General features: G+C 61.7%; 50 protein-coding genes and 1 riboswitch (1 of these 51 only partly in view). Of the genes, 21 read left to right on the forward strand and 29 right to left on the reverse strand.

The features are described from left to right. Window positions 1-115 precede the first annotated feature (115 nt). The 4 genes from arfB to EZV60_RS03765 all read right to left on the reverse strand — a co-directional run bounded on the left by arfB (window position 116) and on the right by EZV60_RS03765 (window position 3752). Entirely contained in the window at window positions 116-535 is a 420-nt protein-coding gene (gene arfB, locus EZV60_RS03750) for an alternative ribosome rescue aminoacyl-tRNA hydrolase ArfB (RefSeq protein ID WP_135502314.1), read from the reverse strand. A 338-nt stretch (window positions 536-873) separates the two neighbouring features. Beyond that, a complete protein-coding gene (mepA, locus tag EZV60_RS03755; RefSeq protein WP_425353555.1) occupies window positions 874-1680 on the reverse strand; it encodes a penicillin-insensitive murein endopeptidase in 807 nt (268 codons plus the stop codon). A gap of 116 nt (window positions 1681-1796) precedes the next feature. Then, window positions 1797-3164: an MFS transporter gene (locus EZV60_RS03760; protein WP_135502318.1), complete on the reverse strand. Its 1368-nt coding sequence runs from the start codon at window positions 3162-3164 to the stop codon at window positions 1797-1799. Between the two features lie 51 nt (window positions 3165-3215). Next, window positions 3216-3752 carry an acyl-CoA thioesterase gene (locus EZV60_RS03765; protein WP_135502320.1) on the reverse strand — a complete coding sequence of 179 codons (537 nt, stop codon included), beginning with the start codon at window positions 3750-3752 and terminating at the stop codon, window positions 3216-3218. A 127-nt stretch (window positions 3753-3879) separates the two neighbouring features. Between EZV60_RS03765 and EZV60_RS03770 the strand changes: the two genes are divergently transcribed. The 3 genes from EZV60_RS03770 (at window position 3880) to yaaA (ending at window position 7083) form a co-directional block, all read left to right on the forward strand. Then, window positions 3880-4164 (forward strand): YggT family protein, encoded by a 285-nt coding sequence (locus EZV60_RS03770; RefSeq protein WP_135502323.1) that lies wholly within the window; start codon window positions 3880-3882, stop codon window positions 4162-4164. A gap of 84 nt (window positions 4165-4248) precedes the next feature. Then, window positions 4249-6288 carry a DNA helicase RecQ gene (gene recQ / locus EZV60_RS03775; protein ID WP_135502325.1) on the forward strand — a complete coding sequence of 680 codons (2040 nt, stop codon included), beginning with the start codon at window positions 4249-4251 and terminating at the stop codon, window positions 6286-6288. A 33-nt stretch (window positions 6289-6321) separates the two neighbouring features. Then, window positions 6322-7083 (forward strand): peroxide stress protein YaaA, encoded by a 762-nt coding sequence (yaaA, locus tag EZV60_RS03780; protein ID WP_135502327.1) that lies wholly within the window; start codon window positions 6322-6324, stop codon window positions 7081-7083. Here the strand turns inward: yaaA and EZV60_RS03785 are convergent, their stop codons facing one another. Beyond that, window positions 7084-9285, reverse strand: coding sequence for a response regulator (locus EZV60_RS03785; protein WP_135502329.1), 2202 nt, complete (start codon window positions 9283-9285; stop codon window positions 7084-7086). It lies immediately after the preceding gene. 143 nt (window positions 9286-9428) lie between these two features. On the opposite strand from EZV60_RS03785, the gene EZV60_RS03790 reads away from it, so the two are divergent. From EZV60_RS03790 to pbpC, 3 genes are read left to right on the forward strand one after another with little or no spacing between them, the layout of a single operon-like run. Continuing rightward, window positions 9429-14861: an alpha-2-macroglobulin family protein gene (locus EZV60_RS03790; protein WP_135502331.1), complete on the forward strand. Its 5433-nt coding sequence runs from the start codon at window positions 9429-9431 to the stop codon at window positions 14859-14861. Further along, the gene (locus tag EZV60_RS03795) at window positions 14858-15436 is read left to right on the forward strand and encodes a putative glycolipid-binding domain-containing protein (protein WP_135502333.1); all 579 of its coding nucleotides are present in this window, start codon (window positions 14858-14860) and stop codon (window positions 15434-15436) included. Before EZV60_RS03790 ends, EZV60_RS03795 begins: the two co-directional genes overlap by 4 nt. Beyond that, window positions 15423-17468, forward strand: coding sequence for a penicillin-binding protein 1C (gene pbpC / locus EZV60_RS03800; RefSeq protein ID WP_135502335.1), 2046 nt, complete (start codon window positions 15423-15425; stop codon window positions 17466-17468). Before EZV60_RS03795 ends, pbpC begins: the two co-directional genes overlap by 14 nt. Window positions 17469-17511: 43 nt before the next feature. On the opposite strand, the gene serA is transcribed toward pbpC, so the two are convergent. Beyond that, a complete protein-coding gene (gene serA / locus EZV60_RS03805) occupies window positions 17512-19107 on the reverse strand; it encodes a phosphoglycerate dehydrogenase (RefSeq protein WP_135502337.1) in 1596 nt (531 codons plus the stop codon). Between the two features lie 87 nt (window positions 19108-19194). Then, window positions 19195-20349, reverse strand: coding sequence for a phosphoserine transaminase (locus EZV60_RS03810; protein ID WP_135502339.1), 1155 nt, complete (start codon window positions 20347-20349; stop codon window positions 19195-19197). 160 nt (window positions 20350-20509) lie between these two features. Here EZV60_RS03810 and serB point away from each other — a divergent pair, with 160 nt between their 5' ends. From serB to EZV60_RS03830, 4 genes are all read left to right on the forward strand, one after another. Further along, on the forward strand, window positions 20510-21382 hold the full coding sequence (serB, locus tag EZV60_RS03815) for a phosphoserine phosphatase SerB (RefSeq protein WP_135502341.1): 873 nt from the start codon (window positions 20510-20512) through the stop codon (window positions 21380-21382). Window positions 21383-21429: 47 nt separating this feature from the next. After that, window positions 21430-21538, forward strand: a riboswitch (TPP riboswitch). 38 nt (window positions 21539-21576) lie between these two features. Continuing rightward, entirely contained in the window at window positions 21577-22551 is a 975-nt protein-coding gene (gene thiB, locus EZV60_RS03820; protein WP_135502343.1) for a thiamine ABC transporter substrate binding subunit, read from the forward strand. Then, window positions 22527-24083, forward strand: a complete 1557-nt coding sequence (locus EZV60_RS03825) for a thiamine/thiamine pyrophosphate ABC transporter permease ThiP (protein WP_135502345.1) — start codon at window positions 22527-22529, stop codon at window positions 24081-24083. Before thiB ends, EZV60_RS03825 begins: the two co-directional genes overlap by 25 nt. Then, the gene (locus EZV60_RS03830; RefSeq protein WP_135502347.1) at window positions 24070-24762 is read left to right on the forward strand and encodes a thiamine ABC transporter ATP-binding protein; all 693 of its coding nucleotides are present in this window, start codon (window positions 24070-24072) and stop codon (window positions 24760-24762) included. The genes EZV60_RS03825 and EZV60_RS03830 overlap by 14 nt, the downstream gene beginning before the upstream one ends. A gap of 77 nt (window positions 24763-24839) precedes the next feature. Here EZV60_RS03830 and EZV60_RS03835 read toward each other — a convergent pair whose 3' ends face one another. Together EZV60_RS03835 and EZV60_RS03840 are read right to left on the reverse strand one after the other, a co-directional pair. Continuing rightward, window positions 24840-25076: an EF-hand domain-containing protein gene (locus EZV60_RS03835; RefSeq protein WP_135502349.1), complete on the reverse strand. Its 237-nt coding sequence runs from the start codon at window positions 25074-25076 to the stop codon at window positions 24840-24842. 235 nt (window positions 25077-25311) lie between these two features. Next, on the reverse strand, window positions 25312-26307 hold the full coding sequence (locus tag EZV60_RS03840; RefSeq protein WP_135502351.1) for an asparaginase: 996 nt from the start codon (window positions 26305-26307) through the stop codon (window positions 25312-25314). A 201-nt stretch (window positions 26308-26508) separates the two neighbouring features. Between EZV60_RS03840 and EZV60_RS03845 the strand changes: the two genes are divergently transcribed. Beyond that, window positions 26509-27024, forward strand: a complete 516-nt coding sequence (locus EZV60_RS03845) for an invasion associated locus B family protein (RefSeq protein WP_135502353.1) — start codon at window positions 26509-26511, stop codon at window positions 27022-27024. Window positions 27025-27068: 44 nt separating this feature from the next. Here EZV60_RS03845 and EZV60_RS03850 read toward each other — a convergent pair whose 3' ends face one another. From EZV60_RS03850 to EZV60_RS03860, 3 genes are all read right to left on the reverse strand, one after another. Further along, entirely contained in the window at window positions 27069-28592 is a 1524-nt protein-coding gene (locus EZV60_RS03850) for a pilus assembly protein TadG-related protein (protein ID WP_167853458.1), read from the reverse strand. A 32-nt stretch (window positions 28593-28624) separates the two neighbouring features. Continuing rightward, on the reverse strand, window positions 28625-29035 hold the full coding sequence (locus EZV60_RS03855) for a TadE/TadG family type IV pilus assembly protein (protein ID WP_167853459.1): 411 nt from the start codon (window positions 29033-29035) through the stop codon (window positions 28625-28627). Window positions 29036-29265: 230 nt separating this feature from the next. Then, window positions 29266-30213, reverse strand: a complete 948-nt coding sequence (locus tag EZV60_RS03860; RefSeq protein WP_135502359.1) for an L-threonylcarbamoyladenylate synthase — start codon at window positions 30211-30213, stop codon at window positions 29266-29268. Window positions 30214-30336: 123 nt separating this feature from the next. On the opposite strand from EZV60_RS03860, the gene EZV60_RS03865 reads away from it, so the two are divergent. The 4 genes from EZV60_RS03865 to EZV60_RS03880 all read left to right on the forward strand — a co-directional run bounded on the left by EZV60_RS03865 (window position 30337) and on the right by EZV60_RS03880 (window position 33402). Next, a complete protein-coding gene (locus tag EZV60_RS03865; protein ID WP_135502361.1) occupies window positions 30337-32055 on the forward strand; it encodes an acyl-CoA dehydrogenase in 1719 nt (572 codons plus the stop codon). Continuing rightward, window positions 32055-32510 (forward strand): DUF6173 family protein, encoded by a 456-nt coding sequence (locus EZV60_RS03870; protein WP_135502363.1) that lies wholly within the window; start codon window positions 32055-32057, stop codon window positions 32508-32510. Before EZV60_RS03865 ends, EZV60_RS03870 begins: the two co-directional genes overlap by 1 nt. A gap of 91 nt (window positions 32511-32601) precedes the next feature. Beyond that, on the forward strand, window positions 32602-32736 hold the full coding sequence (locus tag EZV60_RS03875; RefSeq protein ID WP_135502365.1) for an aa3-type cytochrome c oxidase subunit IV: 135 nt from the start codon (window positions 32602-32604) through the stop codon (window positions 32734-32736). A 45-nt stretch (window positions 32737-32781) separates the two neighbouring features. Further along, window positions 32782-33402: a hypothetical protein gene (locus EZV60_RS03880; protein WP_210115060.1), complete on the forward strand. Its 621-nt coding sequence runs from the start codon at window positions 32782-32784 to the stop codon at window positions 33400-33402. Between the two features lie 7 nt (window positions 33403-33409). Here the strand turns inward: EZV60_RS03880 and EZV60_RS03885 are convergent, their stop codons facing one another. Continuing rightward, the gene (locus tag EZV60_RS03885) at window positions 33410-33736 is read right to left on the reverse strand and encodes an AzlD domain-containing protein (protein ID WP_135502367.1); all 327 of its coding nucleotides are present in this window, start codon (window positions 33734-33736) and stop codon (window positions 33410-33412) included. Continuing rightward, window positions 33733-34452 carry an AzlC family ABC transporter permease gene (locus tag EZV60_RS03890; protein ID WP_135502369.1) on the reverse strand — a complete coding sequence of 240 codons (720 nt, stop codon included), beginning with the start codon at window positions 34450-34452 and terminating at the stop codon, window positions 33733-33735. The genes EZV60_RS03885 and EZV60_RS03890 overlap by 4 nt, the downstream gene beginning before the upstream one ends. Before the next feature lie 69 nt (window positions 34453-34521). Between EZV60_RS03890 and fdhD the strand changes: the two genes are divergently transcribed. The 5 genes from fdhD to EZV60_RS03915 are packed head-to-tail and all read left to right on the forward strand — an operon-like array spanning window position 34522 to window position 39173. Further along, window positions 34522-35409 (forward strand): formate dehydrogenase accessory sulfurtransferase FdhD, encoded by an 888-nt coding sequence (gene fdhD, locus EZV60_RS03895; protein ID WP_135502371.1) that lies wholly within the window; start codon window positions 34522-34524, stop codon window positions 35407-35409. Then, window positions 35406-35939, forward strand: a complete 534-nt coding sequence (locus EZV60_RS03900) for a hypothetical protein (RefSeq protein WP_135502373.1) — start codon at window positions 35406-35408, stop codon at window positions 35937-35939. The genes fdhD and EZV60_RS03900 overlap by 4 nt, the downstream gene beginning before the upstream one ends. After that, complete coding sequence (gene mobA / locus EZV60_RS03905; RefSeq protein ID WP_135502375.1) at window positions 35936-36580, forward strand: molybdenum cofactor guanylyltransferase MobA; 645 nt, start codon at window positions 35936-35938, stop codon at window positions 36578-36580. The genes EZV60_RS03900 and mobA overlap by 4 nt, the downstream gene beginning before the upstream one ends. Then, complete coding sequence (mobB, locus tag EZV60_RS03910) at window positions 36577-37068, forward strand: molybdopterin-guanine dinucleotide biosynthesis protein B (RefSeq protein ID WP_135502377.1); 492 nt, start codon at window positions 36577-36579, stop codon at window positions 37066-37068. The genes mobA and mobB overlap by 4 nt, the downstream gene beginning before the upstream one ends. Beyond that, a complete protein-coding gene (locus EZV60_RS03915; protein ID WP_135502379.1) occupies window positions 37065-39173 on the forward strand; it encodes a molybdopterin-binding protein in 2109 nt (702 codons plus the stop codon). The genes mobB and EZV60_RS03915 overlap by 4 nt, the downstream gene beginning before the upstream one ends. 148 nt (window positions 39174-39321) lie before the next feature. Here the strand turns inward: EZV60_RS03915 and EZV60_RS03920 are convergent, their stop codons facing one another. From EZV60_RS03920 to EZV60_RS03965, 10 genes are all read right to left on the reverse strand, one after another. Beyond that, the gene (locus EZV60_RS03920; RefSeq protein WP_135502381.1) at window positions 39322-41106 is read right to left on the reverse strand and encodes an ABC transporter ATP-binding protein; all 1785 of its coding nucleotides are present in this window, start codon (window positions 41104-41106) and stop codon (window positions 39322-39324) included. A gap of 165 nt (window positions 41107-41271) precedes the next feature. Next, window positions 41272-41853, reverse strand: a complete 582-nt coding sequence (locus EZV60_RS03925) for an amino acid synthesis family protein (protein WP_135502383.1) — start codon at window positions 41851-41853, stop codon at window positions 41272-41274. Next, window positions 41846-42688, reverse strand: coding sequence for a UPF0280 family protein (locus tag EZV60_RS03930; protein WP_135502384.1), 843 nt, complete (start codon window positions 42686-42688; stop codon window positions 41846-41848). Before EZV60_RS03930 ends, EZV60_RS03925 begins: the two co-directional genes overlap by 8 nt. Further along, window positions 42685-44127 (reverse strand): 6-hydroxynicotinate reductase, encoded by a 1443-nt coding sequence (locus tag EZV60_RS03935; RefSeq protein ID WP_135502386.1) that lies wholly within the window; start codon window positions 44125-44127, stop codon window positions 42685-42687. Before EZV60_RS03935 ends, EZV60_RS03930 begins: the two co-directional genes overlap by 4 nt. After that, entirely contained in the window at window positions 44124-46811 is a 2688-nt protein-coding gene (locus tag EZV60_RS03940; protein ID WP_135502388.1) for a molybdopterin-dependent oxidoreductase, read from the reverse strand. The genes EZV60_RS03935 and EZV60_RS03940 overlap by 4 nt, the downstream gene beginning before the upstream one ends. Next, a complete protein-coding gene (locus tag EZV60_RS03945) occupies window positions 46808-47647 on the reverse strand; it encodes an FAD binding domain-containing protein (RefSeq protein ID WP_135502390.1) in 840 nt (279 codons plus the stop codon). Before EZV60_RS03945 ends, EZV60_RS03940 begins: the two co-directional genes overlap by 4 nt. Window positions 47648-47751: 104 nt before the next feature. Then, entirely contained in the window at window positions 47752-48447 is a 696-nt protein-coding gene (locus EZV60_RS03950; protein ID WP_135502392.1) for an ABC transporter ATP-binding protein, read from the reverse strand. Beyond that, window positions 48447-49154, reverse strand: coding sequence for an ABC transporter ATP-binding protein (locus tag EZV60_RS03955; RefSeq protein ID WP_135502394.1), 708 nt, complete (start codon window positions 49152-49154; stop codon window positions 48447-48449). The genes EZV60_RS03950 and EZV60_RS03955 overlap by 1 nt, the downstream gene beginning before the upstream one ends. Continuing rightward, window positions 49151-50092, reverse strand: a complete 942-nt coding sequence (locus EZV60_RS03960; RefSeq protein ID WP_135502396.1) for a branched-chain amino acid ABC transporter permease — start codon at window positions 50090-50092, stop codon at window positions 49151-49153. The genes EZV60_RS03955 and EZV60_RS03960 overlap by 4 nt, the downstream gene beginning before the upstream one ends. After that, the gene (locus EZV60_RS03965) at window positions 50089-51015 is read right to left on the reverse strand and encodes a branched-chain amino acid ABC transporter permease (protein WP_135502398.1); all 927 of its coding nucleotides are present in this window, start codon (window positions 51013-51015) and stop codon (window positions 50089-50091) included. Before EZV60_RS03965 ends, EZV60_RS03960 begins: the two co-directional genes overlap by 4 nt. Window positions 51016-51053: 38 nt before the next feature. Between EZV60_RS03965 and EZV60_RS03970 the strand changes: the two genes are divergently transcribed. Next, window positions 51054-52025 carry a zinc-dependent metalloprotease family protein gene (locus tag EZV60_RS03970; RefSeq protein WP_210115056.1) on the forward strand — a complete coding sequence of 324 codons (972 nt, stop codon included), beginning with the start codon at window positions 51054-51056 and terminating at the stop codon, window positions 52023-52025. A 145-nt stretch (window positions 52026-52170) separates the two neighbouring features. Here EZV60_RS03970 and EZV60_RS03975 read toward each other — a convergent pair whose 3' ends face one another. From EZV60_RS03975 to EZV60_RS03995, 5 genes are all read right to left on the reverse strand, one after another. Continuing rightward, window positions 52171-52641, reverse strand: coding sequence for a hypothetical protein (locus EZV60_RS03975; RefSeq protein ID WP_135502401.1), 471 nt, complete (start codon window positions 52639-52641; stop codon window positions 52171-52173). Further along, entirely contained in the window at window positions 52638-54299 is a 1662-nt protein-coding gene (locus EZV60_RS03980; protein ID WP_210115057.1) for a multicopper oxidase family protein, read from the reverse strand. Before EZV60_RS03980 ends, EZV60_RS03975 begins: the two co-directional genes overlap by 4 nt. 166 nt (window positions 54300-54465) lie before the next feature. After that, on the reverse strand, window positions 54466-55332 hold the full coding sequence (locus EZV60_RS03985) for a DUF2189 domain-containing protein (RefSeq protein WP_135502405.1): 867 nt from the start codon (window positions 55330-55332) through the stop codon (window positions 54466-54468). 223 nt (window positions 55333-55555) lie between these two features. Beyond that, complete coding sequence (locus EZV60_RS03990; RefSeq protein WP_135502407.1) at window positions 55556-56830, reverse strand: ABC transporter substrate-binding protein; 1275 nt, start codon at window positions 56828-56830, stop codon at window positions 55556-55558. Between the two features lie 76 nt (window positions 56831-56906). Then, on the reverse strand, window positions 56907-57671 hold the 3' portion of the coding sequence (locus tag EZV60_RS03995) for a hypothetical protein (protein WP_135502409.1). It continues 621 nt past the right edge of the window; the window shows 765 of its 1386 coding nt (coding positions 622-1386); the start codon falls outside the window, past its right edge — the gene reads right to left on this strand; the stop codon is at window positions 56907-56909.

Genomic DNA, 57671 nt, shown 5'->3' on the forward strand with positions numbered 1-57671 from the left:
ATTCCGCAAACGGACCGGTCAGCGCGCGAGCGTCGATATCGCCGTGCCGTGGGGGCGGCCTGGCGATGGCGCGGCGGCCTTCGGCCTCGATTCCGCGCCAGCTAAATTCTCGCGATCACTCCAAATCCACCGACCCCCGCAGCGCCTTCACCTCCCCGCGCTTCTTCTTCGCCTCCACCCGCTTCCGCTTCTGATTCTTCGACACCTTCGTCGGGATCCGCCGCTTGGGCGTCTCCGTCGCCTTCCGGATCAGCTCCGCCAGGCGCTCCCGTGCGATCTCGCGGTTGCGCGCCTGGCTGCGTTCTTCCGAAACCTGAAGCACCACCGCGCCTTCTTTCGTCCAGCGCCGTCCGGCGATCCGTCGCAGCCGCCGCTTGACCGGGTCGGGCAGGTTCGGCGACCGCTCCGCCTCGAAGCGCAGTTCGACCGCCGAGGACACCTTGTTCACGTTCTGCCCGCCCGGTCCGCCGGCGCGGATGAACTGCTCGGTGATCTCCCAATCCTCAATCGAAATGCGGTCTGTGATCTTCAGCATGGGGTCCTCAAAATTCTGTACAAAATGGACAATGCCCCTGAAAAACTAGGGACAAAATGTACAAAAACCAGAAAGGGCCACTCCAAAGGAGCGGCCCCTAAAGGTTTCCGGAGGCGGGCCGGTTAGGCCGTGCCAATCCGGGTGGTCTCAACGCCCGAGGGCTGCCTCAGACGCGGTCCTCCCTGACTGTTCCGACACCTCGCTCCAATCCCTTTATAGACACTGGACCACCTCCTTTCGCTTGTTGAACTCACCTTCAGCCTGCCACAGTTTTCGGCGTTGTCAAAACAAAATGCAGGGGTCGGGAAAAATTTCTCCACAGGATATGGCGGGGCTGCCTAATTCGCTTGCAGCACCCCCACGCATTGCCCCGGCAGGTCCGCCATGGTCAGTTCGCGCCGCGGCTTGGGCTTAGGCGCGTTGGGATCGGGTGGCGGCGGGTTCAGGATATTCTGCACCCACTGTTCCGCATCCGCGCAGCCATCCCCCGCCGGCGGCTCCGACTGGTTCACGCAACCGCCTGATCCCGCAGGACATTTCAGCCTGACATGAAAGTGGTAGTGATGCCCCCACCAAGGCCGGATCTTGCGCAGCCAGCTTCGGTCGCCGGTTTCGTCCTGACACATCCGCACCTTGGCGCCGGGGAACACAAAAATTCTGGCGGTGCGCGGATCCTTGGCGGCGGCCTTCATGATCTCGTGATGCTGCCGCGTCCACTTGTCATTGGTGTAGGCCCCATTGGCACGGCGCAGCGAAGTGCTTGAAATGTTTTCCCTTTCCGCCCGGCTCAGGTTCAGTCGCTTGGGCGCAAGCATCCACACATCGATGTCGAGCCCCATCTGGTGGCTGCGATGCCCAGACAGCATTGGCCCGCCGCGCGGCTGGCTGATATCCCCGATATAAAGCCCCTCCCAGCCCGGCTGGGACGCCGCGAAACGAGACAGCTTTTCAATGAAATCAATCGTTTCAGGGTGCCCCCAGTTGCGGTTCCGGCTCAGCCGCATCGCCTGCCAGGTGGGTCCCGTTTCAGGAAGCTCCACACCCCCGGCCATGCAGCCCTTGGCGTAGCTGCCAAAGGGGCGCGGACCCTGGCTTGACGCGCGCGCCTTGGCGCCAAAAAGCTGTTTCGCCTCAACGCCCTGCATCGAGGCAGGGATATTCTGAGTTGATACAACCTGTTGAGATCTCGCCTCTTTTTCGGGCGCAGAACTTTCGCACCCGGCAACGAAGACACTCAGTAGGAGGATTTTGGCAATGCGGTTCATTCGGTCACGTCCCCTTCCGCTTTGACGTACCTTAACAACAGCAATCCGATCACGAAAAGCACAATCAGAGGCGACACGCCAATTCGCGCACTCCCGCTCAGACTTGTCACCAGACCGATCAGCGCCGGCGCGATAAAGGCCGTCGCCCGACCCGACATACCGTAAAGGCCGAAGCTCTCGGTCGGCGCGGCCGGATCAGTGTGGCGCACCATCATTGACCGGCTGGCCGCCTGCAAGGTGCCGCCAAGACCGCCGATCAGAATGCCGCAGCCGAAAAATATCACGTCCGGAACCGTCGAGCCCACCGCGAGCGGCACCCCGAAAACCTGCGTACGCTCCATGCTGACAACCGTGATGCAAACGGCGATAAGCCCCCATATCGAAAGAAGAATAACGGGCTTGGGCCCAAAGCGGCGATCGGCCTTGCCCCCGATCCAGCTAAAGCCCGCGGCGGCAATGGCGCTGACGATGCCGAAGACCCCGACCTGAACGATCGACCAGTCCAGCACCAGCGTGGCATAGGTGCCACCGAAGCCGTAGAGCCCGTTCAGCGCATCGCGATAAAACATCGACGAACCAAGATAGGCCAAGAGACTTTGCCGGCTGGGCAGTTTGGCGACCGACTGCGCGAGCAGGTGCAGCGCCCGGCGCACGGTGTGATCAGGACGGCTCCGAACCGGTTCGCGCACCCAGAGGAAGTAGGGGATCATGAACACCGCAAACCAGAGCGCGGTGAACGGACCGACGATGCGCTTGTCCTGCTCGCTGGCCGGATCGAGCCCAAAGGCGGGATCCAGCCCGACGATGGTCTTTCCGCCGTCCATCGTCTGAAAAAAGAGGAGCATGATCGCAAGCGCGCTCAGCCCGCCGATATATCCGAAGGCAAAGCCCGATCCCGAGACCTGACCGACAGTATCGGGCGGACCAAGCGATGGCAGCTGTGAATTCACAAAGATCAGAGCATATTCCGCCCCGATGAAGCCAAGACCGAAAAGACACAGCGCCAACAACATGTTGGAGCCATCCGGCGCGGTCAGCCACAGACCAGAAGCTCCGACCACATAGAGCGCGGAAAACCCGACGATCCACGGCAGGCGGCGCCCGGCGGTATCGGCCATGGCCCCCATGACCGGTGCGCCGAACGCGATGATCAGCCCGGCAAGGGCCAGGCACCAGGACCAGAGCGTTTGCGCTTCGGCGTCGGCGGCGCTTTCGGTCAGGCCCTGCCCGAGGAAATGCGCTGACGCGACAGATGCGAAATAGGGGCCGAAGACGAAGGTGACGAGGAGCGTGTGATAGGGCTGGCTTGCCCAGTCGAAAAAGTACCAGCCCCAAAGCCGCTTGCGCGCCGAAATCTCTGCCATACTGCCCCCTTTTCGCGGCGACTATGGCGAGGCTTGGGTGACGCTGGCAAGCTAATCCTGCATTGGCGGCCAGGGTCGGGTCGCATCGGCGTCGATCCAGCGGTCGACCCACTCGGGAACCGCCGGGCTCTGCGCGTCGACGCCCATCTCTGCGGCCACCTGTGCGGGTGGCACGATACCGTCGCGTCCGGTTACGGCGGCGCGATAAAGGATGTGATTGGCGCACTCACCGTTCTTTTGCCACATCGACTGCTCGAGATACATGAACCGGTCATCCCAGCAGATCGCCCGTGATCGCATCTCGACCACCTCGAACATCCGGATTCGCCGGCGGTACCGCACGCTGGCCCCAGCCACGGTCAGACCCCACCGCTGATTGCGCAATGTGGTTGCCAAACCGGTGCGTACCGCCAACGGGATACGCCCCAGGTCATAAAGCGTGAGCGTCCGCCCGTTGTTGAGCTCCATCCAGAGGTCGATATCCCAAGGCAGGCAGATGTGGTGGGATACATGACAATCCGTCAGCCCCAGACGCGGCGCGCGGCGGTATTTCAGCAACTGCCAGACCATGCGGATGACTGGATACATGTCACGTCCTCCTTTTGCTGGCCGTGTTTGACCAAAGCCGGGCAAGGGTCAACCACAACCCCGCGTCAGACTTGCGCATTTTCGTCTGCGCGCTTAGGTGAGGGCCAGACACACAGGAGCACGCATCATGATGGCAATCTACGGCCCCCTTAGGCTGATCCTCGACGTGGTTTTCTTCATCATGATCGCGCATGTAATCATGAGCTGGCTCATCAGCTTTCAGGTGCTCAATCTCGGGCAGCAATTCGTCGCGCAGATCTGGGAAGGCCTTAATCGGTTGCTTGCACCAATCTACGAGCCGATCCGCCGGTTTCTGCCAGACACCCGGCCGCTCGACCTTGCGCCGCTGGTGGCGATCATCATCGTGCTGTCCCTGCGCGATTTCATCCTGCCGGAGCTTTTGCTGCGCTAAACGCGCGGGCGGACCCTTGTTTACCGAATCCTGATGTGAAAAAGTCACCGTAAGAGCAGAAACAAAAAACTTACGGGCCTTCACATGCAAAGCGCTGCCACGCTGTTGCGGGATATCTTCGGATTCGATGCGTTCCGCCCCGGGCAAGAAGAGATCGTGCACACCGTGCGCGCGGGCATCAACACCCTCGCCATTATGCCGACGGGTGGCGGGAAATCCCTTTGCTATCAATTACCTGCGCTGATGCGCGATGGTGTCACCGTGGTGATCTCGCCTTTGATTGCCCTGATGCGCGATCAGGTGCGCGCGCTGCGCGCCGTCGGCGTTGAAGCCGGCGCGCTGACTTCCGGCAATACCGAAGAGGAAACTCGCGAGGTTTGGGATGCGCTGGAAGCCGGGCGCCTCAAACTTCTTTATATTGCACCCGAACGGCTTTCTGCCGGATCGGCGATCGGCATGCTGCGGCGGATCGGCGTGTCGCTCATTGCAGTCGACGAGGCCCATTGCGTCAGCCAATGGGGCCACGATTTTCGCCCGGACTACCTGCGTATCGGCGATCTTCGGCGCGCACTCGGCGTGCCGCTCGCGGCCTTCACCGCCACAGCCGATGCCGAGACCCAGCAGGAAATCGTCGAGAAGCTGTTCGAGGGCCGCGCACCGCAGACCTTCCTGCGCGGCTTTGACCGGCCCAATATTCATCTGGCCTTCGCCGCAAAGGACAGCCCCCGCCGACAAATCCTTGATTTTGCGGGCGCCCGGAAAGGGCAATCCGGTATCGTCTACTGCGGCACGCGCGCCAAGACCGAGACCCTGGCCGCGGCGCTGGCACAGGACGGACACAAGACCTGCTTTTACCACGGCGGCATGGAGGCGGAGGCGCGACGGGATGTCGAGCGACGTTTCAGCGCCGAGGAAGGCTTGATCGTGGTGGCAACAGTGGCTTTCGGAATGGGCGTGGACAAGCCCGATATCCGCTGGGTCGCACATGCCGATCTGCCAAAGTCGATCGAAGCCTATTATCAGGAGATCGGCCGCGCCGGGCGCGATGGCGCGCCCGCCGAAACGCTGACGCTGTTCGGAGCGGACGATATCCGGTTGCGTCGGTCCCAAATCGACGAAGGCCTCGCGCCACCCGAACGGCGTGCTGCTGATCATGCGCGGCTAAACGCGCTTCTCGGTCTCGCCGAAACCCACGGATGTCGACGGCAGACCTTACTACGCTATTTCGGCGAGACGCCGCAGCCCTGCGGCAACTGCGACACCTGCGCCAATCCAGTCGATACGTTCGATGGCACCGAGGCCGTGCAGAAGGCTCTCTCGGCGATCCTTCGCACCGAGGAATTCTTTGGTGCGGGCCATTTGATAGATATCCTTACCGGCACGGAAACCGACAAGATTCGCGCGCGCGGTCATGACCGTTTGCCGACGTTTGGCGTTGGTCAGGACACGCCGCGCCGCGTTTGGCAGGGGCTTTTTCGACAGATGATGGGGCATGACCTTATCCGGCCCGATCCAAGCCGGCACGGGGCGCTGCGTCTTACGGAAAAGGCGCTGCCGGTTCTGCGCGGTCTCGAATCCGTCACGCTAAGGCGCGACACGCTTGACACTAAGGCGCGCCGTCCGACGCCCAAGGCGCTTGTGTCGGATGAGGATGCGCCACTCCTGTCCGCGCTCAAGGCCAAACGCCGGGCGCTTGCTGAAGCCGCGAACGTACCCGCCTATATCGTGTTCACCGATCGTAGCCTGATCGAGATGGCGGAAACCCGGCCCCGCACCCTGGACGATATGGCGCGCGTAAACGGAGTAGGCGCCAAGAAACTGGAACAATACGGCGCGGACTTCCTGTCGGTGATCAACGGCGAAGCCACAACCATGCATCCCACCCGTCGAAAGATTGCCGGGCGAGAGGCCGGCACGATCTACGACCGCCTGCAGGAGGTGCAGGCGGATCTGGCGCGCGGCGAAGACGGGATCGAGAAACCGCTCAGCTGTTCGGCGTCTCTTCTGGCCAAGGTCGCCGCGACACGCCCGCGCGACCTGAACGGGCTGACGCGGCTCTTGGGAGACAAGCGCGCCGAACGATTTGGTCCCGCCTTTCTGGACGTTCTGCACGCGGCGGACTAGATCAGCCCGAAATGGAAAGCCAGAGGAACGAGTATGCTGATCGTCGTATCGCCCGCCAAGAAGTTGGACATGAACCCGGTGGAGGGTGTGACCGCCACCAAGCCAAGGTTTCGCAAGGAAGCCGATGAATTGGCCGAGGTGGCGCGTGGACTATCCCGAGGCGAGTTGAAAAAGCTGATGGGGATCAGTGACGATCTCGCCAAGCTGAATGCGGATCGCTTCCGCGATTTCGGCGAGATGGAGCGCAAGCCCGCGGCGCTTGCCTTTGCCGGGGACACGTACCAGGGCCTCGAGGCGAAGAGCCTGGACGCCGAAGAATTGGACTGGGCGCAGGATCACCTGAGGATCCTGTCCGGGCTTTACGGGCTGTTACGTCCGCTTGACGAGATCGAGCCCTATCGCCTTGAAATGGGCAGTCGACTTAAGACCGGTCTCGGCAAAACGCTCTATGAGTACTGGGGGGACAAGATCGCGAAGCGGCTCAATGCCGATGCCGAGGCCGTCAATGGCGATCTGCTGATCAACTGCGCCAGCCAGGAATATTTCGGCGCAGTCGACCGTGACGCGCTGAAGCTCCGGGTGATCACACCGATCTTCAAGGAAGTGAAGAACGGCGAGCCGAAGATCGTAAGCTTTTACGCCAAGAAGGCCCGGGGCGCGATGGCGCGGTTTATTGTCCAGAACCGACTGACCAAGGCCGAGGGACTCAAAGACTTCGACACTGGCGGCTACACCTATGACGCCGGGTTTTCAGAAGGAGACGACTGGGTCTTTCTGCGCGACGCGCAGAACTGATCACCCGGCGGCTGCGATGGCCGGCACCGGCGGGCGGGCCTCGGCCGGACAGGCGTCGAGAATCCGCTCAATCAGCGCCTCGCGCCGCAGCGGCTTGGTCAGGTAATGGTCCAGACCGGCGGCCAGGATCTCTGCATTATCACCTTCCATCGCGTGGGCCGTCATGGCCACCACGGGCGTGTGCCCTCCCGTTTCTTTTTCCAGCTCCCGTATCCGGGCGGTGGCCTCTTTGCCGTCCATCTCTGGCATCGAGATATCCATGAAGACGAGGTCGGGCTGAAATGCGGTGAAGGCCGCGACAGCCTCGTGCCCGTTTTCGGCCAGTTCGATTTCTATATCGAGCGCCTTGAGCATCTTGGTGAACACCAGCCTGTTCGTTTTGTTATCTTCCGCCGCGAGAATACGCATAGCGCGGGGCGGCGTGTGTTCCGGCTCACCGTCAGACGGAGGGAGCGGCGCGGAACGGTCGTCCGTCGCGGTAGCGGGAACGGTTTCGAGCGCCTTGAACAGGGCACTGCGCAGCACAGGCTTTTGCAGGGTGGCGTGAAGATGAGTCCGCCCCGGATCACAATCCGCGCTGCCGGTATTCGAGCTGAGAAGGATCACAGGGATATTGCGACCCGACGCATGCACGGCCTCGGCTAGTTCGATCCCATCCATCGCTGGCATCACGTGATTGACCACGATCAGATCGAATTGATCCTCGACCAGATCCAGCGCCGCCTGCGCGGTTTCGCAAGACCGGGCGAAAAGCCCCAGTCCCTCGAATTGCCGCAAGAGGATTTCCCGGCTCAGGTCATGCGGCTCCACGATCAGGACGCGTCGCAGGCCCTTGGGCAAACGGCTGTCCACCAGGCCGCCAGGCTCGGCCAAAGGCAGGGTCAGCGCGAACCCGAAGATCGACCCCTCTCCCTGCACGGATTCGACCCAGATCTCGCCCCCCATAAGCCGAATGAGCTTTTCCGAAATCGCGAGACCTAGACCCGTTCCCTCGAAACGGCGGTTGGTTTCGTCGTCGACCTGATTGAACTCGCCAAAGACATGTTCGACCTTGTCTTCAGGAATGCCGATGCCGGTGTCCTCGATGGTAACGTGCAGGGTTACGTGCCCGGAGGAGTCGTTCAAAACTCCTACGACGCGCACAAGAACATGCCCAGTTTCGGTGAATTTCACGGCGTTCCCGAGAAGATTGGTCATCACCTGCCTTATGCGACCAGGATCTCCGACAAAGCGGGTTGGCAGGAAGAGGTCGTAATCCACCAGCAGGTCGAGTCCCTTGTCGCGCGCGTTTGCCTGAAGCAGCATGACCAGTTCGTGGATACAGCGTTCAAGGTCGAATGGCTCTGCGTGCAAGACGAGCTTTTCCGCTTCGATCTTTGAGTAATCGAGCACGTCGTTGATGATCACAAGCAGCGCCTCGGCGGAGTTCTTGATCGTGTTTGCGTACAGAAGCTGTTCTTCGTCGAGCGCGGTGTCCTTCAGAAGTTCAGCCATACCAACGACCCCGTTCATCGGCGTGCGGATTTCGTGGCTCATATTGGCGAGGAAAGAGGACTTCGCGCGGCTGGCCGCCTCTGCCCTGCGCCGGGCACTCTTGAGCTTTTGCTCGTACCGGATCGTGTCGGTGATATCGAGCGCAAGGCTTACCACGTCCCCACCATGGCCGCGCTGGTCGATCAGCTTGATATAAGCGCCGCTCCAGAGCCGGATAATCTCCGGCTCGGGAGACGGGCATTGCCAGCGGTCCAGCATCGCCTCGCGCCAGGCCGCGGGATGCGTATCGCCGATATCCACGATCCCCTCTTCGGTCGCGTATTGAAGCAATTCGATGTAGCTGATGCCCGGACGAACGTCATCCAGTCCCTCAAAAACCGCAAGCCACGCCTGGTTGGCCGCGATCATACGGCTGTCGGCATCGAAAAAGGCGAACCCATCCTGGATCGTCTCGATAGAGTGCCACAGCCGCCGTTCGGCGATCTCGATCTTCTGGTTGGCGATGGACAGGTCGGATTTGACGCGCGCGTTCTCATCGCGCACGGTCTGCACCTCGGCGCGAGTCTCATTGATTTCCTCGCTTAGTGCCTGTGCATGCTTGCCAAGTTTGCGATTGGCGGCCTGAAGCTCTGCCTGCTTCTGCTCCAGAAGGCGTTCGGCGGCCAGCCTTGCCCGCCGTTCCTGCGCGAGTTTGTTGGCAAGGCTCACACCCAAAACCTCCCCCGTGGCGGTCCGTCATTTGGCCGCCAGATTGCGGTATCAGGGTGAACAAGTCTTTAAACCCGGCCTCGGAATCGTTGTCAGCCCAGAATGCGCGTGGCACGATTGAACTCTTTGACAGGGAGGTCGCCATGCTCCGCCATTCATTTGTCGCTTTGATCCTTCTGTGCAGTCTGTTCAGTGCAAATCTTGCCATAGCCCAGACGGCAGTGCCGGACCGGCGCGAGGTGGTCACCCGCAATGTCGATTTCTACGGTGCTGATCTCGACCCGCTTTTCGATACCACGCTCGAAGCCTGCCGTACTGCCTGTTTCGCAAATCCGGCCTGCAGCGCATATACGTTCAACAGCCGGTCCAACGCCTGTTTTTCAAAGCGCGGGATTTCAGAACGGCAACCCTACGAAGGCGCGATTTCGGCCGAGTTGTTTCCCACGGACACTCGGGTGCTTGCACAAGCGGAAGCGCGACGTGGCGATCTGGCATTCCTGTCGGATGCCGATATCGCTCAGGCGCGGGACCTCGCACTTGGAATCGGGGCGCGGCACCCCGGGGGGCAGTGGGATCAGGGGGCAATGCTGGCTGCCGCGCGCGAACGGCTGACCCAGAACGACTATCTGAACGCCATGCGCTGGACCGGTGCGGCGGTGGCCCTGTCCGACGCCGCCGATCAATGGGCCGAGTATGCGCGCCTGTCTTTGCTGATTGAGACGCAAAACAACGCGGAGAAATCACGCTACGCACGGCAGGCCCTTCAGGCCGCTATCAATGCCTACCTTCGCGCGCCGAACGATCCTTTACGTGCTACCGCCTTGATGATCACCGGTGAGGCGCTTGAACGCATGGGACGCGGACGCGACCTTATCCGCGCGCTTCGCCTCGCGGAGGAAATCCAGCCACGGGCGGATGTGGTCGCCGCGCTTGAAGCAGCGAACGGAAAATACGGTTTCCGGATCACCACTCATCGGTCGGACAACGAAACCGCATCACCCCGGATCTGCGCAGAGTTTTCTGAACCTCTGATCAAGGCTGGGACCGACTACACGCCCTTCGTACGCCTGCCCGACCCCGGCCTTGTTGTGCAGGCAGAGGGCGGACAAATCTGCATAGGAGGCGTCGAACACGGCGAGCGTTATCGGATCACGTTTCGCCGTGGCCTTCCTGCCGCGAGCGGAGAGCGTCTTATCAAAGATGTCGAGATCTCTCAGTATATCCGTGACAGAAGCCCGAGCGCGGGCTTTGGAAGTCGCGCCTACGTCTTGCCAAAGGCCGGCAACGCCGCATTGCCGATCGAAACGGTCAATCTGAATGAAGTTGATCTGCTCTTAAGGCGGGCCAGCGACCGCAATCTTCTGCGCACGCTTCAGGACGGATATTTCGGACGCCCGCTCAGCGCATATGAAGAGCGCGAGTTTTCGTCAGAGATCGCCGAGGAGGTCTGGCGCGGCACCGGTGCGGTTCAGAACGAACTTAACCGCACGATGACCACACGCCTGCCAATGGGTGATATCCTTAGCGATCTCAACCCGGGAATCTATGCCCTGACCGCGCGGGTGCCGGGTGTAGACACCTATGACGATGCCGGATCGACCCAATGGTTCATCCTGACCGACTTAGGTTTGACCACGTTCAAGGGCACAGACGGCCTGCATGTGATCGTGCGCGGCTTGGGAGATGCCCAACCGCGCAAGGATATTACACTCGATCTCCTGTCACGTGCCAATCGGGTGATTGCAAGCCAGACCACGGATGCAAAGGGCCACGCCACCTTTGCACCGGGCCTGCTGCGCGGAACGGATGGCGCGTCACCGGCGATGATCGTAGCCAAGGCGGACAACGACGATCTGGCGTTTCTGTCGCTTACCGATCCGGCCTTCGATCTTTCCGACAGAGGGGTCGAAGGACGCCCGCCCGCGCCACCGGTTGACGTCTTTCTTGCCACCGATCGCGGCGCATACCGGCCGGGAGAGACGATCCATGCCACAGCGCTTGCCCGCGACGAACAGGCGGCGGCCATTGAACGTCTCCCGCTCACAGCGGTTCTTACGCGACCGGACGGTGTGGAATACCTCCGGCGCCTGTCATCCGAGGATGTCGCGGGAGGACATGTTTTCGCACTTCCCGTGGCCGCGACGGCCCCGCGCGGCGGCTGGACGCTCGACATTTTCGGCGAGCCGGAAGCTGCTCCGCTGGTCAGCCGAACAGTAGTGGTCGAAGATTTCCTTCCCGAACGCATAGATTTCGAGATGGCGCTGCCCGACGGTCCGATCCGGCCCGGCGACACCGCGCCGCTCCGGGTCGAGGCCCGGTATCTTTTCGGCGCGCCTGGCGCTGGGCTGGAGGCCGACGGAACCGTCCGCCTGACACCGCTCACAGAGTTGGACGCATTTCCAGGTTACCGCTTCGGGCGCCACGACGCTCTCGTCTCGGCGATTTCAACCTATCTCGACGGTGGCGAAACTGACAATGACGGCAAACTAAGCCTGTCTGTGCCATTGCCAATACCGGCAGTCGCGGATCGGCCCTTCGAGGCCGAAGTGATTCTGGCCATGAAGGAGGGATCCGGCCGCCCGGTCGAGCGCCGCCTACGCCGCGATCTCGCGCCGGCCGGTCCCATGATCGGCATCAAGCCCCGTTTCGACGGGGTGGTTTCCGAAGGTGCCGAAGCCGCCTTCGAGATCATCGGGGTCGCACCCGATCTTACACCGCAGCAGATGGAAGTGTCATGGACCCTCAATCGCATTTCCACCCGGTACCAGTGGTACGAGGAATACGGCAACTGGAACTGGGAACCGATCACGACACGCAAGCAGGTCGCGACCGGAACGGGAACGACCGGACAGGTCCCGCTTGCTTTGGACGAGCGGGTGGATTGGGGCCGTTACGAGCTTTTGGTCGAACGTACCGGTCCTGATTACGTGGCCTCTTCGGTCGAGTTCTATGCCGGTTGGTACGCCCCCGCCGATGCCAGCAGCACCCCCGACACACTGGAACTGTCTCTCGACATGCCGGCCTATAGCCCGGGCGACACCGCCGAGCTGCGTTTGGTGCCGCGCTACGCTGGAACCGCGCTGATCGGTGTCATGTCAAACCGGGTCATCACCATGGAGGCGGTCGAGGTGGTTGAGGGTGAGAATCTTGTTCCGCTTGAAGTGACCGAAGACTGGGGTGCCGGGGCCTATGTCACCGCTCAGGTCATCCGACCCATGAACAAGGACGAAGGCCGCAATCCGGCGCGCGCGCTCGGACTTTCCTACGCAAGGATCGCGCCCGGCACGAAACAGCTTTCGGTCCGCATCGAAGCCCCGCAGATCGGCACACCGCGCGGCCCGCTGGACGTCGGGCTGACAGTCGACGGGATCGCCGAGGGCGAAACGGCCTTTGTCACTCTCGCCGCCGTGGATCTGGGCATCCTTAACCTGACCGGCTTCGAAAGCCCCAATCCGTCTGCACATTACTTCGGACAGCGCCGCCTCGGGGTCGAGATCCGTGATCTTTATGGGCGATTGATCAACGGTATGACCGGCGCGGAGGGACGCGTGCGTTCTGGCGGTGATGCCGGAAACAGGGTCGGAACCCAAGCGCCGCGCCCGACAGAGGAGTTGGTGGCGTTCTTTTCCGGACCCGTCGCAGTGGGGCCGGACGGCCGCGCCGCACTCAGCTTCGACATACCCGATTTCAACGGCACGGTCAGGCTCATGGCAGTGGCCTGGAGCCCGTCTGCAGTGGGACAAGCCACGCAAGACACGATCCTGCGCGACCCGGTTGTGATGACAGCCTCGCTACCGCGCTTTCTGTCCCCAGGTGACGAAAGCAGCCTCTTGCTCGAGATCGTTCATGCCGACGGGTCTGCCGGGCGGACTGGCTTGGATGTCAGCTCAGAGGGCCTGTCGCTTCTGGGCCCGGTGCCATCCGGCCTTGATCTCGCAGAGGGAGAGAAACTGACATTGAGGTTGCCTATCCGCGCAGGGGATACCGCCGATCAGAGCCTGCGGATTGCTCTGACCACACCCGATGGCCAACAGCTTACCAAAAATCTTATTCTGGGAGTGCGCGCGAACGATCCTGCAATTGCGACCACCCGGCGCTTTACGCTGGCCGCTGGCGACAGCGTCAGCCTGGGTTCGGATATCTTCGCCGGTCTTCGGCAAGGCACCGGTCAGGCCGTATTGTCGGCAGGCGCCTTGGCGAAACTCGACGTGCCGGGTCTTCTGACGTCGCTTGACAGATATCCGTACGGCTGTACCGAGCAGATCGTTTCGCGCGGCTTGCCATTGCTTTATTTCAACGGCGTCGCGGGCGCCATGGGCCTTGCAGACGAAACCCAGATCGCCGCGAGCATCGATCAATCCATCGCCCGGGTACTTACACGGCAAAGCGCGGGCGGTGGCTTTGGCCTTTGGCGGGCAGACTCCGGTGATTTCTGGCTTGATGCCTACGTTACCGATTTCCTGTCACGCGCCCGCAACGAAGGCTTCAAGGTTCCTCAACAAGCCTATGCCATGGCCTTGGACAATCTGCGAAATCGCGTGAACTATGCCCCGGATTTCGACGAGGGCGGCGAAGATATCGCCTATGCGCTGATGGTGCTCGCGCGCGAGCGCGTCGCCCGCATGGGCGATCTACGCTATTACGCAGATGTAAAGGCCAACGGCCTTGGTACGCCCTTGGCTTTGGCGCAACTGGGCGCAGCGCTTGCCGCCTATGGCGATCAAACGCGCGCCGACCGGATGTTCGCAATGGCCCTCCACCGGATAATCAACAACAATAGTCCGGAGTCCCATCATTGGCGTGCCGATTACGGCACTCAACGACGCGATCGCGCCGGTCTCCTGACCCTTGCGGCGGAAGCCAACAGTGACGTTGTGGACCTGTCTGCACTTGCCGGCACGCTTGGCGCCGACGCGCCGCATCTTTCAACGCAAGAGCAGGCCTGGACACTTCTGGCTGCCAAGGCGCTTTTGCGAGCGCCTTCTGCGGCGACGCTGACGCTTGACGGTACACCGATCACGGGTCCTCTGGTTCACCGTTTCACGGCGGATGGGCCCACGAAAACGCTTGGCAACACTGGCGCGCGGCCTGTCGAAATCACCCTCACAACTATCGGGGTGCCCACCGTTGCGCCAGAGGCAGGCGGATACGGATATGCTATCGAACGGGCCTATTATGACCTTGAAGGCGCGCGGATCGACCTTGGCGCGGTGCCCACGGGCAGCCGGCTTGTAACAGTTCTTACGGTCCGGCCCTTCGAACGGGGCGAAGCGCGTCTGATGATTGATGACCCGCTTCCGGCGGGGTTTGAGATCGACAACCCCGCGCTGCTGCGCTCGGGCGATATTCGCGCGCTTGACTGGCTGAAAACGACCGAAGCAAGACATACTGAATTCCGCGCCGAACGGTTTCTCGCGGCCGTGGATTGGCGCTCGGACGACCCCTTTCAGCTCGCCTATATTGTCCGTGCCGTCAGCCCCGGCAGCTATCACCACCCGGCCGCGTCGGTCGAGGATATGTACCGCCCGCAATACCGCGCAAGAACGGCCACCGGCCGCATGGAGGTTGTCGAGTGACCGGGCAAACAGTGGCCGTAGCACATTGGACCGCGCTTGACCGTGAGGGAGAAGACCAGTGCCGCCTCGCGCGCGAAGAAGCGGGATGGATCCTCATTGGGCATGCACGGTTCCGCGACGAGGCCGGATTTGCCGCTCTGGATTACGTGGTGCGCTGCGATACGGATTGGCAAACTCTGACCGCCGATATCGCGGGAACCCGCGGGGATCGGGACGTGAAGCTGCACATCCTTCGTGACGGTGCGTCGTGGCATATCAATGGCCAGCTACAAACCGGTCTGGCCGATGCCCGCGACATCGACCTGGGGTTCACTCCAGCCACGAACCTGATGCCCGTGCGAAAGCTGCGCGACGGTGGTTCTGATGAACGGTGCCTGTGCGCCGCGTGGCTCGACTATCCGGACACGGCGCTACGTCCGCTCGATCAGATCTACCGGGTCGGGGACGGCGCGGCGCTCATCGACTATCGCGCCAAGCAAACCAGCACGACGACCACGTTGGCGGTCGATGCGTCGGGCTTTGTCACGCTTTACCCGGGCCTTTGGCAGGGAAAGGTCGAGCATGCGCCGGTTTGATCGCTTTTTTGCCGGGTTCGCGCTTCTTCTTTTTCTGGCGGGGATCACTCGAGACGGGCTGGACCTTTGGATCGCTCGCACTGAATTACCATCCCGCGTTACGACCCTTTCGACCGAGGTGCGTGACCGAAACGGACATCTCTTGAGGGTCTACACGGTAGAGGAAGGACGTTGGCGCCTTGCGGTCACACCTGAAACAGTCGATCCGCTCTACCGACAGATGTTGCTGGCCTACGAGGACAAGCGCTTCGATCACCATGCAGGTGTCGATCCCATCGCCATGCTGCGCGCTTTGGGCCAGGCGCTATGGCATGGTCGGGTGGTGTCCGGCGGTTCGACCCTGTCGATGCAGGTGGCGCGACTGCTGGAGAATAGCGGCACGGGCCAACTTGAGGGAAAACTTCGGCAGATTCGGGTCGCCCTCGCCCTCGAACGGCAACTCGACAAACGGGAGATCTTTCAGCTTTACCTCGAACGTGCGCCCTTTGGCGGAAATCTCGAAGGCATCCGCGCCGCGTCACTGGCCTATTTTGGCAAGGAACCGCGCCGCCTGACCCCGGCCGAAGCCGCGCTTTTGGTAGCCCTTCCCCAAGCGCCCGAGGCGCGACGCCCCGACCGGGCGCATCCCTTTGCCGAAGCCGCGCGCGACAGGGTGCTGCGGCGTTCTTTGGCGGCTGGTATTCTGAGCGCAGATACCCTGCGCGGCGCGCAGGGCGAGCCGGTACCGCATATCCGACTGCCCTTTCCGCAGCTTGCTCCGCATCTCTCGGACAGGGCAGTCAAAGAGAACCCGCATGCTTGGCAACACGATCTGACGCTGGATGCTTCATTGCAGACCCGCCTCGAGGCAGTCGCAACCAGAGCCGTGCGTGACTTGCCGGACGGGGTTTCCGCCGCGCTCGTGATTGCGGATCACCGCAGTGGCGAGATTCTCGCCTCAGTCGGCTCGGCGCGTTACAGCGTTGAACGGCAAGGCTTTGTCGACATGACGCAGGCATTCCGTTCGCCAGGATCGACGCTGAAACCTATCGTCTACGCGCTTGCGTTCGATAGGGGATTGGCGCACCCGCAAACCTTGATCGACGATCGCCCGGTCCGGTTCGGGCGCTATGCACCGCGCAATTTCGACGGTGCGTTTCGAGGCATGCTGCCGGTCGCCGAGGCTTTGCGCCTGTCCCTGAATATTCCGGTTGTTCTGCTCTTGAATGAAATCGGTCCGGCGCATCTGATTGAAGCTTTGCGCAGAAGTGGCGTTGAAAGCCGGCTGCCGGGGGACCGGACTGGACTGGCCGTCGCGCTTGGCGGGATTGGTGTGTCACTGGAAGGGCTGACGCAGCTTTATGCGATGCTCGCGAGCGGCGGCCTCGAGCGGCCGCTTCACTGGCGCAAGGACAGTGCCATGGAAACCCAAACGCGGCGGGTGCTTGGCCAAGTGGCGGCATGGCAGGTGGGCGATATCCTCGCCGGTCTCACTCCGCCTGCCGGCGCGCCCCGCGACCGTATCGCCTACAAGACCGGCACGTCCTATGGGCATCGCGACGCTTGGGCTGTAGGGTTTGACGGGGCGCATGTGGCCGCCGTCTGGATCGGACGTCCCGACGGCACGCCGGTGCCAGGGGCCTTTGGCGGCGAACTGGCCGCGCCGGTTCTCTTCGAGGCGTTTCAACGACTCAAACCGCACGTCGATCCCCTGCCGCCACCGCCGCCGGACACCTTGATCCTGCCGACGGCGCGGCTGCCACAGCCCCTGCGCGAATTTGCCGGGCGCGACGCACCCTTCGGACAGGAACCGGATGCGCCCAAACTCATCTTTCCGCCGGACGGCGCAAAGGTGCCAGTCGGACAAGAGACGCTTGTCGTGAAGCTTCGTGACGGGGTCGCGCCCTTTGCGCTTCTGGCAAACGGCAAACCCTTAATCACCGGTTTGCGCCGGCGAGAGGCAGAGCTGCCGGGACTCGGATATGGCTACTCGACCCTTTCTGTGATCGACGCCGAAGGCCGCTCTGCCAAGGTGAGAGTATGGATTGAGTAGACAAACCGTCCGGGCGGGCACAACCGCCCGGAGGTGGTGCAGATCAGATCACATCGAACTCAAGCGCGCGGATCTGCTGAAACAGGCCCGTGGCGTCAAGCTTGGCAATTACGTCAGACGGCACGGGTTCGTCCACATAAAGCAGCGCGATGGCCTCTCCTGCGGCGGCAGCCCGACCCAGAGTGAAATTCGCGATATTCACGCCATTTTCGCCCAGTGTCTGACCGAGGGTTCCGATGATACCGGGGACGTCCTCGTTTGTGGTGTAGAGCATGTGGCGTCCGATCTCAGCGTCGATATTGATGCCTTTGATCTGAATGAAGCGCGGCTTGCCGTCCGAAAAGACCGTGCCGCCGATGGAGCGTTCGCGCTTGGCCGTCACGACCGTCAGCTTGATGTAGCCCTCGAAGGCGCCGGATTTATCTTGGCGGGTCGTCGAGATCTTGACGCCGCGTTCCTTGGCCACAACGGGCGCGGATACCATGTTCACCTCGGGATTGACGGATTTCATGATGCCGGCCACAGCGGCGCATGTCAGGGCGTCGAGGTTCATCTCGCTGACCACACCGTCATAGAGGATATTGATCGCCTTGATCGGTTCATCGGTCATTTGGCCGATGAAGTTGCCCAGATGGTCCGCCAGCTTGATCCAGGGGCCCATGACCTTGGCTTCTTCAGCCGTGACCGACGGCATGTTGAGCGCATTGGACACAGCGCCGGTCAGCAAATAGTCCGACATCTGCTCAGCCACTTGCAGGGCGACGTTTTCCTGCGCCTCGGTGGTGGCGGCGCCCAAATGGGGCGTGCAGACCACATTCGGCAGACCGAAGAGTGGATTTTCGGTTGCCGGTTCCTCGGCGAAAACATCGAAAGCCGCCCCGGCGATGTGACCGGATTGCAAAAGCTCGGCTACCGCGGTTTCGTCCACCAAACCGCCGCGCGCGCAGTTGATGATACGCACGCCTTTCTTTGTTTTCTCCAGGTTCGCTCGCGAGAGAATGTTGCGGGTTTGATCGGTCAAGGGCACGTGCAGGGTGATGAAGTCGGCGCGCGTCAGAAGCTCCTCCAGCTCGACTTTTTCAACGCCCATCTTGTCGGCCTTTTCCTGACTGAGGAACGGATCATAGGCGACGACCTTCATTTTCAGACCGCGCGCACGGTCGCAGACAATGCCGCCGATATTGCCCGCCCCGATCACGCCAAGCGTCTTGCCGGTCAGCTCGACCCCCATGAATTTGGACTTTTCCCACTTGCCCGCATGGGTCGAAGCCGAAGCCTCGGGTATCTGGCGCGCCACAGCGAACATCAGCGCGATGGCATGCTCAGCGGTCGTGATCATGTTGCCGAAGGGCGTGTTCATGACGATCACACCCTTCTTGGAGGCCGCTTCCTTGTCGATATTGTCGGTGCCGATCCCGGCGCGGCCAACGACCTTGAGGTTGTTGGCAGCCTCGAGAATCTTTTCGGTGACTTTCGTGGCCGAGCGGATGGCGAGGCCGTCGTACTGGCCGATCACTTCGCGCAGCTTGTCCTTCTCCTTGCCCAAATCAGGCATGAAATCGACGTCGATGCCACGGTCACGAAAGATTTGAACCGCGGTTTCCGACAGCTTGTCGGAGACGAGTACTTTGGGAGCCATGTGCGTGGTCCTTTGCTTTGTATCTGGGGAAGGGCGCGCTGAAGCACGCCCTACTGGGATCTGCATAGGCTGTGCTTCAGCGCAGCCTCAGGCGGCCTCGGTCTGGGCTTCGATCTCTGCATGAAACGCCCAGTCAATCCACGGCATCAACGCCTGCAGATCGCTGGTCTCGACCGTGCCACCACACCAAATGCGCAGACCCGCCGGCGCATCTCGGTAAGCGCCGATGTCGTAGGCCACGCCTTCGGCCTCGAGCCGCTTGGCGACCGCCTTGGCGAATGCCGTGCCATCTTTGATGCGGGTATCGGTGAACTTCAGGCAAACCGATGTGTTCGACCGCGTCGCTGCGTCAATCGCGAGGTTGTCGATCCAGTCCCGGGTCGCACAAAAGTCATGGATCACCTTCGCGTTCTCATCCGCCCGTGCCATCAGGCCATTGAGGCCGCCCACCGAGCGCGCCCAGTCGAGCGCAATCAAGTAGTCCTCAACCGCCAGCATCGACGGGGTGTTGATCGTTTCGCCCACGAAAATGCCCTCGATCAGCTTGCCGCCCTTCGTCAGGCGGAAAACCTTTGGCAGGGGCCAGGGCGGGGTATAGCTTGCCAGCCGTTCGACAGCGCGGGGGCTGAGCACGATCATCCCATGCGCAGCCTCGCCACCCAGAACCTTTTGCCAGGAAAAAGTCGTCACATCGAGCTTGTCCCACGGCAGATCCTGCGCGAAGGCCGCAGACGTCGCATCGCAAATGGTCAGCCCTGCGCGGTCCGCCTTGATCCAGTCACCATTGGGCACACTCACGCCAGAGGTCGTACCGTTCCAGGTAAAGACCACGTCATTGTCCGTATCCACGCCCGAAAGATCGACAATCTCACCATACTCCGCCGTCTTAACTTCGGCGTCGAGCTTAAGTTGCTTCACGGCATCCGTCACCCATCCAGAGCCGAAGCTTTCCCAGGCCAGCATCTCGACCTTGCGTTCGCCCAGAAGCGACCACATCGCCATTTCGACAGCGCCCGTATCAGAGGCCGGCACGATACCAACCTTATAGTCGTCTGGAATGCCAAGGATTTCGCGCGTACCGTCAATAGCGGCCTTGAGCTTTGCCTTGCCAACGGCGGCACGGTGCGAACGGCCCAAAGGGGCATCAGCAAGCTTATTCAGCGAAAAGACGGGAGGTTTGGCACAAGGGCCCGAAGAGAAACGCGGATTTGCCGGCCGCGTTGCCGGGGTTCGTTCTACCATGGATGGTATCCTTACAGATATGCGCCCCTCGTTGGGGAGGGGTGTCCCAAGGACCGAATTACGCCTGTACGGGGTCTTTCGCAAGTCACCAAATCTGGCTAGAGAGCCGTGAACCTCAAGGCTTTTAGGCCGACCGACCATTATCGGAAACTTTCGAGCCATGTTTGCAACCACTCTCATCGCCCGGCCCGGACATCTTGACCCGGCTCTTGTCGACAGCCTGCGCAATGCGTGGGGCGGGGGCGAGGCTGTCTGGCTCTCTCCCGATGAGGCTGCGGAATTCATTATGTCGCAGATCCCGGCACACCGCTGGGATGTCTGGGCCGAGCTTCAGGCTTCCGAAGTTGACCTCGTCGTTCAGCCAGCAAAAGACCGGCGCAAGAAAATGCTGCTTGCGGATATGGACAGCACGATGATCGAGCAGGAATGCATCGACGAGTTGGCGGAAGAGGCCGGCGTGGGCGCACATGTAAAGGAAATCACGGCACGCGCGATGAACGGCGAGCTGGGTTTTGAGGGCGCCCTAACCGAGCGCGTGGCACTGCTGAAGGGTCTGCCTGAGGCGGTAATTTCTCAAGTGCTGGAACAGCGGATCACACCGATGCCAGGCGGACGGACCTTGCTGGCGACCATGCGCGCGGCGGGCGGGCATGCGGCCCTTGTTTCGGGCGGGTTCACCGCGTTCACCGCGCGGGTCGCCGAAATGCTCGGGTTTCATGAACATCGCGCAAACACCCTGATTGCGCGCAACGGTCTGCTCACCGGAGAGGTCGCCCTTCCGATCCTCGGACGTGCGGCGAAGGTTCAGGCGCTTGAAGAAATCAGCGCACGCCTTGGTCTACATGCGGCCGACGTGATCGCCGTTGGCGACGGCGCGAATGACCTGGACATGTTGGGGCGTGCCGGTACCGGCGTGGCGCTGCATGCCAAACCCAGTGTCGCCGCCCGGTGCGAGGTGCGGATCAACCACGGAGACCTTACGGCGCTGCTCTTTCTTCAGAGCTATTCAAGAGCTGAGTTTCAAACGCGGTAGTTGTACGCGCCGACCCTTGTCTTATCCCTAGACGGCTTCTACTTTGGGCGGGAACCTCGGGGTGTTGCGGTGTTGGGCCGGAACTGAGATGCGTCACGCGAACCCGTCGAACCTGACCCGGTTAGAACCGGCGGAGGGAAGGTAAATGCAAACGCATGCGCCCATTCCCTTAATCGTGAAAGAAGGAGGGCGTCATGAAAACAATTGCAGGTGTCGCTGCGGTAATCACCATAACCGGTGTCGCACAGGCCCAAGACCTGACCATCTATACCTACGACAGCTTCGTGTCCGAATGGGGGCCGGGGCCAAAAGTGGAAGCGGCCTTCGAAGCAGAATGCGGATGCGATCTTGCGCTGGTGGGCATCGAGGACGGCGCAGCCCTTTTGGCGCGTGTCCGCCTTGAAGGCTCTCGCAGCGATGCTGACCTCGTTCTGGGCCTCGACACAAACCTGATCGGCGCAGCCCGCGAGACAGGCCTTTTCGCGCCGCATGGGATAGAGCCTGAACTTGATCTGCCGATCGCTTGGGCGGACGAGATTTTCGTGCCCTATGACTGGGGTTTCTTCGCCTTCGTGACCGAGACGGGCCAAAACCGGCCTACGAACTTCCAATCCCTCGCCGACAGCGACACCAGCATCATCATCCAAGATCCACGCTCCTCCACTCCGGGGCTTGGTCTGCTTATGTGGGTTAAGGCTGCCTATGGTGACGAAGCACTCGGGGTCTGGGAGGGGCTTGCCGACAATATTGTCACCGTGACGAAGGGCTGGTCCGAAGCCTATGGTCTTTTTCTCGAGGGAGAGGCGGACATGGTGCTGTCCTATACCACCTCCCCCGCCTATCACCTGATCGCCGAGGAGGATGGGAGCAAAATGGCGGTGGCGTTCGACGAAGGCCACTATATGCAGATTGAGGTCGCGGCAAAGCTGGCCTCTTCCGATGCGCCGGATCTCGCGGATAGCTTCTTGGAATTCATGCTCTCAGAAGCCTTTCAGGAGATCATCCCGACGACCAACTGGATGTATCCGGCCAAAATCCCTGAGGCCGGCTTACCTGACGGTTTCGACACCCTGATCACGCCGCAAAACCCGCTTCTCTTCAGTGCCGAAGAGGCCGACGCGCTGCGCGACGAAGCGCTGAGCGAATGGCTGACCGCGCTCAGCCGCTAAGCGCGCGCGCCGGAATTTGGGCCGCCGCTGGAGTAGCGGCGCTGATTTTCGGAGCCTTCGCCGCCGTGATTTGGCGCGCAGAGGCCGGTCGCGGGCTTGGTCCTTCCGACTGGGCCGCGTTGCGCTTTACCGTTGTGCAGGCTGCCCTCTCAGCCCTGTTAAGCGTTGGTTTTGCCATTCCGGTTGCGCGTGCTCTGGCGAGGCGGCGGTTTCCCGGTCGTCGCGCGCTCATTGCTGTGATGGGTGCCCCTTTCATCCTGCCCGTGATCGTCGCCGTTCTGGGGCTGATCGAGGTCTTTGGACGATCCGGGTGGGTCAGTCAGGCCCTAGGATTTCTTGGCGTTCCACCCCTGCAGATCTACGGCTTTCATGGCGTGATCCTGGCCCATGTTTTCTTCAATCTGCCGCTCGCGACCCGACTTATCCTGCAAGGCTGGCAAGAGGTTCCGGCGGAAAGATTTCGACTTGCCGCGCAGCTTGGTGTTGACCGTTGGGCCATGACGCGGCTTATCGAAATTCCGATGCTGCGCAAGGTGGTCCCCGGCGCTCTGGCCGTGATATTCGCCATTTGCCTCACAAGTTTCGCGGTGGCGCTGATCCTCGGTGGCGGACCTCGAGCCACGACCATCGAACTGGCGATCTACCAGGCATTCCGTTTTGATTTTGATCTCGGGCGTGCGGCGCTACTTGCCGGGATTCAGATCGTCTTGACCACGGGCGCGGCGGTGGTCGCTCTTCGCCTTGGACAAGGTGACAGCTTCGGCGGCGGACTAGATCGCGCCGTACGTCGTTGGGATGCTACGAGCCGACTGGCCAGACAAATAGACACCCTCTGGATCCTCTTGGGTACTGTCTTTCTGCTGCTGCCGCTTCTGGCGATCACGCTGTCGGGCCTCCCGGGCCTTGCCGATCTGCCCTCGTCGGTTTGGCAGGCGGCGGCAACCTCACTTCTTGTAGCGACACTCAGCACGGTTCTTGTTCTGCTGCTCACGCTGCCAATGGCTGTCGCAATCGCATTTGGCCGCGATAGGCTGGTCGAAGTCAGCGGGTTTCTCGGGCTCGCAGCGTCCCCACTGGTGATCGGGACCGGACTTTTCGTCTTGATACGGCCGGTTGCCGATCCGATGGCACTGGTGATCCCCGTGACAGCAGGGGTAAACGCGCTGACCGTTCTCCCATTCGCGCTTCGCATACTTGTGCCGCGCGTGAAGGACATCGTCGAGGGGCAGTCCCGTCTTGCGCTCACCCTTGGGATCACGGGTCAAAACTTTGTTCGGCTCGTCCTTCTGCCCCGCATGCGTGCACAACTGGGGTTCACCGCCGGGCTTGCTACGGCGTTATCGATTGGGGATCTGGGTGTGATCACGCTTTTCGCAGACCCGGACATCGCAACATTGCCCCTGCAGATCTACCGCCTTATGGGCGCCTACCGGATGGAAGCCGCGGCGGGCGCATCACTCTTGCTGTTGATACTTTCCTTCGGCACATTCTGGTTGCTTGACAGGGGAGGACGAGGTCATGCTGAGACTTGACGACGCCGTCATCGCCAACGGCGCGTTTCGGCTTCAGGCAGACCTCGAGATTCCGGCACAAAGCAAGGTCGCGGTTATCGGTCCCTCCGGTGCGGGCAAATCCACGCTGATCGAGGCCATCGCCGGATTTCTTCCGGTTGAAACCGGGCACCTGCTTTGGAACGGGCGAGAAATTACGAACGATCACCCAAGCACGCGTCCTGTTGCCATGCTTTTTCAGGACGGCAATCTATTTCAGCATCTCACTCTTGCGCAGAATGTCGCGCTTGGCCTTCATCCCGATCTGCGACTTTCACCCGACGACCAGAAGAAGGTAGATGCAGCTCTTGACCGCGTCGGGCTGGCGGGCTTCGAGAGGCGCAAGCCTGCTGATCTTTCCGGAGGGCAGCGCAGCCGGGCCGCTCTGGCGCGAGTTCTCGTGCAAAGACGTGGTATGCTTCTGCTTGATGAGCCTTTCGCCGCCCTTGGTCCAGCTTTGCGCGCGGAAATGCTCGACCTTGTATCCGAGCTCGTTTCCGAGACCAGTGCAACGCTCTTGATGGTAAGCCACGATCCTCAGGACGCGCGCCGGATCACGAACCTTGCCGTGCTCGTCGCAGAAGGTCGCGCGGCAAAACCCGTCGACACCGAACAGCTTCTGAACAACCCTCCACCGGTGCTTCGGAAATACCTGGGCTAAACCCTTTCTTTGAATGAAATGGGCCGGCAGGCACAAGCGCACCCACCGGCCTTGTTGCAACGCTGTTGTGCCGCGTTTTAGGCAGGCAGAATGCCGGCCTCTTGGCCCGCGGTTACCTCTTCTTCGCTCAGCAAGCCGTCGCCATTGCTGTCGAGTTCATCGAACACCGCCGGCGAAGCATCGGGCATGGCGCTCTGGAATTCTTTCATCGAGACCAGTCCATCCCCGTCGGTATCCATCGGCGTCGCGGCAAGCGCGAGGCCCGGCACGAAAAGCAGAACGGTCAGAGCGGTGGCTTTGAGGTCTTTGGTCATGAGTGTTTCCTGTCTGTTAGGGTCACGTCCGTGGGCTGATCACCCGCCGGAACTTCAATCTGGCGCTGCCTCGGCAAGATGTCTTGGGCAGGGTTTTGGAGTACAGGATTTCCGCGAAAACGGGCCGGAATGGGTCTTTGGCGTTGGCGGCCCAAGGATCAACGCGAGCAACACTTCGCCACCGGGCGGAAACCGGCGCAGATCGACAAGGCTTTTCGGCGAATGCGCGCGCGACTCAGAGCAGCCCAGAGACGGGTTTCATCACGCCCGTTTCCTGTTTGCGGCGGTTGAGAACCGGTGCATTGCAGAATCGGCGGGCCGTCGGATGCGAGGGATCGAGAAGGCCCAGGCGGATCAGAATTGCCGTAATCGTGCAATTCGCGCCACGCGTGGCCCCATCGGCAATCTTGACGGCAATACCCAGACCGCGTGTTGGTGCGATACCGATAAAGTAGCCCTCGGCACCTGTTTTGACCGCAACCGGTTCAGAACAGGCGCGCATCAATTCGGTACAGGCTCGGCGCTCTCCAGCGACGAGGTCTGGGTGGGCGATCATTGCTTGCCAGAGACGGATCGCCGCGCTTTGGCGGGCGTCCGCGCCTTCCGTCGCACCAGCAAACCACGCCATAGCCCGGGCCATACCATGCATTGTCGTAAGAAAATTCGGCGCGGCACAGCCATCGATGCCATGCCCGGGGCTTGATTCTCCCGTCACGTCCTCGAACGCTTCCAGGCAAGCCTTTTGAACCGGGTGATCAATGTCGACATATTCCGATCCTGCGTTCAGATGCTGCGACAGGGTCAAGAAGCCTGCATGCTTGCCCGAACAGGCGTTGTGAACCTGACAGGGCTTTTCGTCATGGCAGATCATGTGATTGAACGCGGCCCGATCCTGCGGCATCTGCGGCCCACAGCGGAAATCGTCATCTGAAAAACCGAGATCGGACATCCAAGCATTGACCCGGTCAGTGTGAATTGCGCCGGCCTGATGCGATGCGCACGCGAGTGCGAGATGCTCCGGCGTGAGCCCGTGCGCGTCCGCTGCGCCGCTTTCGACCAGAGGCAGCGCCTGGATCATTTTGGCCGAACTGCGCGGATAAACGATCGCTTCGGGATTGCCCCAGGACTCGACGATATCACCGGAGGTGTCGCAGATCACGGCATGACCCAAATGCTGGCTTTCAACGATGGGGCCACGCCAGATTTCGGTCAAAGGAACAGGGTTGGTCATTGTGGCTCCTTCCATGCGATCCAAGCGATTCCGCACGCGGAAATTCGCCAATTCCGCCTTTCATGTCTCGCGTGTTTCAGGCTAATGTTGCAATGTCGAGAAGGAAATGGCCGCCACCGAGAAAATTCCGAAAAGGTATTTGGGCGGCCTTCACTTATTGAGGCTAAGGACAGCTTGGAGGCTGGACAGATGGGATCATGGATGACACGCGGCATCGCCGGGGGCCTTGTGGCACTGGGTGCAAGCGGCGCGTTTGCACAGGAATCGAGCGATAACCGCGTAGCGGCGGAAACCGCGTGGAGCGTGTTTGAAGACAACGACCCAAAAGAGTGCTGGGCAGTGTCGTCGCCCACTGAAACGGTCAATACGCGTGATGGGCGGGTCGTTGCCGTCCGTCGTGGCGACATTCTGCTGATGACTTTTTTCCGCCCCGGCGCGGGCGTTGATGGTCAGGTGACCTTTACCGGCGGGTATCCCTTCGCCGGTGGCTCGACCGTCAACGTCAATATCGGCGGCCAGGAATTCGAGATGTTCACGGAAGGCGAGTGGGCGTGGCCGGCAAGCGACGCGGATGATGCAAAGATCATCGCGGCGATGAAGCGGGGTACGGATGCGGTCCTGACCGCGCGATCTTCCCGCGGCACGATCACCAAAGATACGTTTTCTCTGCTGGGCTATACCGCATCGGTCGAAGAAGCAGAGAAACGCTGCGAGTAAATCCTTGCCGCCTTAGACAGGCGGCAAGGTCATCGCCCGTTAGCTTAACTGCCCGGTTCTACGAAACGGATCGCCTGCAAGGCCGGCACCAGACCGCTTGGCGGCAGATTGCAGGAATTGAAGGTATGACTGGAAGCAACATCGATTTCGCCTGACGCCATGAAGCCAACACCGGAATGGTCAATCGACGACGAAGAACTCGCTGCCGACAAGTGGATATTTCCGTCGACCACGAACTGCACATTGGATCCAGCAAAATCGGCAGGCACATGCATATCACTGCGCGCAAGCACGACACTGCGCATATCGACGTCGCAACCCCATGCTGTGTCCCCGATAGTTGCACCCGATCCCGCAGTCACGGTCGCCGTGGCGGAGATCCGGTTCGACAACAGAACCACCGACTCGATGTCCGCGTATTGGCCAAAATCCAGCGAACAATTCGTCATGATCGCCAATTCCTGAAGCGGGCCACTTGTCAGAGCTCCGCTGCCCGTTGTTGTAGCGGTTGTCGTATTTGTGGTTGTCGGAAGCTCCTGACCCAGATTGAGTTGGGTCTTTCCCCCGTTACCGTTGGCGACACAGGTAACGTTGTAGGTGAGTCCTCTTGGAATATCTGGCAACGCCTCGAACTCGGCCTCGGTCATGGTTATTACCGCTCCACGCGACAGGCTGGTATAGGTGATACCCGCATCATCGAAAATCTGCGCGGCACCGGCCTCGACTGATTTGCCAAAAAAGAAATCGTCCTTGATGGCTGTATCCCCGGTGCCCATGAAAGCGGCATGAACGCTGTCGATATGGGTCTCGAAATCCGGCATGATAAAGTTGCGCTCGAACGACGCAGCGCTGGCACCGGGGTTGGAAGTATCATCGCATTTGCTGTTACAGCGCGCGAGATCCGGCATGCTGAGGCCTGCGGTCGCTGCGATTCTGTTCTGTTGCGACATCCATAGTTGATCTTGGCTGTGCAGGCAGTAGCCCGGACCGATGCTGTTTGAAGACGACAGGCGCAACTGTCCCTGAGCGTATATTCCGTCCGTGCTTTTACAAGCGCGGGTCTCCGCGACAACGGCAACACCGTCGACGGATAGGTCGAGATACTTCAGATTGGTCTCTGTACCGAAAGTCAGCAGATCCGACAGGCCGAGAATCAGCGTACGTATGGGGTTGCCAGAGCCGTCGTTGCGGCTCAGCGTGACGCGAACGGCGTTTGGCTTGCCGGACGTAGAGACGTTATTACTGTCAGGATCGTAATTCAGGAACTCCACGTCCCCGACGGCGTCGGTAAAGACGTTGCCCCACTCCTGCTGGGGCATGTTGGCCTCTACCGCGCTCAAGACAGCTGTACGGGCCTCCGATTCGCTTTGACCCATTGCGAGATGCACCACCCCGGCATGCGCGGCAGCATCCGCCGTTTGCTTCATCTTCTGAGAGTTGCGCCAGTAGTTCGATCCATCGACAGCCAATCCGCCGATCAAAAGGATCATCGCCGCGGTGAAAATTCCCATTACAGTCCCGCCGCCGTCATCGCCGCGAATGAAGCCGGCGAACCCGTCCTTGAACATGACCGGTCTCGAAGAATATTTTCTGCAAGTCATTAGCTCGGCTCCATGCTCTGGATCACCGTTGCGTCGATTTCTTCGTCGAGAACGAAGCCGATGGCGTTGAAGACCGACAGGTCACGGGCGGGCGCGGACAGGTTCACCGTCACGGTGGAATTGGTGATGGTCACCTCGGCAGTCGGTGTGGCCCACCCGTTCGACGCGCGTGCCTTGGCGTAAGCTTCGGCAGCAGTGGCATCCATGGCGTGGCGTGACACAAGCCGCGCCGTATCGCGGGACACATTCCAATAATTGGACTGAGTCATGAAGAGGATGCTGGCGTCGATCACGAGCATGAGAATGCCGAAGAAGATTGGCATCCACAGGACGAATTCAACAGAGGCGCTGCCCTCGGTATCCCGTCGAAAAATCCGACAAGAGCGGCTGGCCTTGGAAAGGAGTGACATGACGTATGATATCCTTTTCGAACGTTTCTGGTCTGGTGGCATCGACGCTAGAAGCGTTTGCCTGGTGGCTTTAACGTTGTTCACTGATATCGGCGCAGGGCACGATGTGCCTTGTAACAACCATAATTACGCCCGAGAATTTGGGCGAAAGTATGCCCAAATTTCGTCGGGCTTCGGACCTACCGTTATAATTTAAAGGTATTTTTTATGGCGGTGGGGTGGCGGTGCAATCAGAAGCGCGGCGCAGCCGCCCGGCACAAGCGATCGTTGATCGCAAGCCCGAGTCCGGTTTCAGGGATCGGTGCCACGGCAATGCCACCGGTCGCCATGTCGTCAAGCCTGTGAAGATGTGCAAACAGATTGGCAGCCGCCTCGGTCAAGTCACCTGCCTGCGACAGATTCAGCGTACAGGTCATCGGCCCGAACCCAAGATAGAGTTCGTCGGCTCGGGGTTCTGTAACATTGAGCCGGACATGCGCACCCGGAGCGTAGTGCGACGCCATCTGCCCTGGCGCGGACAAGGGTTCATTGGACTCGCGGTGCGCCAAAGGGGCACCGAGCGCCGCCTCGATCACTCCCGTCGGAAGCCCGCCGGGACGCAGCAAGATCGGTTGCGACCAAAGCCCGAGAATTGTCGACTCGACCCCCACATCGCAAGTGCCGCCATCAAGGATCGCCTCGATCCGGCCCGAAAGGCCGGTCGCGACATGCGCCGCGGCGGTCGGGCTGATCCGACCGGACGGATTCGCCGACGGCGCCGCAAGCGGCCCTCCGAATTCCGAGAGCAAGTCACGCGCAACGAGGTGTGCGGGCATCCGCACAGCCAGCGTTGGCAGTTCTGCGGTGACGAGGGGCGAAAGACCGGTGTTTGACTTGAGCGGCAGGACCAGCGTCAGCGGGCCGGGCCAGAAGGCCTGAGCAAGGCGATCGGCGGTATCGGACCACTCGACCAGCAGACGGGCCGCCGCAACATCGGCTACATGCACAATGAGGGGATTGAATCGCGGGCGTCCCTTGGCTTCGAAGATCCGCGCGACCGCCAGGTTGTTGCGGGCATCTGCCCCGAGGCCATAGACCGTTTCCGTTGGGAATGCGACAAGTCCACCCTCGGCCAGAATGGCGGCAGCGGCCTTGATGCCTGCGGGATCCGCGGCGAGGTGAGTGGTTTCGGCGCACATGAATGTCTGACGCGGCGTTTCAGTTGCGGGTTACGGACGATAGGATAAATTCTGCAAAACTGCTTACAGGTGCGCCGGTTCAAAGCCAAGCCGCGCCTTCCGATGAAAGATCAGGAGACAGACATGCCCTATCGTGCCCCCGTGGAGGATTTCCAGTTCCTGTTCGACCACGTGGTTGGTCTCGATCAGGTGACGTCCACCGACCGCTTTTCCGAAGCAACAGCGGATGTCACGGCTGCTATCCTCAATGAGGCGGGCAAGATGTGTGAAGAGGTGCTCGCCCCCTTGCAGCGCGCTGGCGATCTGCATCCCGCACGGCTGGAAAACGGGGTGGTGCGTACGTCGCCGGGATTCCCAGAAGGGTTCAGAGCAGTCGCTGAAGGGGGCTGGGTCGCCATTGCCGCCGATCCGGAATACGGCGGCATGGGCCTGCCCATGGCGGTGACCACCGCGGTAAACGAAATGATGAGCGCCGCCTGCCTGAGCCTGCAGCTTGCACCGCTGATGACGCAAGGGCAGATCGAGGCGCTGGAACATCACGCCAGCGACACGCTCAAGGCAACATATCTGCCGAAATTGGTCAGCGGTGAATGGACCGGCACGATGAACCTGACAGAGTCGCAGGCCGGCAGCGACGTGGGCGCCCTTCGCACCAAGGCTGAACCCAATGACGATGGCACCTACGCGATCACTGGTCAGAAAATCTATATCAGTTGGGGTGACCACGACTGCGCCGAAAACATCTGCCACCTCGTTCTCGCGCGGCTGCCGGACGGGGTGCCCGGCACCAAGGGCATCAGCCTCTTTCTGGTCCCGAAGTTCATTCCAGACGATGACGGCAACCCTGGCCGCGCCAATGATCTGCGCGTCGTCAGCCTCGAACACAAGATGGGCTTGCACGGCAGCCCGACGGCAGTGATGGAATACAGCGGCGCGACCGGCTGGCTTGTGGGCGAGCCGCATGACGGCATGCGCGCGATGTTCACGATGATGAACAATGCCCGGCTTGGTGTCGGCGTGCAGGGCATCGGCGTCGCCGAAGGGGCTTATCAGCATGCGCTGGCCTATGCACAGGACCGCAAGCAGGGTCGTAGCCTGATCGAAGGCGGCACCGGCACAATCCTGGACCATGCCAACGTGCGCCGAATGTTGGCGGGCATGAAGGCGGACACCTTCGCCGCACGGGCCATAGCGCTCGCCAATGCCGTAGCCATTGACATGGAGACCGCCACCGGCGCGCCGGAATGGTCGGCACGCGCCGCGTTTCTGACACCGATTTCCAAGGCGTTCGGCACTTACACAGGCATCAGCGTAGCGAATACCGGCGTACAGTTGCACGGTGGCATGGGCTATATCGAAGAAACTGGTGCTGCCCAGTATCTGCGGGACGTGCGCGTGACGGCCATCTACGAAGGCACGAATGGCATCCAAGCGATGGACCTTGTAGGCCGCAAGCTTTCCGATGGGGGCGAAGCTGCCTATGCGCTTATTGACGAGATCGAAACCCACGCCGAGCGGGCGCGTGAAACGCTGCCTGACCTGGCCGAGCCAGTGTGGCAGGCCACAGAAACCCTGCGCGAAGCGGTGGAGTGGATGGTTGCGCGACAGGATGTGAATGACCGATTTGCGGGGGCGGTCCCGTTCCTGCGCGGCTTTGCACGGGTGCTCGGCGGGCATTTCCACCTTTCGGCCGCCCTTGCCGAGACGGGCGAAGGAGCGCGCACGCGCCTCGCCCGGTTTTACATCACGCGGATTATGCCCGAACATGCTGCGCACCTTTCCCACGCAACTGCAGGGGCTAGCGATCTTTACGCTCTTCAAGCAGAGGACTTCGCGGCCTGATGGCCGAAAAGACCAACAAGAAAAACAAGTCCAAAGCGGCTGATCCGGACCCGTTGCCGCGTATTCACGAGGTTCACACCGATCCGGAGAAGACTCGCACCGATGTGCCCGAAGAGGTCGCCAAGAGCCCGGTAAACCTAAAAAGCCCAGCTCAATGGGCCTATGAGCGTCTCATCCTTTACATCCAGAATTTCGAAAAAACGCTGGATAACGAGCACGAGGTCGCCATGGGCTTTACTGGAGGAGAGGCGGGTATTCTGCGGATCGAGGGCATGGGCTATTTCGACCCCGATATCGTGACCTTCTACGGTACGGATCCCGAAGGTGTGAAATGTCAGTTCATTCAACATGTCAGCCAGCTCAACGTGATCTTGCGCGCTCTGCCGAAATCCGCTGCTGACGATGCTCCGAACCGGATCGGCTTTCGGCTTGTCGAAGACCTCGAAAAAGGCTGATCCCTGCGACCAACAGGGACGTGACACTCTTGCGATAATCCGCTATCCAATCGCCGAGTTCGAAATACCGCCAAGCATGAGGAACGGGATCATGGCAGAGCACAAGCACGGCGAAATGGATATCGAAGTGCAGGAGAAGACCTTTGAGGGTTTCGTCAAATGGGTGGCTTATTCTGCTGTCGTAATCATTCTGCTGCTGATTTTCATCGCGATGGTGAACGGCTGATCCGGTCCTCCACGCTGAAATGACGTTATGAGCAGGGACGTGAGTATGACACTGCGGGTGGGTGTGTTTGCCGGGCTGGCACTGGCGCTTCTGTCCGGATGTGCGGCGGAAACCGTCTGGGCACCCGACGATGCGGTGGCGAAAGCGGCTTACCGTCATGACGGCCCGCCGCGCCTGACGCTTTACACGATGATCAATCGCGCGTCGGGCAAAGGCGGTCACAGCTCTCTCATGATCAATGGCTCGCAACGTGTCATCTTCGATCCTGCCGGCAGCTTTCAGCACGAAACCATTCCCGAGCGGAACGACGTCGTCTTCGGCATCACGCCGATGGTCGAGGATGTGTACACGCGATACCACGCGCGAAAGACATGGTTCGTGCGCATTCAGGAATTAGATGTCGACCCAGCAACCGCAGAGCGTGTGATGCGACTTGCCAAGACAAAGGGACCTGTCCCTCAGGCGTTCTGCGCGCGCTCCACCTCGGAAATCCTGTCAGCGGTCTATCCGAACGCGATTTCGCAAACCTTCTATCCGGTCCAGTTGTCCAAGCAGTTCGCCCAACTTCCAGGCGTGAAAGAACAAAACCTCTTTGAAGACGACAGCGACGATAATTCGAAGGTTCTTGCTGAATGGGATCCGGCCGCGCGCACCGCAGCGCGGTAATTCCCGCCTATCCTAACAGATAGAGCATAAGGTAAAGCGCGCCGGCCCCGCTGACGATGGCGCCGATCGCGTTTTTCCAGATCAAACCGACGCTGATCGTGACTGCCGCCGCGATCAATCGCGCCGGATCGGGGTCTCCATTTGTAGCCGCGGGAAAAGCGACCATGGGCGCGACCAATCCGGGCAGCACAGCGACCGCCGTATATCGAAGATGCCGCAGAATCCAAGGCGGCAAGTCACGGTCGCCGATGAGACCGATGAACACGAACCGCAAGGCGAAGCTACCTGCGCCCAGGGCCACGATCACGAACCAGAGCCAGCCTGTGTCGATCATCCCGGCCACACCCCCCGCTGGACAAGACGCCGCTCCATCTCGGCGCCGGTGATCATGCCGCACATCCCTGCCACCAAAAGCCCGAGATTGTATGGAAGCCATGCGAACGCAAGTGCGACGACGATGGACACCAGCGCGGCGGCGACATGCGCGCGGGTACGCAACATCGGTGCGATAATTGCCAGAAACGTGATCGGAACAGCAAAATCGAGGGCAAGCCAGTCCGGGATCGAGCCGCCCAATTGCGCGCCGACCACGGTGAAGACAAACCAGAAAGGACAGATCGGCGCCACGGTGCCCCAGAAATAGACGAGTCTCTGGCGCAAGCTCCAGTGCGGGTTCAGCTCGTAGGCGAGCACGGAGCAGGCGTAGCTTTGATCGACGATGAAATAAGCGGCGAGGGCCCGGTGTAAAAGTGGTGCCTTTCCGAGGTAGGGTGTAAGAGAAGCTGAATACATTGCCATCCGCAAATTCACCGCGAGCGCCGAGGCCAGCACGATAAGCGTCGGCGCCTGGTCGACCATCAATTGCAGAGCGGTCAATTGCGCCGCGCCCGCGATCACCGCCACGGAAAAGGCGAGCGCCTCGATCACGTCAAGCCCGGCCTGTGCGGCAACCACACCGAAAAGCAGTGCGAAAGGCCCCACTACGAGGAAGAAGGGCGCGGCGTCCTTCACTCCCTTAAGGAAGATGGATTTCGTGGTTTCCGTCGTCACGCCAAGGCCCTAGATTACCGGCCTGAGAGACCGCGGGATCCCAGCCCGCCTAAGGGTTTGGACGGAGAAATGCAATTGCCGATGGAAAAGCAGACAGACGACTATCTTGTTGCGCCGCAGCCGGGCGCGGGCAAGCTGACGCGGGCGGTCGATGGCGTTGATCACGAAGGCAATCGCGTAAAGCTTTCGGTGGTCGAGGAACGTCCACTCACGATATTTCTCAACGGACAGGAAATCGTCACTGCGATGACGATCGGCGATTATCCAGAATATCTCGCGCTCGGCTTCTTGCGCAATCAGGGTATGTTGCGTGACGGCGAAACCGTCCGGGGCGTCGAATTCGACGAGGATCTGGACACCGTCGTGGTCCGTACCGACGGGAAAACCACCTACGAGGAAAAGCTGAAGAAAAAGACCCGCACGTCAGGCTGCGCGGTAGGCACGGTTTTCGGCGACATGATGGAAGGGCTCGAAGACGTACGTTTGCCGAACCTCCGCGTGCGGACATCGGATCTTTATACGCTTGCCGCCAGGATCAACCGCACGCCCTCGCTGTATCTCGAAGCGGGGGCGATCCACGGCACGGTCCTGTGCCAAGGTGACCGTCCGCTTGTGTATATGGAGGATGTCGGTCGCCACAATGCCGTGGACAAGATTGCGGGCTGGATGCTGTCCGAAGGCGTTGGCCCCGAGGACAAGGTACTTTACACCACGGGCCGGCTGACCTCGGAAATGGTGATCAAAACCGCGTTGATGGGTATCCCCGCGCTTGCCTCGCGTTCGGGCTTCACCGCCTGGGGTGTGGAGATCGCGCAGCAGGTCGGGCTGACCTTGATCGGTCGTATGCGGGGCCGGCGCTTTGTTTGTCTTGCTGGCGCTGACCGGCTGGACTGGGATGCCGATCCGGATTCGGTGGATGAGGAGGACCGCAAGCATCGCAGGAAAAGCGCGGGATGAAAGATACCCCGATCGACCTTTTCTATACCGTGCCGCTGGAATTGCGCCGCCGTGCTTTTCGCGTGGCCACAAACACCGTTGAAACCCTCGCCCGTCGTCGTGTCGCCAGTTTCTGTTGGTTTCTTCTCGTGATTCTGATCTTATTCGGCCTGGTCTTTTTCCTGCGAGAGACGTACCCACAGCTTCCCGAAACGGTGATCGGCATGATTTTCCTAGCCGGGCACATCATGGCATTCGTCGAATGGAAACTGTCCAAACGTCGCCGCCGCGAGGTTCAAGCTGGTCTCTGGACACGCACGGATCAGGCAAGCACGACGCTCAACGCCAATCTTGCTGGCCTCAAATTCATCTCCAACGATAGCGGTGCCTGCCTGCGGTCGCGCGCGATCGAACAGAACGCGCCACTTAAGGGCGAGGGTTTGCTGCGCATCTCTACAGATGTAATGGTCGTTCCTCTTTTGGGCCTGCCAGCGGGCGAGACGCCGCAAACGATCCTCGAGACATTTGATGCGGGGCGGACAGCGCAATGAGCCGACCTTTGGGTGTCATCCTCGCCGGGGGACTGGCGACGCGCATGGGCGGCGGTGACAAGGGCCTATTGCGCGTCGGTGACAAAAGCCTGCTAGAGCACGTGATCGCGCGACTTTCCCCACAAGTGGACAGACTGGCCCTGAATGCCAATGGTGATGCCGACCGGTTCGCCGAATACGAGCTGCCGGTGTTGCCCGATCCCCTGCCCGGCTACGGCGGTCCCTTGGTCGGCGTGCTTGCCGGTCTGGACTGGGCTGCCGGTCAAGGCGCACGTAGCATCGTGACCGTGGCCGCCGATACGCCGTTTTTTCCGCTCGACCTCGTCAAACGGCTGGAAGAGGCGACCAAAGGCATGACGCATCCGCTGGCTCTCGCGGCCACTCCGCGCGGCCAAGGTGAGCGCACGAAATCCATGAGCCGCACAGGGCTCATTCGGCACCCCACCTTCGGCCTTTGGCCTGTCGCCCTGCGCCAAGATTTGCGCGTTGCGCTCGAAGGCGGGCTTCACAAGGTAGTTCTCTGGACCGATCGACATGATGGACGAGAGGCCGTCTTCGATACACCCGATGATCCCTTTTTCAATGTGAACACACCCGACGATCTGGTTCGGGCGCGCAAGCTGGCAGAGGCACAGTCATGAGAATATTCGGTGTGGTTGGCTGGAAGAACGCAGGCAAAACAGGCCTGATGGAACGGCTCGTGAGGGATATCACGGGCCGGGGGTTTTCTGTCTCTACCATCAAGCATGCCCATCACAGTTTCGACGTGGACCACCCCGGCAAAGACAGCCATCGTCATCGAGAGGCAGGAGCGACCGAAGTGCTTCTGGCGTCTCGCAAACGGTTTGCCCTCATGCACGAAATGCGGGGGGACGCGGAACCGCCCCTGTCCGAGCTTCTTTCCAAGCTGGCGCCAGTCGACCTGATCCTGATCGAAGGGTACAAGCGCGACACACATCCCAAGGTCGAAGCATACCGGGCGGAAACCGGCAACGCCCTGATCGCGCCAGGGGACAAAAGCGTACGAGCGGTGGCGAGTGACACCCCGCTCGACCTCGACCGCCCCGTTTTCGATCTCGACGATACCAAATCTATCGCGGATTTCATCCTATCCGAGGTCGGGCTGTGACCCCATTTGACACGGTCGCGATCGTCGACTGGTCCAGCGGAAACGACACCGGGCCGAAACCGCGCCGTGATGCGATCTGGATTGGCCAGACGCGCAACGGCCGGGACAGCGAACCCTATTACAGTCGCAATCGGGCGGACGCGGAAGCTTACCTATCAAAGCTGATTGAGAAAGAACTCTCTGCCGGGCGCCGACTTTTTCTCGGGTTCGATTTTCCTTTCGGCTTTCCGACGGGCTTCGCGCAAGGCCTGGCCGGCAAATCCGATCCCTTTTCGGTCTGGGATTGGCTCGAGGCACGGATCGAGGACAGTCCGCGATCTAACAACCGCTTCGACGTCGCCGCCGAAATCAACGCGCACTTTCCCGGCATCGGCCCCTTCTGGTTCAACGGTCTCAAGCGTGACGTGCCGGGCCTTCCCCGTCGCGACATTCGAAATGGTCACGGCATGGCCGAGAAACGCGACTGCGAGGGTCAAACGCGGGGGGCTTTCCCCTGCTGGCAAATGGGCGGTGCGGGGGCGGTCGGTGGACAAATCCTGACAGGGCTGCCGGTCTTGAATCGCCTGCGCCGCCGGTACCACGACAATCTGGCGGTCTGGCCTTTTGAGGCATGCGAGGCCGCCGTAACTCTAGTCGAAATCTGGCCCGGCTTGATTAATCCGGTCGTGAAACGGGCAGAAGCCAGCGGCGGGATCCGGGACGCCCACCAGGTCCGTCTTCTTGCGCGCGCCGTCGCCGCCTTGCCCCCCGATGCGCTTGCCGCCATGTTGGATGTGCATGCCACCGAAGAAGGCTGGATTATGGGATTGGGTCACGAAGACCAGCTGCAGAACGCCGCCGAAGAGCAACAGCCATTGCGGCCACCGCCGCTGCGGAACGACTGTTTCGCCCTGCCGGCCGGCGTCGACTGGACCCCGGTGGAGGACGCGCTCAGGCACTTGCAGGACAATCTGCATCCGGTGGTGTCGACGGAAACCCTGCCGCTGGCCGATTGTCTCGACCGTGTTTTGGCCACCGGTGTCGCCGCGCGCCGCGCGAATCCGCCCCAAGCCAATACGGCGGTCGACGGCTACGGTTTCGCCCATGAAAGCCTTGGCTCTGGCGATCAGGTTCTACCGCTCGTTGACGGACGCGCCGCTGCGGGGCGACCGTTTGGGCGCGCCTTGCCGCCGGGACACGCGCTGCGCGTTCTGACAGGCGCGGCGCTGCCAAAAGGCGTGGATACGGTGATTCTGCAGGAAGACGTCACCCTTGGCGACGGAAAGATCGCGTTCCGTGGCGGCATCAAACCCGGTGCCAACACACGCCGCGCCGGCGAGGATGTGGAAAAGGGGGACGAAATCCTCTCGGAGGGGCGCGTATTGACGCCGGCGGATCTTGCACTCGCGTCGGCCACCGGGTTGGCGCGGTTACCGGTTCGGTCGCGCCTGCGCGTCGCGATCATTTCGACCGGCGACGAATTGCGCGAACCTGGCGACGAAGCTGGCCCCGGACAAATCTACGATGCAAACAGGCCGCTTCTGCTGAGCCTCGCTCGCAAGTTCGGTTACGTCGCGGTCGATCTCGGCCGAGTGGAAGATGATCGAGAGGCGCTGCGCAGGGTTCTCGACCGAGGTTCGGTAGAGGCCGATGTGATCCTGACCTCCGGCGGAGCCTCCGCGGGTGACGAAGATCACGTGTCAGCCCTGCTCAACGAGACCGGAGCGATGTCGCAGTGGCGCATCGCGGTGAAGCCGGGCCGGCCGCTTGCGCTTGGTCTCTGGCAGGACACGCCGGTCTTCGGCCTGCCTGGAAACCCGGTCGCCGCAATGGTCTGCACCCTTATCTTCGCACGGCCTGCCATGCGCCGCCTGGCCGGCGAGACCTGGCGCGCGCCGCATGCAATCACCGTACCCGCAGCGTTCGAGAAATCCAAAAAGCCGGGTCGCCGTGAATTCCTCCGCGCGCGGCTGCGCGACGGAAAGGCGGAAATATTCAAATCCGAGGGGTCCGGGCGAATCAGCGGGCTTAGCTGGGCGGAAGGGCTCATAGAGTTGCCCGATGGAGAGATAAAGGTACAACCAGGAGATCCCGTCCGCTACCTGCCCTTTACCGCATTCTACTGAGTCGAGTTATTCTTGGCGAGAATAATCCCGCCGGAGGCGTCCTAAGCTAGTCCTCGGTGAATCCCCTAAATCAACCGCGCATCATCCGCGCTTCGCGCGGCCCGAGATATCTGAAGCGACCAAGACAATTCGTTCGCGAATCCTCGGATCACCGCCCGTCATAACCTTTCTTTTGCGCCTCATAGAGCTGCGCATATAGCCCGCCCTGCGCGAGCAGATCCTTATGCTTACCCTGCTGGATAAGGCGGCCCGACTCGAGCACAAAAATCCGGTCCGCGCCGGCAATGGAACTCAGTCGATGCGCCACAACGATGGTTGTCTTGCCTTTCGTCAAACGGTCAAGCGCCGCTTTGATGCGCGCCTCGGTCGCCTGATCGAGCGCGCTTGTGGCCTCATCCAGCAGCAGGATCGGCGCATCACGCAGAAAAGCGCGGGCTATGGCGATACGCTGCTTCTGACCGCCGGAAAGCTGAGCCCCCTTCGGCCCCACCGGCGCCTCTCCGCGGCGGCGCACAAGATCGGCGATCTCGGCATTTTCCGCGGCCTGCCAGATCTCGTCCTCGCTTGCCTCGGGATTGACATAGCGGATGTTGTCCCAGATCGACGCATTGAAGATAACGATATCCTGTGCCACCACCGAAAACGCCCCGCGCAGCGCGCTGACCTTTAGGTCACCGATGGGCGTGCCACCAAAAGTTATCTCTCCTCCCTGCGCATCGTAGAGCCGCGAGAGAAGCGACAGGATTGTCGTCTTGCCGGAGCCGGTCGCCCCGACGATGGCCGAAACCTTGCCACCTTCGAAAGTCATCGAAAGCCCGTCAAACAACGGCTGGTCCTTCGAGTAGGAGAACTGCACTTCGCGCAGCACAATGTCACCGCGCGTGTCGAACTCCGACACGGCGCCGGATCGATCGGTAATGGTGGGCGTCTCTTCGTAAAGCGCGCGCACGCGGTCCAGCAGCACGAGATTGGACTGCAGGCTACCGAAGAACTGCGCCAGAAGGCGCGCGGGATCGAACACCATCACCATGCCGAGCAGAAAGGTGATAATCCCGGCACCGTCCATGTCAAAGCTGGGCGACAAGACCATGTATCCGCCGCCGCCGATCACCAGCACGTAAACGAAGGCCGAACTCAAATCGATCGAGGGCATCACCAGCGCCTGCGTGATCTGTACCCGGTTCATCAGGTTGCGCAACGATACCGTGCCCGTCAGAAGGCGGGCCTTCTCGACCTCTTCCTGGCTTGCGATCTTGACCGTGCGCATTCCATTCACGGTTTCTTCGATGCCGTTCATGTACGCGCCAAGCGCCTGTTCAGCTTCACCCTGTCCCTGTTTGACGCGGTCCGAGACGAAATTCATCACCACGATTATGAAGGGCAGCACGACGATGGCCGCGGTGAACAGGACAGGGTTCTTCCAGATGAGATAGCCCGACACGACCACCACTGTCACCGCATCACGCACCGCCCCCGCAACGGCCAGTCCGACGAAGACACCAATCGCCTGCGTCTGCGTGACGATTTTCTGGATGATCTCACCAGATTTCGTGCGCTCGAAATAAGCCAGGTCGAGCGACATAAGATGATTGACCAAATCCCGACGCATCTCGAAGATCGCCTGGTTCGAAATACGCACAGTGATCATTGGCGCCAGAAAGGACACCACGCCGCGGACGGTAAAGAGCAAGAACACGACCACGCAGACCATGATCAGCTCGCGCAGCGCCCCGGAATCAAAGATCACGCGCAAGCCGCTTTCGGTCATTGCAAGAAATTGCTGATAGACGAGACCCTGAACAAGGATCAGCCCCAGCACCACCAGCAACATGCCGGAATGCTTACGTAGGTAGTGGCGCCAGAACCACCGCATGTTGTCACGGTCGGCCTGAGAATAAAGCCTCTGGCGTTTCGGCTTGGGCGGAGCGTTCATAGGGCGGAAGACCTTTCTGACCCGGGCGTTTGTCGGCCTATAAACGGTCGGGGGACAAAGGTCAGCCCCAACCTGTCGCACCGGTCCAGCGACGTTGCGGGCTGCACAGGCCGGATTGCCTCCGGCGGGAGCATTCGTGCCAAAAAGAAGCCCCTTTCGCGCGCATTATCTCAGACCGTCCTCGCCCTTGACCTGATCTACGGTCAGCCCTCCCATTCGGTCGTGCACCCGTCCGCCGCGCGCCATCGCGAGCACGAAAAGCAGTTCGTCGGCGCGGGGGCCATCGGGCAGTCCGATTTCCATCGCGTCGAAATGACTCCGGACATAGGCGGCGTTGATATGACCCAGCGGCACGTCGATACGGCTGCCGGGACCACCCTGTTTCATCGCAGACGGTACGATGGCGCGCGCCTCGCCCAACCTTTCGCGCATGGCGTAGCCGCCTGGCACATGCCAGAGCGCGGTATGTTCAAGCTCGCCCGCCGCGCCGGCCATGGCCGCCTTGCCATATCCATCGATCCCGGCAGGACCACCCATGGCATCGATAAGGCGATCGGTCATCATCAGACCAAGCGGCTTGAGATCTTCCATCGCTGTCTGAAGCTCTTCGGTATAGCTGCCTGCGAAAGGATTCCTGACGAGCGCCGCAATCGCGCCGCGTTGGCGAGGCGTGTCAGGCGGGGGGCCGCCATCGTGAAAGATCTCTTCGAGAAAGATAGCGACTTTACGCAGCGTAAATTCAGGCATGGTGTGGCTCTCTTTCCGTCAGCAAAGGCAGTGCGCCCGCGATCACGCGGCGTCCGCGCAAGGTCAAGCAGGCCGCGTCGATGTATCCGCGTGTGCGCAACGTGTCAGCGTAGACTCGGCCTCGATTGAGGGCAGTTTGCATCTCGGTGTCAGTCAGCGTGCCGACCGCGATGGTCACGCGCCGCTCACCCAGATCGCTATCGGGCGACAGCTCTATGGCGGGACGGCGCGTAACGGCCGGATGGTCGGGCAAATCCACCGCATTGGCGATCATGGTCGCTGCTGCATCCGCCACGGCCGCGCTTCGGGCAAGCACCGTGACGCTGTCGGCGATTCCGAAAGAATGGCTGCGCCCGCCACGCCCCGAAGTTGCGATGCCGCGGGAGGGATCGCACGATCCGATCCTCAAACCGGCGGGGGGATCGCCGGCAATGGCTGCGGTCATCGTCTCGCCGGCAGCCAGATGGAACGTGATGTCGCCGCCATTGTTCACGAAGGCGCGGGAAATACCGGGACCGTCGAGAATGGCCCGCAACACCGTATCGGCCCCGGCCCCAGCAACGGCCGCCATCGGCGTGATAAAGACCGGTGCAAAAGGCGCCACGGCTTCGAGCATCAGGCGCGCAGTTTCACCGGTGCAGGGCGCGCCTGCAGGCAATCTCAGCCGGGGCAAGTCCGCGACAAGTTCATCCAGAAGCGTGTCGAACCGGGCTACTGCACGGGCGTAAGCGGCACGCGCGCCCGGTCCTTCGATCCCGACAATCATATCGATGGGCCCATGATGGAGATGAAGCCGACGACCGTCAGGCAGCCAATGGGCCTGCGGACCGCTCATTCCGGTCCCTCCGGCGGGACCGCCCGCATTTCGCTACCGTACTCGCCCCCGCGTTCAAGCACATCACGCACCGCGCGTACGGCAGAATCATGTCCGCCAAGCGCGCGATAGGTCGCGCGCGGCAGCGTGAATTCCAGCGGAGCAACAAGGGCGGGCGTCGGGACATGTCCGAACGCGCCATCGGGCATGCGCGTGACGTCCACCATTAGGGTAATTCCGCCTCCGGGCCAGATATAGGTGGCCGCACCGCCACAGGTGACTTTCGTCTCTCCCGATTGCACCGAACGCGTGAGGGCAACCGGATTGCGCGTCACTCCAGAGCGTAAAGAGCCACCCGCGCCTGCCTGGAACATGACCGTGCAAAGCGCGGGTTCGCAATTCTCGGCGATCAGGCCGACGGAGGCGCGGAGACGCTCCGGCATCGGCGCGGGTTCCGGAACAAGCGCCTCGTTCAGCACGTAATAGCCCGCATGTTCGCCTGTCGTCGACACCATCAGGAGACTCAGCCCCGCCCGCGCCCCTTTCTTTTCCAGCCACGGATTGAGGATCGAGAGCGGATCTTCGATATCGGTGCCGCCCCATCCCGGACCGGGACCGGCCACCTTGAAATAGCGACCGGGCGTCGACCGATGTCCGCGAATTCGTATGCCGGATTCGGGCCAGTCCAGAACCTTGCCCGCCTGGTGTTCGCTCACCACGCCGGTGATGTGGTCGTCGACCACGACGACCTCGTCGACAAGACCCTGCCATTGGCTGGCGAACATCCCGATCGTAGCGGAGCCGCAGCCGACGCGCATGCGCTCTTCGCGCTTGCCATCGACGATTGGCGCGGCGCCGGCCTCGACGGTCAAAGCGGCCCCGCCATCGATCTCGAGGTCGACCGGTTCGCGATTGCATAGGCGCAAGAGTGCGGCACAGGTCGCGCGGCCCTCGGCCTTGCTGCCGCCGGTCAGATGTTCCACCCCGCCAAGCGAAAGCATCTGCGATCCGTATTCCGAAGTCGTAACGTGGCCAATGACCTCGCCGTCCACGCGTACGCTGGCGGTTTCGGTCCCAAGATGACGGTCGGTATCGATCTTCACCTTCACGCCGCAATAGGAAAAGATCGCCTCGGTGACGACGGTGACGACGTCTACACCTTCAATATCTCGGCTAACGATGAAGGGGGCGGGCTTGTAGTCTGGATAGGTCGTGCCGGACCCGACCCCGGTCACGAAAAGGTCGTCGGCCGACAGATTACCGGGCCAGTCCGCCGCCAGGAAAGGCCGCACCTCGCCGCCCGCCGCGACCCTGCGGTCAAGTAAGGTCAGCGGATCGCATCGTACCAGTCGCCCGTCTTCATTGGTGTAGCGATCACACGCCCCAACCTTTCCCGGCGCGATATAACACATGACCGGACAGGCATCGCATCGGATCTTGTCGGTCTGCCGCCTGCTCATGCGCCGGCCTCCCGGATTGCCGCCAGCACCCTGTGCGGCAAGGCCGGAAGCCGCGTGATCCGTGCGCCAGTGGCATGACGAATGGCATTGAGTATCGCCGGAGCCGTCGGTATTAGCACATGCTCTCCCAAACCCTTGGCGCCCATCGGGCCCTCCGGGTCGGGCACTTCCAGCAGGATCGTGTCGATCCTTGGCATGTCGCCTGTCGTCGGGATGAGGTAGTCGTGCAAGTTGTCGGTGCGGCCCGGCACGTAGTCCTCCATCAACGCCATGCCGAGGCCCTGTGCAATACCACCCTGCACTTGTCCGGTCGCCAGATCCGGGTTGATGATGCGTCCCACGTCATGTGCTGCGGTGATCCGTTCGACACGCACCGTGCCAAGCCTGATATCGACCGACAGCTCCGCGATCTGCGCACCATAGCCATAGACCGCATAGGGCGCACCCTGTCCGTTCTCGTCTAGCGCCCGCGTCGGCGGGTCATAGCTCTCTTCCGCCGAAAGAACGTAACACCTGTCATCTTCCGGCAAGGCGCTTAGATCGATATGACGGCGCGCTTCGCCTTCGCGCACGATAAGCACAGCCTCCTGCAGGCATAGCTCTGCCGCCTCACCCATATTGGTCATCTGCAGGATGCGCGCCCGCAACGCCTGCCCGGCGCGCAGCGCCGCGGAACCGGTCACGTAGGTCTGTCGCGACCCGGATGTCTTTCCGCAGTCCGGCGTGATGGCGGTATCCGCCCCAAGAATGGTGAAATGCGACAGCGGAAGCCCAAGCGCATCGGCGCAGATCTGGGGTATCACAGTGTTCGAGCCTTGCCCGATATCGACCGCTCCCTGGTGCAGACAAAGCCGGCCATCGCCCGTCAGTCCGACCCGGATCGTGGAGGGATTCGGAATGGCAGTATTCCCGCACCCGTACCAACAGGACGCGACGCCGACCCCGTAACGTACAGCGCCGGCCTGCGCATTTCTTGCCTCGGCCCGTGCGAGAGCCTCTCCCCAAGGGTCATGTAACGCCTCAAGACAGGCCGAAATGCCGACCCCATGAAGCGTTTGTCCACAGACGGTGGTCTGACCGTCCCGCAACGCGTTCAGGTGCCGGAAGGCCAAGCGATCCATCCCGACTTTCTCGGCCAGATCGTCGAACAAGGTCTCTTGCAGGATCGCAGCCTGCGGAACGCCAAAGCCGCGGAACGCGCCGGAAATCGGCTTATGGCTGTAATTGGCGCGCGCTTCGGCGTGGTAGGCGGTAATGTGATACGGGCCTGACGCATGTACAGGCACGCGACCTGCAACCGTCGGACCCCAGCTTGCATAAGCGCCTGTATTGAAATCGCCCTCAAAGTGCATACCGGTAATTTGGCCTGCCGCGTCGATGCCGATCTGCGCGGTCATCCGGGCCGGATGCCGCTTGGTCGTGGACCGCATCGATTCGGACCGGGTGTAGACCATCCGCGCCGGTCGCCCTGTCTTGAGCGCCACAAGCCCGATGAGGGGCTGCAAAGAGACGTCAAGCTTGGAGCCGAAACCGCCACCGGTGGCCGAAGGGATCAGCCTCACACGTTCTGGCGGCAAGCCAAGGATCTGCGCAGTGTCGTCGCGATCCATGACCGGCGCCTGCGTACATGCCTGAATCACCAGCGTTTCATCTTCCATCCACGCGATACCCGCCTCGGGTTCGATATAAGCATGCTCGACATAGGGCGTCTCGATATCACCCTCTGCCACGTGAGCGGCGCGCAGAAGCGCCTCTTCGGGATTACCTCGCCGCACCAGCCCCCTGATAAGCACATTGTCTGGATGCGCCTCATGGACGGGTGCCTCGGAAGGCAGGTCGGACCAGACGATCGGAAAACCCGAGAAATCCAATGTCTCTACGACGGCGGGCTCTCCGGCGATCAGCGCGACCGCTTCTCCGGCGAACCGGGCATGCCGCTCGGCCAGGGCGGGCTGATCGGCGAAGGCCGGGATCACGCCGAACCGGTTTGAGCCGTCGATGTCGCCTGCGGTAAACACCATGACCTCCGTCGACCGGGCCCATCCCGAAATATCGCCAAAGGTGAAAGCGGCAGGCGCATGGGGCGCGCGCACCGCCCGCACGAGAAGTGTGTCTTCACGGACATTGTCCGCCCCGAAGATCTCGGTTCCGGCAACCTTCGGCCCGCCATCGAGTCGCGGCACGGGCGCACCCACGGCACGACCAGCGGCGGGGTTGGGTGGCGTGTCATGCGTTGCTGTATCAAGCACCGCATCAAGGATCTTCGTATATCCAGTACACCGGCAAAGCACGCCGCCAAGCGCCTCTTCGGCTTCGGCCCGCGTGGGCGCCTGTACCTCGCGCAAAAAGGCTGTGGCGGTCATCACCATTCCTGGTGTGCAGATTCCGCATTGGGCCGCACCATGCCTCAGAAAGGCGCGCTGCAGAGGCGTATCGCGCTGCCCTTCGATGGTCTCCACGTTCCGCCCTGCCGCTTGCGCCAATGGTGTGAGGCAGGCACAGACCGGGACGCCGTCGAGAAGCACGGTACAGGCTCCGCAATCGCCGGCATCACAGCCGACCTTGGTTCCACGCAGGCCGAGCCCATCTCGCAGCACCTCGGAAAGACGTCGGGCCGGATCGGCCGGGAGTGACACCTGGTTTCCGTTGACCGACAGGCTCAATGTCTCGAGCGGCCGGTTCATCCCGCATGCTCCAGATCGGCCAAGGCCTGCCGGACAAGCTCTGCCGCTGCCGTGCCGCGATAGGCAGCGTCGGCGCGGATATCATCCAGCGGGGCCAAGGCAGGCAGAATAAGATCATTACGGACAGCGCGCGCCATCTGGCCCACAGGGCATCCGACCAACGCCGCCTCTTGCGCGGCGAGCCTTGTTGCCACCGGCCCACACGCCCCCACGGACAAGGCAGCCCGGGAAACCTTTCCGGCCTTTTCCACTATCCGCACCGCGACCATGGCGATGGAGATCACGAGATAGCGCCGCGCCCCGAGCTTTCGGAAACGTGACCGCCCGGCAAGCGCGGCGGCGGGTAGCCAAAACCCAGTGACCAGTTCGCCGGGACGCAGCGCGATCCGTCGGGGTCCCGTCACGAAATCTGAAAGAGGCATATGTCGCGACCCGTCCAAAGACGCAATTTCGACCTCGGCGTCTAGGGCCAGCAGGCAAGGCATCCCATCTGCTGCCGGCGACGCGTTGCAGATATTGCCAACAAGGGTTCCCGCCGCCTGAATCTGCGTCGATCCGACCTCGCGCGCGGCCTCGACAAGCATGTCTAGCGCCCGGGGCAAGTCGCCGCGCAGCATATCCCGCCAGCGGACACCCGCCCCGATCCTCATGCCGTCCTCGTTGCGCTCGATAGCCCGCAAATCGGCGATCCCCGTGATATCGAGAATCTGACCCGGCAAGGCCCGTGCCTCGGTCGCCGGGAAAAGATCGGTGCACCCTGCAGCGACCTGCGCGCCGGTTTCTGCCAGCACGTTCAGCGCGTCATCAAGGCTCGCCGGTCGGTGATAGCTTGGCACGCGCCTCTCCTCTCAACTTGGCTTTCACGGGATGGTGCGGCAGGCCCGCACGCGCTGTCAACGATGCCGCTTCTTGCTGACAGCCAAATCAGCACACACCTATCTCAGACACCCATATAGCGGTCGACGATGGAATGATCCGCCCGCAGCGCCTCGGCACTCATGGTTTCGCCATTCTGTCCGTTCTCGATGAAGGCCACCCGGTCGGCCACCGACAAAACGGCATCGACGCGCTGTTCGACAAGAAGGATCGCCACGCCAGCGGCGCGCATGCGGACGATCACCTGGCGGATTGCCTCGATCATCGAGGGTTGCAGGCCCTCGGTCGGTTCATCGAGCAAAAGCGCCTTTGGCCGCAGACACAACGCGCGCGCCGTGGCCAGCATCTGTTGCTCGCCGCCAGACAGGGTCTGTGCCGGCTGGTCAAGACGTTCGCGCAAGCGCGGAAACAGGTCCAATACCTCCTCACGCACCGTCCGATCCGAACCGCGGGTCATCATCCCGATCTCGAGGTTCTGCGAGACGCTCAGCCCGGAAAAAAGCCTGCGGCCCTGCGGGACATAGCCGATCCCGGCGCGAGGTACGTCATGGGCCGGCAGAGAGTTGACCTGCTGTCCGTCCAGCCAGACCGTGCCCGACATCAGGGGCAGAAGACCCATGATGGCTTTCATCGTTGTGGTCTTGCCCGCCCCGTTTCGTCCGAGCAGACAGAGGATTTCACCCGGAGCGACGCTGAGCGACAGGGATCGCAGGACCTGCGCACGTCCGTAACCCGCATCGATCTCGCGCAGTTCCAGCATCACCCGGTTCCCAGATAGGCCGCCTGAACCGCGGCATTGGCGTGTATTTCCGCCGGCGTCCCCTCCGCCAGAAGCACCCCGAAATCGAGCACGCTTACGCGATCGGCGGTCTCCATGACCACGCTCATGTTGTGCTCGATCAGAAGGATCGTCGCCTCCTTCGCAAGGTCACGGATCAGGTCCTTGAAGCCTGCAATCTCACCTTCGGACAGGCCCTGCGTCGGCTCGTCGAGGATCAGGAGGCGCGGCTTTTGCGCCAATCCCATCGCGATCTCAAGAAGCCTCTGGTGGCCATAGGACAGATTGCCCGCTTCCTCGTCGGACCGGTCGGAAAGCCCGACCCGCGCCAACGCCTCGTCCACCGCGACCGCTACCTTCTTCGGCGGGTGCCGGCGCCGCGCGGCAAGCGCCACATTCTCGGATACGTCAAGACGAGCAAAAACCGAGGTGATCTGGAACGTATAGGCCATCCCCAACAAAATCCGCTTGTGGGCCGGCAGGGATGTGATGTCCTGCCCGTCGAACATAACCTGTCCCGCGCTTGGCGGGATGCGCCCGCACACCATGCCGACAAAGGTCGTCTTGCCCGCCCCGTTGGGACCGATCAGCGCCCGTATCTCGCCCTGTGGCAGGTCGAAATCCACGGCGCTGACAGCTTGCAACCCGTCGAAAGACTTGGACAATCCGCGCGTCGACAAAAGCGTCATGGCAACCACCGGAACGCGCGGGCGCGCAATTCTCCGACAAGGCCCTGCGGCGCGAAGAGCGTCAGGAGCACGAGCGTCACCCCGGCGATCAGCATATAGGCCGAGGTGATGCCCGAGCTGAGATCGATGAGATAGAACATGAAGAGCGTGCCCACAAAGGGACCGAGCACCGTGCCGGCGCCCCCGAGAAGCACCCAAAGCAGTGGGAAGATCGAGTATTGCACGGAGGCAAAACTAGCGCCGGCGTAGCCGAACAGGAGGCCGTAAGCGGCGCCCGCCGCGGCCGCGATCGTGCCCGAGATCACCATCGCGCCAAGCTTGTGGGCGTGGGTATCGTAGCCCAGCATTCGCACGCGCTCTTCGTTTTCGCGGATTGCGATTAGCGTGCGTCCGAATGGCCGCCGCACCAACCAAAGCGACACGAGGAAAGCGGTGGAAAACAGGGCCCAGGCCGCGAAGTAGCGCGCGGTCGGCTGGCTGAGGTCGATGCCCCACAGGAGGCGCTGTGCCTGCTGGATAACGAAGCCTTCGTCACCACGCGTCCATTCCCCGAAATAGAGGATTGTGAGATACCCGGCCTGCGCGAACATCAGGGTCACGATCATGAAGGCCACGCCTGTTGTGCGCAGCGCTAGAAGCGCCAGCAGACCCGCAACGACCGCCCCGGCCAGCACGCCAACCATGAACGCAGGCGCGGGCGTGGCGCCGCCATGCTGGATCATCAGGCCAAGCCCGTACATGCCAGCCGCGAAAAAGAGAGCGTGCCCGAGACTGAGCAGCCCGGTATAGCCGAACAGGATGTTGTACCCAACCGCGTAGGCGGCCAGCACCATGATGCGGGCGAGATTGCCGTGGTGATAGGCTGGCAGAACGAAGTGGAGTGCGAACAGCAGCACGAGAAGACCGAGATGCAGCGTCAGAACGCGCGCCCCGCTCATGCCGCGCGCGCCCCGAAAAGACCCTGTGGACGAAAGACGAGCACCAGCCCGACAAGGAGCGTGGCGAGAATCTTGGCAAGCGTGGGAGAAAAGAAAACCGAGATGATCCCGTCACTTAGGCCAATGAGGATCGCGGCCACGACAGTGCCCGGTAAACTGCCCAGTCCGCCGATGATAACCACGATGAAACTCAGCAAAAGCGGATCGGCGCCCATCAGGTAATGCGCCTGCTGAATCGGCACGATGAGGACGGCGGCCAGCGCGGCAAGGCCCGCGCCGATGCCGAAGACCATGGCATAGACCCGTTCTACCGGAATGCCGAAGGCCAGCGCCATGTCCCGATCCGCCTGCGTGGCGCGCATGACAAGGCCCAGCTTGGTGCGGGCCATCATGGCCCAGACACCCAGCAAAACAAAGGCTGCGGCGGCGATAACGGCAAGCTTGTAGCTCGTCGTCGACAGCCCCCAAGGGTAGTAGAAGGAGAGACCGCTTTCGCCCCACTCCACCCATGGCAGCGCGATACGGGTGTTGAACGGGGCCTCCACCGGGCGTGCTTCGGGGCCATAGGTCATCAGGGTGAGCTGCTGCAGGATGTAGAGCAGGCCGATCGTGGCCACGATCGTGCGCTCCGGATCGTAGTCGAGACGTTTGAGAATGGTCATGTCCGCAGCCACGGCCAAGGCGCCGACAAGAAGGGGGGCAATGAGAAGAGCCGCGAAAAAACCTATGGCAGGATGACCACTTAGCGCATTCGCGACGTACCACGCGATGACGGCGCCCAGCATGAAAAACTCGCCATGCGCGATGTTGACGACCCGCATCACGCCGAAAACGAGGCTGAGGCCCACGGCGGTCAGCGCCAGGACCGCCGCCGTCACCGCGCCTTCGAGGCTGGCCAGAAGTATGTAAGGCCCCAGTTCCATCTATCACCAGACCGAGTTTTGCTTTTCAAAGTTCGATCATGAAAGCGATCTGCGGGCAATGGCAACCTCGCGCGAGTGCGATTCCGAAGGACTCCCCCAGAGGGCGAAAATTTGATAAACTTCCAGTATTTCAATCGAATATCTTTGTTGGAGAGCGACAGATGACTGCATACACCCCGCGCGGCGAAACCGCCAAAAAACATAGCAAAAAGAGCTTTTTGGCGTTCAAGGATGAAGCCGAAGCCGCCGAGGATATGGAAAGGCTGATCCACCGCTATGGCAAAAAGAACAAGGTTGTTTGCGACACCGACACGCGCGGTTTCAAAACGCCCGACAACCGCGGGCCAGAGGAGTTGGTGGTGGATGCCTCGGAAGGCTTCATCCCGCTGTGGCATTCGGATGTTACGCTGCGGTGGAGGTTCCAAGAGCTTGCTTTACAACAGTTTTTGAACGTCGTGGAAATCAAGGCCTATGTCAGGGATCTGCTGGCGAAGGGGATATTGCTGTGGGGAAACGCCGTACCGATCCACTTCAAGGAAGCGCAGGATGCGTGGGACTTCGAGGTAGTGATCATGGCGCAGGACAAATGCCAGACCGGCGGCTGTACCTTGGCCTCGGCTTTTTTCCCGGATGCTGGGCGGCATCAGGTGCGCATTTATCCGATCCTGTTTCAGCAAGAGTTCAAGGAACAGGTGGAAACCATGGCGCACGAAATAGGCCATGTCTTTGGTTTAAGGCACTTTTTCGCCGACGTGCAGGAGACCGCGTTTCCGGTCGAGATCTTTGGCGAGCACGAGGCGTTTTCGATCATGAACTACGGGCACCAGAGTGTGATGACGGATAACGACCGCGCCGATCTGGAGACGCTTTACAGGTTGGCGCGCTCGCAAGCGCTGACGCATATCAACGGCACCCCGATCAAGTTGGTTCGCCCCTTCAGCGCACAGCGTGGGCCCGAGAGTGGCTTTGAGCTGATCGCGGCCAATCGCGTGCCGATGACCCTTGGGTGACCACGTTAGAAACGACCGGTTTTGTACAAAATGCAGCAGGTTTTTTCCGGCAGGATTACATTTTGTACAAAAGTCCGGAGACAAAAATCTGCAGGTTTCGGCGTGACCATGCCCGTGCGTCAGGAGCCGGACGAGTACCGCCCGGTCAGTCGGGGTCGATCACCTGGAAACGGACCACATAGATGCCGTCCGGGACGACATTCTCCAGCGAGGCGGGAAGCTCTTCGGTCTTGAAGGTGAACTGACCCTCGGTGCCGTCCGCGGCATCGGCCGAAAGCGCGAGGTCGAAAACGAGGATCGACTCGGTGCCCGCGATCCGGTTCGGGGAGTAGACCATGGTGCGGCCGAGATATTCGACGTGATGGCTTTCCTCGGGTTGGAAGGTCCAGAGTGCGGGGTTGCCGGGCAGCTGGACCTGAAGCGGATAGCCGAGGCGGATGAGCTGTGCCGGCGCCTCCGTGTCGCTTTGGATGACCGCATTGTGCTGCTGGGTGAAGATATAGGGCCGCTTGGCCGCGCCGTGCTGATCCCAGACCGGGAAGTCCGTCTCGCCAAGTGCCGGGGTGACGGACAGGCAGAGGCCCAGCGCCGCGAAGTATCGCAAACCGGGTTTCATGAGGCACAGGGCACCCACCCGATCGGTTCAGGGGTGTCCGGAATCTCGGGCGGGTTCTCCATGTCGGTGCCCGGCGGGTAGATATAGAGATTGGCCATCATACCGTTATCCTCGTGCGGCAGGATGTGGCAGTGATAGACGGTCTTGCCGTCGATATCGGGCCGGAAATACATCCGGACGGTCAACTGCCCCCGCGACGGCAGCGCGATCACGTCCCACCACGTGTCGTCACAGGTCGGCTGGCCGTTGACGGCGACGACCTGAAACGGGTTCACGTGGATATGGAACGGATGCTGGAACACGTCCTCGTTGACCAGCGTCCATTCCTCGACCGTGCCGCCGAGCACCTTCTGGTCGATGCGATTGAGCGCGAACACCTTGCCGTCGAGATAGAACTGCACCGGGGGGCGGGGACCGGGGCTGTGATCATGGCTGCCGACATATTCGCCGGCTTTCTCGTTGCCGGAAATCTCGCCCTTGAAATGGATCGTGCGGCGTTTGGCGATGGGCAGGTCGGGCATCCGGGGAGGCTCTACCAGCCGGGACGGGATCGGATCGTCGCGGGTGGGGCCCGCGACCTCCACCGTGCCGATGACCCAGCCGGGGCGCGCGCCGCCGGGGTGGCCTTGCTCGTAGAGTTCGGCGTGAAGCCGGTAGGTGCCGGGCGCGCCGCCTTTTACAAGAAACTCGGCCCGGTTACCCGGCGCCATCAGCAGGCGCTTGACCGGGCGCGGCGCCGCGAAGGGAATACCATCCTGTCCGATCTGGTAAAACTCGTGGCCTTCGAGATCGAGCCAGAAGAACCGGTGCGGCGCGGCGTTGAGAAAGCGCCAGCGCTGCACCTCGCCGGGCTGAATGTCGATCACCGGGCGAAGCTGGCCGTTCATGGTGAGCAGGATGTCGGTGGGCTGTGACGGGATCGGCGTGAAGGGCGAAAACCCGGCATTGGGCACGATGGCGGCACGCGGCACTTCGCCGGCGGGATTGACCAGAAGGCCGTTGAGCACGATCACCCGCTCGCGGATGTCTCTGATCTCGGGCACCTCGTCGATCTCGCCCTCGACGATGATCGCGCCCGACAGCCCCTGCCATGCCTGATGCGTGGTGCTGCCGTGCTTGTGCGGGTGATACCAGAACATGCCCGAGGGCTGCGCGCGGCCCGTGTCGGGGCCGGGAATGTCGTAAGTGTAAGGTTCAGGCGTGCAGAAGGGGCGGAGCACCTGATAGACGTTGTCGTGCCCGGGCTTGGGAGAGACCTGCAGCCCGTGGACATGGACATTGGTATATTCGAGCTGGTCGAACATGGCCTTTTGCGCGTCGGTCGCGCCGTCGGGGTAGCCCGTGGGCCGCATCCGGTTGACGAGATCCCATTCCACCCGGTCGCCCGGCCTGACCCGAAGTGTCGGACCCGGAAGCGATCCGGTGTCCATATGCGCAAAGCGGTAGGCGGGCATGGTCAGGACGCGTTCGCCCACCTGAAAGCGGCCGTTCTCCATGATGAGTTGCGTTTTGATCCCGCCACTCCCTGAGCGGAGTTCGGGCAGGTCGCGCAGGCGGTCGCCGGGTTGGGCGAGGGCCTGCGAAATGCCAAGGGACTGACCGCCGGCAGCGAGGGCTGTGGCGGCGCCGGCGGAGCGCAGGAAGTCTCGGCGTAGCACGGACATCTCCTTGCGGGTGGTCCCGGCCCTGTCTTAACGGGCCGGGCGCATGATGACCCATACAACTTCAGATTGCCGATTCTGGCAAAGGTTTTGCGGCGCGGCGCATCCGGCCTGTCCGCTTTATCGGCTGTGCGGAGCGTCTCGTTCCGCGCCGTGGGCGCGTTTATCTTTGCCCCCGGGGAACCGCCGCGCGATAGATATACCACGTGGCGTGACCCAGAATGGGCAGCACGATGATGAGTCCCAGGAAAAAGGGCAGCGTCCCGAGCAGCATCATAACGGCGACAATGAAGCCCCACTTGGCCACGGTCACCGGGCTTTTCCGAATGACGTTGAGCGACGTGCCGATCGCGACCGTGAGCCCGACGCGCCTGTCGATGAGCATCGGGAACGCCGTGAGGCTGATCGCAAGGACAAGCGCGGCAAAGACAGCGCCGACCCCCATGCCAACGATGATCATGGCCCAACCCGGTCCTGTCGTGACCACGTCCATGAGGAAGCCGCCAACGCTGGCCGGCGGCTCGGGCCCGAGGGTCCAGGCATAGATCTGCATTGCAGCGAGAATCCACAGCACGAAGAGCGCAAGGAGGTAGAGCGCCATGACCAGCACCGGGCCGATATTTTCCGCCCGCAAGACAGAGAACGCCGCGCTCCAGTTCACATCGTCGCGGGTCTCCGCCTGGCGGCTCATTTCGTAAAGCCCGATGGCCACAATGGGGCCAAGCAGCAGGAACCCCGCCCCAAGCGGAAAAAGCAACGGCAAGAGCGCGGCGTGAAAGGCGATCAGGGACAGGCAGATCCCGATGATCGGGTAGAGCAGCACGAGGAACATCACGTCACTGCGAAAGCGCGAAAAGTCGGCATAGCCCTTTCGCAAGGCGTCGCGCAGATCATCTTCGCTCAGAGCATTGACCTTTGGCGGTTCCGTGATTTCACCGCTCAGTGCACCGGTGGCGTCGCCGACGGTACGCCCTGCGCTTGAAAGGCCCTGTCCGAGCCACGACAACGGATTTCCGATTGTTTTGACCATAGTTCCCTCCTCTCGTCTGTCCGGCGGAGCAAAGCTCTGCTTGGGCAGAGTGCGGCGGGTCTATGTGGCGGAAGGCCCGCCGTCAGAGGCACTATAGCACGCTTTCGCGCCCGGCCGGATCACGATTGAGGGAAACCCGCGCGCTGCGTGGGGTCCCACGGCCTTGGCGGTGCGGTCGGCCCCGCCACCCCTAAACCGAGGCGACAAGGCACGTTGTGACGGATCAGAAGGACTGGGTCGTGTAGTCGACCTCGTCGGGATAGAGCGTGTCCTCGATGGAGGTGGTGTGCACCTTCACCAGGTTCCCGTTCTCGACGCGGCTGATGTATTGATGACCGAAGACCTGATGCGTCTTGCCATTGAAGATCTTGGCGCCCTGCGGGTGAGCGAGGCTTTCGGGCATGTCGGTCATGGCCTCGACCGCCTCGATCAGGGCAGCGCGGTCATTGGGGCCGGCATAGCCCGCAGCCTCCATCCCCGCCTTGATGACGTGGAGCGTTTCCCAGCAGCCGAACATGTGGGCGTAGGTCGACACGTCGGACGGATCGCTGATCGACGCGCCACGCTCGTTGACGCCGACGGCGGCGCGGAAGGCCTTGTCGTACTCGGACTGGTCTTCTTGCGCGTGGCGGGGATTGCCCTCCCAGAAATAAGTGCCGTCGAGATAGTCGAGACCGGGGCTGGCCAGATCGACCGCTTCGAGGCTGTCGATGAATCCGAACATCTCGGGCCGGGACGGGCCGAAAAATTCGCCCAGTTCCTTGACGAAGGTCAGGACAGCGGGGCCGACCATGACGTGGTAGAGCACCTCGGTCTCGCGCGGGATCTTGGGGAAATACTTGGTGAAGGACGTCTCGGAGGGCGGGATCGCGATATGTTCGAGCACCTCGCCGCCCTGCGCCTCGATCGCGGCGGTGAAGAAGTCGCGGTGGTCATGGCCGAAGGCGAAATCGGGGAAGACCATGGTGACCTTCTTGCCGAGGTTTTCGGCCACGTAGGGCGCCATCGCCTGCACCTGGCTTTTCACGTCCGTGATGCCGGGCTGCAGCGTGTAGCGGTTGAGCATGCCAGAGGCGACGTGGTGACCTTCGGAGACGACGAAATAGGGCAGCTTCAATTCGCCCGCGCGGGGGGCGGAGCCGATGACCACGTGCGAAAAGAGCGTGCCGAAGCCCACGTCACAGCCGTGCTGGTTGGCGAATTTTTCGAGCACCTCGGCACCGCGCTTGGGGTCGGTGCCGTCATCCTCGGCCACGATCTCGACCATGCGGCCATTGATGCCGCCATTGTCGTTGATCAGTTTCGCCGCGGCGTCGGTCGTGCGGCCGTACCAGCGGCCATAGGCGGCGCCGATGCCGGTGGCGTGCTGCTGGAACCCGATGCGGATCGGCTCTGACGTCTGGGCCTGGGCGTAGCGGGCCCAGAGCGGCAGGCTGGCCGCGCCCGCGGCGCCTGCGAGGGTCGTCAAGGCGCCGCGGCGCGTGGTCTTGAGGGTCATATCGGCATCTCCCGTTGCATGACTTTGGGTTGATCCTGCGAAGGGGCCGGCGAATTGTCCAGTGTTTTAAAGCGGCTCATAGTCCCCTTGGCGAGGCCAGAAGCCAGAGACCGAAGACGGTATAGGCGATCATGAAGAGCGCGAGCGGGGCCTGCCCCAACACCGCGCGGCGGGTTTCGGCACCGTCGCGGATGGCGATGGCGTGGGCCAGCAGGATCGCGACGACATGGCCCAGAACGACCGCGCCGGCCTGTGCCAGCCAGATGGTGCGCACGGTGTGGGGCGTGTTGAAGAACCCGGTGGTGACGTAGAAATCGGTGAGCCCCAGAAGATGCCAGCCGCGCCCGAGGGGATCGTCGAGCGCCCTGAGGACATACTGCCCCTCGACGAGCGCCGCGGTGAGGTAATGCGCCACGTGATAGCCCAGCGCGATGGGCAGGATCGAGGGCGCGAAAAGGCGCATGGCGGTCAGAACGGGGCGATGCGTGCCCGCAAGACGTTCGCCCAGCCAGAGCGCGCCCGCGAAGATCGCCAGAAGCGCGGCATTGGCAATGAGGAGCCCGGTGAGATTGGCGCCCGTCACAGCCGAGCGGCCGGGGAATTCCAGAGGGTTGAGGCCCAGCACGCCCATCCACCAGAACGTCTCGTTGAGGCCATCGAAGCTTCCGGTGCCGAGCAGGATGACCATCAGCACCGCAAGCGCGAGCGGCGGCGAGGGCCGGGCGAGGATCTGCCAGCCGGGCAGGCCCAGCGCCAGCCGCCCGCGACGCCGCCCGAGTGCCCCCATGCGGGCATAGGCGCGCATCGCCACGGTGATCGCCTCGGCCCGCACCATCCAGGC

The organism is Roseovarius aestuariivivens, assembly GCF_004761875.1.
Lineage (GTDB): Bacteria > Pseudomonadota > Alphaproteobacteria > Rhodobacterales > Rhodobacteraceae > Roseovarius > Roseovarius aestuariivivens.

Coding starts and splice junctions, on each gene's coding strand:
- arfB (WP_135502314.1), bottom strand. CDS start 535: ATGCTGAAGATCACAGACCGCATTTCGATTGAGGATTGGGAGATCACC.
- mepA (WP_425353555.1), bottom strand. CDS start 1,680: ATGCAGGGCGTTGAGGCGAAACAGCTTTTTGGCGCCAAGGCGCGCGCG.
- EZV60_RS03760 (WP_135502318.1), bottom strand. CDS start 3,164: ATGGCAGAGATTTCGGCGCGCAAGCGGCTTTGGGGCTGGTACTTTTTC.
- EZV60_RS03765 (WP_135502320.1), bottom strand. CDS start 3,752: ATGTATCCAGTCATCCGCATGGTCTGGCAGTTGCTGAAATACCGCCGC.
- EZV60_RS03770 (WP_135502323.1), top strand. CDS start 3,880: ATGATGGCAATCTACGGCCCCCTTAGGCTGATCCTCGACGTGGTTTTC.
- recQ (WP_135502325.1), top strand. CDS start 4,249: ATGCAAAGCGCTGCCACGCTGTTGCGGGATATCTTCGGATTCGATGCG.
- yaaA (WP_135502327.1), top strand. CDS start 6,322: ATGCTGATCGTCGTATCGCCCGCCAAGAAGTTGGACATGAACCCGGTG.
- EZV60_RS03790 (WP_135502331.1), top strand. CDS start 9,429: ATGCTCCGCCATTCATTTGTCGCTTTGATCCTTCTGTGCAGTCTGTTC.
- pbpC (WP_135502335.1), top strand. CDS start 15,423: ATGCGCCGGTTTGATCGCTTTTTTGCCGGGTTCGCGCTTCTTCTTTTT.
- serA (WP_135502337.1), bottom strand. CDS start 19,107: ATGGCTCCCAAAGTACTCGTCTCCGACAAGCTGTCGGAAACCGCGGTT.
- EZV60_RS03810 (WP_135502339.1), bottom strand. CDS start 20,349: ATGGTAGAACGAACCCCGGCAACGCGGCCGGCAAATCCGCGTTTCTCT.
- serB (WP_135502341.1), top strand. CDS start 20,510: ATGTTTGCAACCACTCTCATCGCCCGGCCCGGACATCTTGACCCGGCT.
- thiB (WP_135502343.1), top strand. CDS start 21,577: ATGAAAACAATTGCAGGTGTCGCTGCGGTAATCACCATAACCGGTGTC.
- EZV60_RS03825 (WP_135502345.1), top strand. CDS start 22,527: ATGGCTGACCGCGCTCAGCCGCTAAGCGCGCGCGCCGGAATTTGGGCC.
- EZV60_RS03830 (WP_135502347.1), top strand. CDS start 24,070: ATGCTGAGACTTGACGACGCCGTCATCGCCAACGGCGCGTTTCGGCTT.
- EZV60_RS03835 (WP_135502349.1), bottom strand. CDS start 25,076: ATGACCAAAGACCTCAAAGCCACCGCTCTGACCGTTCTGCTTTTCGTG.
- EZV60_RS03840 (WP_135502351.1), bottom strand. CDS start 26,307: ATGACCAACCCTGTTCCTTTGACCGAAATCTGGCGTGGCCCCATCGTT.
- EZV60_RS03845 (WP_135502353.1), top strand. CDS start 26,509: ATGACACGCGGCATCGCCGGGGGCCTTGTGGCACTGGGTGCAAGCGGC.
- EZV60_RS03850 (WP_167853458.1), bottom strand. CDS start 28,592: ATGTTCAAGGACGGGTTCGCCGGCTTCATTCGCGGCGATGACGGCGGC.
- EZV60_RS03855 (WP_167853459.1), bottom strand. CDS start 29,035: ATGTCACTCCTTTCCAAGGCCAGCCGCTCTTGTCGGATTTTTCGACGG.
- EZV60_RS03860 (WP_135502359.1), bottom strand. CDS start 30,213: ATGTGCGCCGAAACCACTCACCTCGCCGCGGATCCCGCAGGCATCAAG.
- EZV60_RS03865 (WP_135502361.1), top strand. CDS start 30,337: ATGCCCTATCGTGCCCCCGTGGAGGATTTCCAGTTCCTGTTCGACCAC.
- EZV60_RS03870 (WP_135502363.1), top strand. CDS start 32,055: ATGGCCGAAAAGACCAACAAGAAAAACAAGTCCAAAGCGGCTGATCCG.
- EZV60_RS03875 (WP_135502365.1), top strand. CDS start 32,602: ATGGCAGAGCACAAGCACGGCGAAATGGATATCGAAGTGCAGGAGAAG.
- EZV60_RS03880 (WP_210115060.1), top strand. CDS start 32,782: ATGACACTGCGGGTGGGTGTGTTTGCCGGGCTGGCACTGGCGCTTCTG.
- EZV60_RS03885 (WP_135502367.1), bottom strand. CDS start 33,736: ATGATCGACACAGGCTGGCTCTGGTTCGTGATCGTGGCCCTGGGCGCA.
- fdhD (WP_135502371.1), top strand. CDS start 34,522: ATGCAATTGCCGATGGAAAAGCAGACAGACGACTATCTTGTTGCGCCG.
- EZV60_RS03900 (WP_135502373.1), top strand. CDS start 35,406: ATGAAAGATACCCCGATCGACCTTTTCTATACCGTGCCGCTGGAATTG.
- mobA (WP_135502375.1), top strand. CDS start 35,936: ATGAGCCGACCTTTGGGTGTCATCCTCGCCGGGGGACTGGCGACGCGC.
- mobB (WP_135502377.1), top strand. CDS start 36,577: ATGAGAATATTCGGTGTGGTTGGCTGGAAGAACGCAGGCAAAACAGGC.
- EZV60_RS03920 (WP_135502381.1), bottom strand. CDS start 41,106: ATGAACGCTCCGCCCAAGCCGAAACGCCAGAGGCTTTATTCTCAGGCC.
- EZV60_RS03925 (WP_135502383.1), bottom strand. CDS start 41,853: ATGCCTGAATTTACGCTGCGTAAAGTCGCTATCTTTCTCGAAGAGATC.
- EZV60_RS03930 (WP_135502384.1), bottom strand. CDS start 42,688: ATGAGCGGTCCGCAGGCCCATTGGCTGCCTGACGGTCGTCGGCTTCAT.
- EZV60_RS03935 (WP_135502386.1), bottom strand. CDS start 44,127: ATGAGCAGGCGGCAGACCGACAAGATCCGATGCGATGCCTGTCCGGTC.
- EZV60_RS03940 (WP_135502388.1), bottom strand. CDS start 46,811: ATGAACCGGCCGCTCGAGACATTGAGCCTGTCGGTCAACGGAAACCAG.
- EZV60_RS03950 (WP_135502392.1), bottom strand. CDS start 48,447: ATGCTGGAACTGCGCGAGATCGATGCGGGTTACGGACGTGCGCAGGTC.
- EZV60_RS03955 (WP_135502394.1), bottom strand. CDS start 49,154: ATGACGCTTTTGTCGACGCGCGGATTGTCCAAGTCTTTCGACGGGTTG.
- EZV60_RS03960 (WP_135502396.1), bottom strand. CDS start 50,092: ATGAGCGGGGCGCGCGTTCTGACGCTGCATCTCGGTCTTCTCGTGCTG.
- EZV60_RS03965 (WP_135502398.1), bottom strand. CDS start 51,015: ATGGAACTGGGGCCTTACATACTTCTGGCCAGCCTCGAAGGCGCGGTG.
- EZV60_RS03970 (WP_210115056.1), top strand. CDS start 51,054: ATGAAAGCGATCTGCGGGCAATGGCAACCTCGCGCGAGTGCGATTCCG.
- EZV60_RS03975 (WP_135502401.1), bottom strand. CDS start 52,641: ATGAAACCCGGTTTGCGATACTTCGCGGCGCTGGGCCTCTGCCTGTCC.
- EZV60_RS03985 (WP_135502405.1), bottom strand. CDS start 55,332: ATGGTCAAAACAATCGGAAATCCGTTGTCGTGGCTCGGACAGGGCCTT.
- EZV60_RS03990 (WP_135502407.1), bottom strand. CDS start 56,830: ATGACCCTCAAGACCACGCGCCGCGGCGCCTTGACGACCCTCGCAGGC.